At 45.2% G+C, this 57,671-nt stretch carries 55 protein-coding genes (2 of these 55 running past the window's edge); 13 read left to right on the top strand and 42 right to left on the bottom strand.

Annotation, left to right across the window (positions count from 1 at the left end; all coding sequences use genetic code 11):
• Positions 1 to 118: the start of an asparagine synthase (glutamine-hydrolyzing) gene (asnB, locus tag QNH36_RS06965; RefSeq protein ID WP_251544159.1), read on the bottom strand. The gene continues 1,730 nt to the left of window position 1, outside the view; only the first 118 of its 1,848 coding nucleotides appear in the window; the start codon lies at positions 116 to 118; its stop codon lies beyond the left edge, outside the window.
• A 191-nt stretch (positions 119 to 309) separates the two neighbouring features.
• Between asnB and QNH36_RS06960 the strand changes: the two genes are divergently transcribed.
• Complete coding sequence (locus QNH36_RS06960) at positions 310 to 870, top strand: DUF2777 domain-containing protein (RefSeq protein ID WP_144474501.1); 561 nt, start codon at positions 310 to 312, stop codon at positions 868 to 870.
• Between the two features lie 109 nt (positions 871 to 979).
• On the opposite strand, the gene QNH36_RS06955 is transcribed toward QNH36_RS06960, so the two are convergent.
• The 7 genes from QNH36_RS06955 to QNH36_RS06925 all read right to left on the bottom strand — a co-directional run bounded on the left by QNH36_RS06955 (position 980) and on the right by QNH36_RS06925 (position 10,829).
• Positions 980 to 3,013 carry a putative bifunctional diguanylate cyclase/phosphodiesterase gene (locus QNH36_RS06955; protein WP_251544161.1) on the bottom strand — a complete coding sequence of 678 codons (2,034 nt, stop codon included), beginning with the start codon at positions 3,011 to 3,013 and terminating at the stop codon, positions 980 to 982.
• Between the two features lie 129 nt (positions 3,014 to 3,142).
• Positions 3,143 to 3,496 (bottom strand): YisL family protein, encoded by a 354-nt coding sequence (locus QNH36_RS06950; protein WP_144474499.1) that lies wholly within the window; start codon positions 3,494 to 3,496, stop codon positions 3,143 to 3,145.
• Between the two features lie 122 nt (positions 3,497 to 3,618).
• Complete coding sequence (locus QNH36_RS06945) at positions 3,619 to 6,240, bottom strand: YhgE/Pip domain-containing protein (RefSeq protein ID WP_283904983.1); 2,622 nt, start codon at positions 6,238 to 6,240, stop codon at positions 3,619 to 3,621.
• 196 nt (positions 6,241 to 6,436) lie between these two features.
• Entirely contained in the window at positions 6,437 to 7,345 is a 909-nt protein-coding gene (locus QNH36_RS06940) for a fumarylacetoacetate hydrolase family protein (protein ID WP_283904982.1), read from the bottom strand.
• Between the two features lie 14 nt (positions 7,346 to 7,359).
• Positions 7,360 to 7,872 carry a DNA topology modulation protein gene (locus tag QNH36_RS06935; protein WP_283904981.1) on the bottom strand — a complete coding sequence of 171 codons (513 nt, stop codon included), beginning with the start codon at positions 7,870 to 7,872 and terminating at the stop codon, positions 7,360 to 7,362.
• The gene (locus tag QNH36_RS06930; protein ID WP_283904980.1) at positions 7,872 to 9,053 is read right to left on the bottom strand and encodes a DUF418 domain-containing protein; all 1,182 of its coding nucleotides are present in this window, start codon (positions 9,051 to 9,053) and stop codon (positions 7,872 to 7,874) included. The genes QNH36_RS06935 and QNH36_RS06930 overlap by 1 nt, the downstream gene beginning before the upstream one ends.
• A 183-nt stretch (positions 9,054 to 9,236) precedes the next feature.
• The gene (locus tag QNH36_RS06925; protein WP_283904979.1) at positions 9,237 to 10,829 is read right to left on the bottom strand and encodes a long-chain-fatty-acid--CoA ligase; all 1,593 of its coding nucleotides are present in this window, start codon (positions 10,827 to 10,829) and stop codon (positions 9,237 to 9,239) included.
• Positions 10,830 to 11,072: 243 nt separating this feature from the next.
• Here QNH36_RS06925 and QNH36_RS06920 point away from each other — a divergent pair, with 243 nt between their 5' ends.
• From QNH36_RS06920 to QNH36_RS06895, 6 genes are all read left to right on the top strand, one after another.
• Entirely contained in the window at positions 11,073 to 11,294 is a 222-nt protein-coding gene (locus QNH36_RS06920; RefSeq protein ID WP_144474493.1) for a spore germination protein, read from the top strand.
• Positions 11,295 to 11,308: 14 nt separating this feature from the next.
• Positions 11,309 to 11,560 (top strand): spore germination protein GerPB, encoded by a 252-nt coding sequence (locus tag QNH36_RS06915; protein WP_144474492.1) that lies wholly within the window; start codon positions 11,309 to 11,311, stop codon positions 11,558 to 11,560.
• A 34-nt stretch (positions 11,561 to 11,594) separates the two neighbouring features.
• Positions 11,595 to 12,212 carry a spore germination protein GerPC gene (gerPC, locus tag QNH36_RS06910; protein WP_260983498.1) on the top strand — a complete coding sequence of 206 codons (618 nt, stop codon included), beginning with the start codon at positions 11,595 to 11,597 and terminating at the stop codon, positions 12,210 to 12,212.
• Positions 12,209 to 12,394: a spore gernimation protein GerPD gene (locus tag QNH36_RS06905; protein WP_144474491.1), complete on the top strand. Its 186-nt coding sequence runs from the start codon at positions 12,209 to 12,211 to the stop codon at positions 12,392 to 12,394. The genes gerPC and QNH36_RS06905 overlap by 4 nt, the downstream gene beginning before the upstream one ends.
• Positions 12,391 to 12,777: a spore germination protein GerPE gene (locus QNH36_RS06900; RefSeq protein ID WP_313959694.1), complete on the top strand. Its 387-nt coding sequence runs from the start codon at positions 12,391 to 12,393 to the stop codon at positions 12,775 to 12,777. Before QNH36_RS06905 ends, QNH36_RS06900 begins: the two co-directional genes overlap by 4 nt.
• A gap of 163 nt (positions 12,778 to 12,940) precedes the next feature.
• Positions 12,941 to 13,159, top strand: coding sequence for a spore germination protein (locus QNH36_RS06895; protein ID WP_023615349.1), 219 nt, complete (start codon positions 12,941 to 12,943; stop codon positions 13,157 to 13,159).
• Here the strand turns inward: QNH36_RS06895 and QNH36_RS06890 are convergent.
• From QNH36_RS06890 to addB, 3 genes are all read right to left on the bottom strand, one after another.
• The gene (locus QNH36_RS06890) at positions 13,156 to 13,464 is read right to left on the bottom strand and encodes an HNH nuclease-like protein HlpB (protein ID WP_251544177.1); all 309 of its coding nucleotides are present in this window, start codon (positions 13,462 to 13,464) and stop codon (positions 13,156 to 13,158) included. The two genes, QNH36_RS06895 and QNH36_RS06890, sit on opposite strands and share 4 nt — an antisense overlap.
• Before the next feature lie 136 nt (positions 13,465 to 13,600).
• Positions 13,601 to 17,383 carry a helicase-exonuclease AddAB subunit AddA gene (gene addA, locus QNH36_RS06885; RefSeq protein WP_283905382.1) on the bottom strand — a complete coding sequence of 1,261 codons (3,783 nt, stop codon included), beginning with the start codon at positions 17,381 to 17,383 and terminating at the stop codon, positions 13,601 to 13,603.
• Between the two features lies 1 nt (position 17,384).
• Positions 17,385 to 20,960, bottom strand: coding sequence for a helicase-exonuclease AddAB subunit AddB (gene addB, locus QNH36_RS06880; protein WP_283904978.1), 3,576 nt, complete (start codon positions 20,958 to 20,960; stop codon positions 17,385 to 17,387).
• 370 nt (positions 20,961 to 21,330) lie between these two features.
• Here addB and QNH36_RS06875 point away from each other — a divergent pair, with 370 nt between their 5' ends.
• Entirely contained in the window at positions 21,331 to 22,485 is a 1,155-nt protein-coding gene (locus tag QNH36_RS06875) for an MFS transporter (protein WP_283904977.1), read from the top strand.
• Between the two features lie 91 nt (positions 22,486 to 22,576).
• Here the strand turns inward: QNH36_RS06875 and QNH36_RS06870 are convergent, their stop codons facing one another.
• The 11 genes from QNH36_RS06870 to QNH36_RS06820 all read right to left on the bottom strand — a co-directional run bounded on the left by QNH36_RS06870 (position 22,577) and on the right by QNH36_RS06820 (position 32,465).
• The gene (locus QNH36_RS06870) at positions 22,577 to 24,088 is read right to left on the bottom strand and encodes a class I adenylate-forming enzyme family protein (RefSeq protein ID WP_283904976.1); all 1,512 of its coding nucleotides are present in this window, start codon (positions 24,086 to 24,088) and stop codon (positions 22,577 to 22,579) included.
• Positions 24,089 to 24,204: 116 nt separating this feature from the next.
• On the bottom strand, positions 24,205 to 24,537 hold the full coding sequence (locus QNH36_RS06865; protein WP_251544183.1) for a hydrolase: 333 nt from the start codon (positions 24,535 to 24,537) through the stop codon (positions 24,205 to 24,207).
• Between the two features lie 383 nt (positions 24,538 to 24,920).
• Positions 24,921 to 25,661 (bottom strand): 3-oxoacyl-ACP reductase FabG, encoded by a 741-nt coding sequence (fabG, locus tag QNH36_RS06860; RefSeq protein ID WP_283904975.1) that lies wholly within the window; start codon positions 25,659 to 25,661, stop codon positions 24,921 to 24,923.
• Between the two features lie 12 nt (positions 25,662 to 25,673).
• Positions 25,674 to 26,576 carry an intracellular short-chain-length polyhydroxyalkanoate depolymerase gene (gene phaZ / locus QNH36_RS06855; protein WP_283904974.1) on the bottom strand — a complete coding sequence of 301 codons (903 nt, stop codon included), beginning with the start codon at positions 26,574 to 26,576 and terminating at the stop codon, positions 25,674 to 25,676.
• Entirely contained in the window at positions 26,577 to 27,644 is a 1,068-nt protein-coding gene (locus QNH36_RS06850) for a 3-oxoacyl-ACP synthase (protein WP_283904973.1), read from the bottom strand.
• A complete protein-coding gene (locus QNH36_RS06845; RefSeq protein WP_144474482.1) occupies positions 27,638 to 27,820 on the bottom strand; it encodes a hypothetical protein in 183 nt (60 codons plus the stop codon). Before QNH36_RS06845 ends, QNH36_RS06850 begins: the two co-directional genes overlap by 7 nt.
• Positions 27,817 to 28,818 carry a branched-chain amino acid ABC transporter permease gene (locus tag QNH36_RS06840; protein WP_144474973.1) on the bottom strand — a complete coding sequence of 334 codons (1,002 nt, stop codon included), beginning with the start codon at positions 28,816 to 28,818 and terminating at the stop codon, positions 27,817 to 27,819. Before QNH36_RS06840 ends, QNH36_RS06845 begins: the two co-directional genes overlap by 4 nt.
• A gap of 16 nt (positions 28,819 to 28,834) precedes the next feature.
• Positions 28,835 to 29,695, bottom strand: coding sequence for a branched-chain amino acid ABC transporter permease (locus QNH36_RS06835; RefSeq protein WP_283904972.1), 861 nt, complete (start codon positions 29,693 to 29,695; stop codon positions 28,835 to 28,837).
• A 17-nt stretch (positions 29,696 to 29,712) separates the two neighbouring features.
• Entirely contained in the window at positions 29,713 to 30,420 is a 708-nt protein-coding gene (locus tag QNH36_RS06830) for an ABC transporter ATP-binding protein (protein ID WP_283904971.1), read from the bottom strand.
• Positions 30,398 to 31,171, bottom strand: a complete 774-nt coding sequence (locus tag QNH36_RS06825) for an ABC transporter ATP-binding protein (RefSeq protein ID WP_144474479.1) — start codon at positions 31,169 to 31,171, stop codon at positions 30,398 to 30,400. Before QNH36_RS06825 ends, QNH36_RS06830 begins: the two co-directional genes overlap by 23 nt.
• An 85-nt stretch (positions 31,172 to 31,256) precedes the next feature.
• Entirely contained in the window at positions 31,257 to 32,465 is a 1,209-nt protein-coding gene (locus QNH36_RS06820; RefSeq protein WP_144474972.1) for a substrate-binding domain-containing protein, read from the bottom strand.
• 185 nt (positions 32,466 to 32,650) lie between these two features.
• Here QNH36_RS06820 and QNH36_RS06815 point away from each other — a divergent pair, with 185 nt between their 5' ends.
• Together QNH36_RS06815 and QNH36_RS06810 are read left to right on the top strand one after the other, a co-directional pair.
• Positions 32,651 to 32,908 (top strand): DUF3949 domain-containing protein, encoded by a 258-nt coding sequence (locus tag QNH36_RS06815; protein ID WP_251544192.1) that lies wholly within the window; start codon positions 32,651 to 32,653, stop codon positions 32,906 to 32,908.
• Between the two features lie 80 nt (positions 32,909 to 32,988).
• Positions 32,989 to 33,306 (top strand): hypothetical protein, encoded by a 318-nt coding sequence (locus tag QNH36_RS06810; protein ID WP_144474477.1) that lies wholly within the window; start codon positions 32,989 to 32,991, stop codon positions 33,304 to 33,306.
• A 13-nt stretch (positions 33,307 to 33,319) separates the two neighbouring features.
• Here QNH36_RS06810 and QNH36_RS06805 read toward each other — a convergent pair whose 3' ends face one another.
• From QNH36_RS06805 to QNH36_RS06780, 6 genes are all read right to left on the bottom strand, one after another.
• Positions 33,320 to 33,715 (bottom strand): VOC family protein, encoded by a 396-nt coding sequence (locus QNH36_RS06805; RefSeq protein ID WP_283904970.1) that lies wholly within the window; start codon positions 33,713 to 33,715, stop codon positions 33,320 to 33,322.
• A 21-nt stretch (positions 33,716 to 33,736) separates the two neighbouring features.
• Positions 33,737 to 36,967, bottom strand: coding sequence for an AfsR/SARP family transcriptional regulator (locus QNH36_RS06800; RefSeq protein ID WP_283904969.1), 3,231 nt, complete (start codon positions 36,965 to 36,967; stop codon positions 33,737 to 33,739).
• 100 nt (positions 36,968 to 37,067) lie between these two features.
• Positions 37,068 to 37,622: a signal peptidase I gene (gene lepB, locus QNH36_RS06795; RefSeq protein WP_144474474.1), complete on the bottom strand. Its 555-nt coding sequence runs from the start codon at positions 37,620 to 37,622 to the stop codon at positions 37,068 to 37,070.
• Between the two features lie 36 nt (positions 37,623 to 37,658).
• Positions 37,659 to 38,270, bottom strand: coding sequence for a TVP38/TMEM64 family protein (locus QNH36_RS06790; RefSeq protein ID WP_144474473.1), 612 nt, complete (start codon positions 38,268 to 38,270; stop codon positions 37,659 to 37,661).
• Between the two features lie 107 nt (positions 38,271 to 38,377).
• Positions 38,378 to 39,316 (bottom strand): LCP family protein, encoded by a 939-nt coding sequence (locus QNH36_RS06785; protein WP_283904968.1) that lies wholly within the window; start codon positions 39,314 to 39,316, stop codon positions 38,378 to 38,380.
• A gap of 148 nt (positions 39,317 to 39,464) precedes the next feature.
• Complete coding sequence (locus QNH36_RS06780; RefSeq protein ID WP_283904967.1) at positions 39,465 to 41,447, bottom strand: S9 family peptidase; 1,983 nt, start codon at positions 41,445 to 41,447, stop codon at positions 39,465 to 39,467.
• A 243-nt stretch (positions 41,448 to 41,690) separates the two neighbouring features.
• Here QNH36_RS06780 and QNH36_RS06775 point away from each other — a divergent pair, with 243 nt between their 5' ends.
• Positions 41,691 to 42,083 carry a YhjD family protein gene (locus QNH36_RS06775; RefSeq protein ID WP_144474470.1) on the top strand — a complete coding sequence of 131 codons (393 nt, stop codon included), beginning with the start codon at positions 41,691 to 41,693 and terminating at the stop codon, positions 42,081 to 42,083.
• A 23-nt stretch (positions 42,084 to 42,106) separates the two neighbouring features.
• Here the strand turns inward: QNH36_RS06775 and QNH36_RS06770 are convergent, their stop codons facing one another.
• Positions 42,107 to 42,685 carry a competence protein ComK gene (locus tag QNH36_RS06770; protein WP_144474469.1) on the bottom strand — a complete coding sequence of 193 codons (579 nt, stop codon included), beginning with the start codon at positions 42,683 to 42,685 and terminating at the stop codon, positions 42,107 to 42,109.
• Between the two features lie 191 nt (positions 42,686 to 42,876).
• On the opposite strand from QNH36_RS06770, the gene QNH36_RS06765 reads away from it, so the two are divergent.
• Positions 42,877 to 43,113, top strand: a complete 237-nt coding sequence (locus QNH36_RS06765) for an IDEAL domain-containing protein (protein ID WP_144474468.1) — start codon at positions 42,877 to 42,879, stop codon at positions 43,111 to 43,113.
• A gap of 108 nt (positions 43,114 to 43,221) precedes the next feature.
• Here the strand turns inward: QNH36_RS06765 and QNH36_RS06760 are convergent, their stop codons facing one another.
• From QNH36_RS06760 to QNH36_RS06715, 10 genes are all read right to left on the bottom strand, one after another.
• The gene (locus tag QNH36_RS06760; RefSeq protein ID WP_283904966.1) at positions 43,222 to 44,505 is read right to left on the bottom strand and encodes a M48 family metallopeptidase; all 1,284 of its coding nucleotides are present in this window, start codon (positions 44,503 to 44,505) and stop codon (positions 43,222 to 43,224) included.
• A gap of 760 nt (positions 44,506 to 45,265) precedes the next feature.
• Complete coding sequence (locus QNH36_RS06755) at positions 45,266 to 46,264, bottom strand: aliphatic sulfonate ABC transporter substrate-binding protein (protein WP_251544202.1); 999 nt, start codon at positions 46,262 to 46,264, stop codon at positions 45,266 to 45,268.
• A 17-nt stretch (positions 46,265 to 46,281) separates the two neighbouring features.
• Positions 46,282 to 47,037, bottom strand: coding sequence for an ABC transporter permease (locus QNH36_RS06750; RefSeq protein WP_144474465.1), 756 nt, complete (start codon positions 47,035 to 47,037; stop codon positions 46,282 to 46,284).
• A complete protein-coding gene (locus QNH36_RS06745; RefSeq protein ID WP_144474464.1) occupies positions 47,021 to 47,809 on the bottom strand; it encodes an ABC transporter ATP-binding protein in 789 nt (262 codons plus the stop codon). Before QNH36_RS06745 ends, QNH36_RS06750 begins: the two co-directional genes overlap by 17 nt.
• 242 nt (positions 47,810 to 48,051) lie before the next feature.
• Positions 48,052 to 48,357, bottom strand: a complete 306-nt coding sequence (locus QNH36_RS06740; protein WP_144474463.1) for an AzlD domain-containing protein — start codon at positions 48,355 to 48,357, stop codon at positions 48,052 to 48,054.
• Positions 48,350 to 49,078, bottom strand: coding sequence for an AzlC family ABC transporter permease (locus QNH36_RS06735; protein WP_251544205.1), 729 nt, complete (start codon positions 49,076 to 49,078; stop codon positions 48,350 to 48,352). Before QNH36_RS06735 ends, QNH36_RS06740 begins: the two co-directional genes overlap by 8 nt.
• Before the next feature lie 290 nt (positions 49,079 to 49,368).
• Positions 49,369 to 50,145, bottom strand: coding sequence for an enoyl-CoA hydratase-related protein (locus tag QNH36_RS06730; protein ID WP_144474462.1), 777 nt, complete (start codon positions 50,143 to 50,145; stop codon positions 49,369 to 49,371).
• A gap of 103 nt (positions 50,146 to 50,248) precedes the next feature.
• Positions 50,249 to 51,805, bottom strand: coding sequence for a fatty acid--CoA ligase family protein (locus QNH36_RS06725; RefSeq protein ID WP_144474461.1), 1,557 nt, complete (start codon positions 51,803 to 51,805; stop codon positions 50,249 to 50,251).
• 169 nt (positions 51,806 to 51,974) lie between these two features.
• Positions 51,975 to 52,964, bottom strand: a complete 990-nt coding sequence (gene lplA, locus QNH36_RS06720) for a lipoate--protein ligase (RefSeq protein WP_144474460.1) — start codon at positions 52,962 to 52,964, stop codon at positions 51,975 to 51,977.
• Between the two features lie 14 nt (positions 52,965 to 52,978).
• Positions 52,979 to 53,713, bottom strand: coding sequence for an MBL fold metallo-hydrolase (locus QNH36_RS06715; protein WP_144474459.1), 735 nt, complete (start codon positions 53,711 to 53,713; stop codon positions 52,979 to 52,981).
• A gap of 170 nt (positions 53,714 to 53,883) precedes the next feature.
• Between QNH36_RS06715 and yhfH the strand changes: the two genes are divergently transcribed.
• Complete coding sequence (yhfH, locus tag QNH36_RS06710; RefSeq protein WP_144474458.1) at positions 53,884 to 54,018, top strand: protein YhfH; 135 nt, start codon at positions 53,884 to 53,886, stop codon at positions 54,016 to 54,018.
• A gap of 106 nt (positions 54,019 to 54,124) precedes the next feature.
• Here the strand turns inward: yhfH and QNH36_RS06705 are convergent, their stop codons facing one another.
• The 3 genes from QNH36_RS06705 to hemY all read right to left on the bottom strand — a co-directional run.
• Positions 54,125 to 56,326, bottom strand: a complete 2,202-nt coding sequence (locus tag QNH36_RS06705; RefSeq protein WP_144474457.1) for a YhgE/Pip domain-containing protein — start codon at positions 56,324 to 56,326, stop codon at positions 54,125 to 54,127.
• Between the two features lie 75 nt (positions 56,327 to 56,401).
• Positions 56,402 to 56,974, bottom strand: coding sequence for a TetR/AcrR family transcriptional regulator (locus QNH36_RS06700; protein WP_251544600.1), 573 nt, complete (start codon positions 56,972 to 56,974; stop codon positions 56,402 to 56,404).
• Between the two features lie 119 nt (positions 56,975 to 57,093).
• Positions 57,094 to 57,671: the end of a protoporphyrinogen oxidase gene (gene hemY, locus QNH36_RS06695; protein ID WP_283904965.1), read on the bottom strand. It continues 850 nt past the right edge of the window; only the last 578 of its 1,428 coding nucleotides appear in the window; its start codon lies beyond the right edge, outside the window; it ends in the stop codon at positions 57,094 to 57,096.

The following is a 57,671-nucleotide window of genomic DNA, read 5'->3' as shown; positions in this document are numbered from 1 at the left end:
TCCATACATTGGTATCATCAGGACCTCTTTTACTCAAAGTTTCCGCCATTTTTGCAATCGTCTTGTGCTCATGGTCCAAATTTTTACGATAGTCTACCCAACCGGTTATTCCACACATTTACCATCATCCCTTCTAAGCGGAACTTTTTGCCTGCCAATGATTCGTCCTGAAACGCAGTAATCGCTTAAGCATTACTCATCTTATGCAGCAATATTCAAACTGGTTAATTGCCTAACTTTTAAATCATGTTATAAATTCGCCGAAATCTGTCTACAAAGAAGGTGAGCGACAATAAACGGAGGATCCAAATGAATCGACAACAACGAAGCAATTTGATTGAATTCCAGCCCCGGTCGTTCAATGCCGGGACCGTAGAATATATTAATTCGCAATGGGTTTTCTTTGATGAAGAAACGGACGAAGCCGCACTTGTTGAGGAATTTATCCACCAGGAGGTTGAAGTTCAGCGAAACAGCAAATGGTGCAGGGGGTTTTTGCTGGATAACGGAAGCATCCAGACTGGCAATGAAACCATCTCTCTGATAGACCAGGAAATGATCAGGATCAGGAAGCAGCTGATTTATTCTTTCGAGCGTCTGTTGGATGAATTGAATGATGAGGCATTTGTCCAATTTATCAATACATTGAATTCGTTGAATTTCTCCATCTATGATTGTATCTATTGTTATAACCATCTGACATTCCTCGATCATGAAACAGGGAGATCCGGTGTGAATTTTTTGATTTTCGATAACGAAGAATACATCTGCAGCGTACAGCATCACTTTGATTATTATGAAATACAGAATGACCGGTTTGAACTGACCTTGAACAACGGGAAGCGGACCGTGATCGAACGGATTTCCTAAACTGCAAAGAAGCCTGCATTCGATGTGAATGCAGGCTTTTACGTAATCGTTTTTTCTCAGATGAAATGGACATGCAAGAATCTTCGTAAAAACATAGAAATCGATTTTCTTATTTTACCGTGTAGGCAACGTTTTCTATGGTCCTGAAACCTTTTTCGAAGGCATCCGTTTCGAGCGGCTTCTGGATATAGTAACCTTGTGCATAATGGCAATCAAGGTCTCTCAAGATATTCATTTGTTCATGAGTTTCAACGCCCTCAGCAACAATCTTCACTGCTAAGCCCTGACCCATGGTGATGATTGCTTTGACGATGGCAATATCGGAAGGGTCGTCATGAAGATTATTGATAAAGGACTGGTCGATTTTAAGCGTATCAATTGGCAAATTGCGTAAATAGCTTAATGACGAATAACCTGTCCCGAAATCATCGATTGATACTTTCACCCCGAGCTCCTGTAATGACTTCATAACGGAAATGCTGTAAACAATATCCTTCAGCATCGCGCTTTCTGTCAGTTCCAATGAAAGATATGCCGGGGCAAGCCCGGAAACCTTCAGAGCTTCAATCACCTGGCCGATAAAAGCATGCTGCTGGAATTGATAGGCGGAGACATTAACAGAAATCCCGAGATTCGGGAAACCATTTTCCTGCCAGTACTTTGTCTGGAAACATGCTGTTGTCAGAACCCAGGCGCCAATCTCCTCAATCAATCCTGTTTCTTCGGCGAGCGGGATGAACTGCGCCGGTGACACAAGCCCAAGATGCGGGTGCTGCCAGCGAATAAGGGCTTCTGTACAGGTGATTTCTCCTGATTTCAAATCCATCAGCGGCTGATAGCAGAGACGGAACTCATTTTTCTGCAATGCTTTCCTTAAGTAGCTTTCCAGCTCCAGTCGCACCATTGCCTGGTCATTCATCCCGGTTGAAAAATAAGTGATTTTATTCCCGCCCTGGTTTTTTGAACGGTTCATCGCTATATCTGCATTTTTCAGCAGGGTATGCTCATCAAGGCCATCCCCCGGAAATGAGCTGATCCCAATGCTGGCTGTGACAATAAACTCCTGATTCTGGTGATATAGAGGCTTTGATATAAGCCTTTGCAATTCTCTTGCCATCCTGGTCGTCTGATCGATCTCGACGTCCTCTGTCAAAAGCATCGTAAATTTATCGCCGCTGAATCTCCCAAAATAGGCCCCTTTTGGCATCTGATTCTGGATTCTGTCAGCCAGCTGCTTCAATACAATGTCTCCGGCATAATGCCCAAGACTGTCATTGATGATCTTGAAGCGGTCAATGTCAATAACAAGGACTGCCAGCAGTTCTTTCTTATGCTTAGCTCGGTGAATCATTTCCTCCAGCTGTTCCGTAAATCTCATCCTGTTGGGCAAACCTGTGTCCTGGTCATAATAGGCAAGCTGAATGATTCTTTCCTCTGTCTTTTTTTGGCGGGTGATATTCCTGCCGATTCCATACGTTCCCACACAGGATCCATTGACCGTGATGGGGATGTTTTTTATCTGGAAAATCTGGGACTCGCCGCTCTTAATCTGAATTTCGATGGTATAGGTCTGATCTTTTCCCTTCAGCGCTTGAATAAAATGCAATTTTGCACGATGAACGTCTTCAGGATTAATAAAATTCAGCGCAGACCTGCCAATAAGTTCACTTTCACCATAGCCGAAGGTTCTCATGAACGCCTGGTTAACGCTTGTGAAGTTCCCATTCAGATCTGTCGAATAGACAAAGTCCCCATTATTGTCAAACAAGGACCGATAATATTGTTCAGAAACCTCAAGGCTCTCATTAAGATGAAGGATGTCTTGTTGTGTAGTGGCCAGCAAATGTGTCAATGTGTTGATGGTGTGCTGGTCATGGCGGCTTGCATTGAGCTCTTGTTTGTTGAAAGCAGTAAAAGAGAGGATGTAAGGATGCTCTTCATAAAAATTCCCTTTGGCTTCACAGCTCAGCACGGCAGACACAGGAAGCTGTTTCTTAAGTAATTGCTGAAGGCGCTTAAGCTTCCCTGTTTCTGTATAAAAAATTTGCACCAATAGATTGGCATGCTCTTTGAATGAATTGCTCTCTATAAAGCTATTAAGTTGTTTGTCACTTTCGTAAACGCAGCTTTTTGTCGTAGCCATTGCATTCTCCATTTTCTATATTTCTCCAATATCCCTTAACTCTTAAATTACCATAATTGACCGGGTGAAGATATGACAAAAAGAGAAAAGCTGCCCATTTCTGGACAGCTTTTTTTCGACAAATCCTATTTAGAACAAGTCTGTTCCGAGCGGAAGTGAGAAACCTAAATATAGTACAAGCAAGATTGCGACGATGAATTGCACCCACAAAATAGATGCCTTTTCGTTCTTTCTTGTACGGATCAAGATCATTTCAAGCATAGAGATGACCCACAGGCCAACCGCTGCTTTCAGCACATACATAATGTTGATATTGATGCTGAAAAGAAGCCAGAAGCCAGTCAATAGGATCAGCACGTAAAATAATCTAAGGACCATCTGGACAATTTTAGCGCCCTTTTCCTTACCGCTTTTATGTAGTCCTAGTGCAACGAAGAATAAAACAAGAGCCAAAAACCAGGCTGTCATATGGGCATGTACCATGTACCGTCCTCCTAATAGTAAAGTCTAAAATATCATAACATATTCAATAGGAATTTCATAAGTATAAGGTAATCTGCCAGACATGAAAAAAGAGACACCCTTTTCAGGATGTCCCCCAGCCATTACATGGCCAAATCGGTATGTTGAGGTTGTTCTTTTGTCTTAAATAAATAGACTGTTACAGTCATCAAAGCAAACAGGATCAGAAAACCAAGAAGAACACCCAGATTCCTCAACGCCATTGAAAAATCATTTAGTGAAATCAGAGCTTTAAATCCTGCAATTGAATAAGTAAATGGCAAGTAGGCACTTAAACTTCGCAGGTTCTCTGGCAGCATATCAATTGGAAGGTTTGATCCAGTTGTCGAAAGCTGCATGACAACTAATGCAAAAAGAATAAACCGGCCGATATTCCCAAACGAAGCAAAGAACATAACTATTGCCGCAAATACAATACTAACCAGTATAGCAAACATTATGAATCCAACTGGGTTTGTAACCTGCAATCCCAGGAATGCGAGGACCACGATGGATAGAAGGATTGCCTGAACAACGGCCAGGGAAGCAAGATTCAAAAATTTCACGGCAAACCAGCCCACCTTGGATACATTTAGTTCCTGAGGCTTGTTGAAATTGATGAACATTGACATGATTAATATCCCCACGAATAATGCAAGCGTCATTACATATGGCGCAGAAGAATCTCTGTAAAGTGAATAGCCATTGACTTTGTTACTAATTAGTTCCACCGGTGAGGCGAACATGCCGATATTTTTTTCATTAGCTTTAATTTTACCAGTTTCCTCGGCTCCATCCTTTAATCCGGCAGCCAATTCACCGCTTCCATCATAAAGTTTCCCGGCTCCATCATTCAATTTTGTTACTCCATCTGTCAGATCTCCCCAACCTTTTTCGACACTTACATTTCCGTCGCTAACCTGGACAACTCCAGAATGAATCTTGGAAGCACCAGCTGTCAGCTCACGCCATCCATTATCTACGGCAGCATTTCCATCGCTGACCTGAGCTGCACCTGAATGGATTTTTGTCGCACCAGCAGCGAGCTCCTTCCAGCCTTTATCTACCGTTTGATTCCCGGCAGAGATTAGCGCTGCTCCCCCATCAAGCTCCTTAACTCCTGCTGTGATGGTTCCCCACCCTGCATTGACCGATTTATTTCCTGCAGCTATTTGAGATGTTCCATCATGAAGCAAACCGACCTTAGTGATCATTTCATCCCAGCCTGCCGCTACACTTGCTGTTCCGGCAGAAAGGGCTGGGGCTTTTGCTGCTAAATCAGCTACTCCATTGTTTATTAATTTCTGCCCTTCTGCCAGTTGAGTAATTCCTGATGCCAGTGATCCTTGTTCTGCAGGAATTTTTTCATTGAACGCTGCAGCAATCTGATCCGCTCCATCTTTCAGTTCTTGTAGTTTGGTTGCATTTTCTGGTTTTGTGGCAGCATCCCTGATTCCTCGGCTCGTCCCTAAAATAGTTAAAAATTCTTTATCTGTGGCTAAACTTGGGTTCTTAGCAAGATATGATTCTATCAGTACAGTCAGGTTTTGCAGATTGCTTCCTAGATTTTGAGAATTTGTAATTACTTCGCCAATCCCGTCCGCCACTTCTTTAGTTCCAGGTCCAATTACCTTTACAGCCTGTTGTGCAGCTTGTAAACCAGCCAAGACTTCGGAAGTAGCAGCCTTAAGCTCTGGCATTTTTTCTTCTAACTGCTTACCACCCGCAGCCAACTGAGTAATGCCCGGCTGCCCGTCTTTAAGCTTTTGCAGAAGCAATCCAGTCCCTGCATTTACATCAGCTGATCCGTCCGCAAGTTTTGTAATGTCCGCTGACTTTTCATTAAGAGAGCTTAATAGCAGGCCAGTACCGTTTTTCAGGTCTTTAGAGCCGTTTGCAAGTTTTGTAATATCGCTTTGTTTAGATTTCAAGCTTCCTGCCAATTGAGCCGTACCGGCTGCGAGCTCCTTTGAACCATTAGCCAATTCGGAAATACTTCCTTGTTTTTCTGCTAATGTGCCGGCCAATTGACCAGTACCGCTTTTTAGTTCCAGAGTTCCAGCCGCAAGCTTGGAAATATCCGCTGACTTCTCATTTAGAGAAGTCAATAGAAGCCCGGTTCCATCCTGGAGTGCAGCTGTTCCATCATGCAGTTGCGCAGAACCATCAGCTGCTGTCTTAAATCCATCTGATACTTCACCAAGACTCGCGAAGATATTATTCGCATACTTTTCCGTTATCTTGTTTGCCAGCTTCTCCCTTAACTTTTCAGTTGCACTTTTAGTGACCTGTGCGGCCATAAAATTAAGGCCCTCATTCTGGATATAATTGAGTTCCAACCTTTTCGGGTCTGGTTCAAGAACTGTCGTCACTCTCTCAGAGAAGTCTTGCGGAATTTCAATGACCATGTAATATTTAAAGCTTCTCAATCCTTCTTCTGCTTCCTCTGAATCTACAAACTTCCAGCCTAAGTCATTGCTTTTCTTCAAGTCTGCCACAAGATCTTCGCCGACATTAAGGGGCTCGTCCCCGGAAATGGCACCTCTGTCATTATTGACAATCGCAACTGGCAGATTGGAGAGATTATCGTACGGTCCCCAATCTGGAGACAGCAGGATTCCGCCATAGACGATTGGCACTAACAAGGCTGCTATTACAGAATAGAGTACCCCTTTACTCGATGCCAGCTGGGACATTTGAGCCAAAAACAAACTAAACCAATTCATTCATACTCCCCCATGAGAATTATATATATATGTCAAAGCGACTGAATGAGTATTCAATCACTGCCACAAATATATTCTCATGTATGGGTAAAAACTCCTGCAAAAATTACAGAAAATATGAAATATTTCTAAAATTATAATAATATAATAAAAATTCTCCCTATAATTTATAAGGAGAATCAGGAGATTATATCTATTAATTTGTCACTGTATTCCTTAACGTCCCAATGCCTTCAACCGATATTTCAATGGTATCCCCGGCTTTCAAGAACCTTGGCGGCTTAAAGCCTTTCCCTACTCCTGCCGGTGTTCCGGTCGCAATGATATCACCCGGCTCCAGCGTCATCCCTTGTGAAAGCACGGAAATAACCTCTTCAACCGGAAAAATGAAGTTTTCTGTATTGGAGTCCTGCCTTACTTCACCATTAACAGTTGTCTTTATATCCAGTTGATTCGGATTGGCGATTGTTGATTTATGTACAATCCATGGTCCCATCGGGCATGTCGTATCAAGGCTTTTGCCAATGAAAAACTGTTTATGCCTTGCCTGGAGGTCGCGGGCCGTAACATCGTTTATAATTGTGTAGCCAAAAACGTAATCCAGTGCTTCTTCCCTTTTAATTCCTTTCCCTTTCTTGCCGATGACAACTGCCAGTTCACCTTCATAGTCCAATTGCTCTGTCAATTCACTATGGGTTAAAATTTCTTGTTCATGGGCGGTGACAGTCGTAGGTGCTTTGGTAAATACCATGACATGCTCGGGAATATCTTCCTTGCTCCCCATTTCGATCGCATGCTCAGCGTAATTTTTCCCGACACAGAAAATATTCTTGCCCGGACGGGGAATTGGCGCCAGCAATTCAACGGATGATAGCGGAAGGTAATGTTCACTTTCCAGCTTGTTATCCCTTACCCATTGAACTGTCTTTTCAGCTTCCTGAAGAAATTTGTCGCCTAGCGATATGGCTTCAATCATGTCAGATGAAAAAAAATTTTCGCCACCCATTTTTTCATGAATTTCTTGCAGTGGCAAAACATGACTTCCTTCTTCATTTACGATTCCGATCCATTTGCCTTTTTCATTTTTTACTGTTGCGAATTTCATTTGAATTGCCCCCTTTATTCATTGTTTCGTGTAATGAAATGCTCGGTATCCCGAGGTTTTGTGAAATGATGAATTTCTTTACCAGATGTTTTCATCTCATCCAGGAATGCAAGGATTCCTGGTGTTTTTTTACGCTTATATCCTGCCACCCACTTTATGAATGTCCAATCAAGCTTTTCCTCACAGCCTTCATTCATATCAGGCCGCGATTTCTTATGATACATGACACGCCTTTTGAAAATACCATAGAGGCATCTTGAAGTAGAGTAATCGAGGAAGATGATTGTATCCGCTGCCCGCTCTCTCATCTCGATTGTGCTGCCATAGTTTCCATCCATGATCCATGAATCTTTTGCCATGATTTCTGTTAAAATAGCCTTCCACTCATCACTTGCAGTCGTTTCCCATCCAGGTTTCCAAAACAAGGCATCAAGATGGTATACCTCTTTGGCAAGAACCACTCCCAGCTTTCTGGCAAGTGTTGATTTCCCCGCACCCCCGTTGCCAATGATCATGATTTTTTCCATCAGGCTGCACCCTTTTTAAAACGCTGTTTCTTTAAATAAGTACCGCTTCGCCACAGCCATTCGACCGGTCCATAATAAAACCTTTTGACCCACCAGCTGCTGACAGCTAATTGACTTGCATAGATGGCAAGAGCCAGCATTGTTCCAGCAAATATGGACACATCGCCATAGTAACCGAGTCCGTAACTGTAAAAAATCATCGTTGAGAAGATAGACTGGAATAAGTAGTTGCTGATTGACAGCCTCCCGGCAGCTTCGAGCGGGTAAAGGACCCTGTCCATTTTCCTGTGCTCGGATAGAAGGGCAATGATCAGCGCATAAGCCATCGCCAGCATTGCACCTCCAAAAATATCCTGGGCATAATCAGTCATCAATGTTCTTCCATAAAGGTACGGAATTGACTTGATCAACAGACCGAGAATAGAAAGTGCGGCTGCGTATGTCCTGATCTTTTTCTTATTCCTGTGTACTTTTTCGAACAGCCTCATTTTGGCCGCACCTGCTCCAAACATGAACAAAGGCAGAATTGTGATTAAATAAAAAAACAAACCCATGAGATTATTATTTTTATACCACTCTGTCATTCTTTGCTCTGTCACTTCGGCAAAGCTCCCAGTTCGATAGACATTTATTGCCTGTTCTGCAGCCTGTCCATCATACATTGAAAATTCTGCCCCTCCATCCACCGCCGAGGCTGCTCCAAGCATCAGCACGAGAAGGAGATTTGGGACAATATAGATGGCCAAACCTGCAATCATCAACCTTTTTGCGCTCCATCCCAGGAATAAAAGAAAGGCAAAACCGCAGACTGCATAGGTTATGAGGATATCCCCTTCCCATATAAAGAAAGCATGGATACAGCCAATCAGCAGCAGCAGCGAAAGCCTTCTTACGGCAAGCGGGGTGAACTTCAGACCTTTATCGAGGATACGCTCCCTTAAGATCACCAGCCCATATCCAAACAACATCGCAAACAACGGATAAAAACTTGCCTGGATCAACACATCAATGAATCTGTATGTAAATAAATTTATATTTCCCTCCCACCATGTTTCAGGATCAATATAAAAATACGGTGAGTGGAATGAAATCATGTTGACAAGAAAAATCCCTAACAATGAAAAACCCCGCATCCGGTCGATCGAAACAATCCTTCCCGATGCCCTTCCGTTACTATCCATTTTCCCCCTCATTCCATCCAATGTTTAACATATAATCTATGTATATCACACTATCAGCGAACCTGGCAAAAGGAAAGGAGGATCCAGCATAGAAACCACTAGCCAAGCTTATATATGGATTGGATAACATGCATATAATCTTATAGAAAGGAGACACCACGTAACGGCATCCCCCGCAATCTATTAATTCACAAATCTTCCGGCCTTGCCCTTCGTTTCCCAATACTCATTCCTCAAATGGACTTTTTGAATTTTCCCAGAAGCAGTCTTTGGCAGTTCTTTTACAAAGGTTACCCCAGTAATCGCTTTGAAATGGGCCAGTTTCTCCCTGGAAAATGCAATAAGGTCCTTTTCCGTGATTTGTTCATTTTCACGTAACACGACATATGCGTGCGGGGTCTCCCCCCATTTTTCATGCGGGACGGCGATGACTGCAGCTTCAAGGACAGCCGGATGGTCATACAAAGCCCCCTCGACCTCAATGGACGATATATTCTCCCCGCCACTGATGATGACATCTTTTTTACGATCGACAATGTCGATATTCCCGTATTCGTCTACGGTCGCCATATCACCTGTATGGAGCCACCCATTGCGGATCGTTTCCATGGTTGCCTCTTCATTTTTCCAGTAGCCTTTCATGACTCCATTGCTTCTCGTGATCACTTCGCCGATTTCCTTGCCATCATGTGCAACCTCTTCACCATAGTCATTGACAACCTTGACCTCGCAGCCAATCATCGAGATACCTGCCTTCGCTTTCATCCGATACTGTTCATTCAATGGGAGTTCCTTCAAGTGCGATCTGACTGTAGAAATCGTACTTAAAGGGGAAGATTCCGTCATTCCGTACACCTGGATGAACTCCCAGCCAAGTTCTTTTTCGACACGGGTAACGAATGCTGGCGGCGGTGCAGACCCAGCGATGACTACACGCACCTGCTGCTCAATGTTCGGGACATTTTTTTCATAATACTGGAGCAGGGCGTTCAAAACTGTCGGTGCCATATGCATCACGCTGACTTTATGCTTTTCCAATGCGCTGAAAATCGCCTCGGGGGTCGTTTTGCGAAAGCAGACCTGAGAAGCGCCGTTTGCCGTGTAATAAAATGGAGACCCCCAACCATTTACATGGAACATCGGCAGGACATGCAGCAGGACATCTTCATCGCTTACCCGCAAATGATGCATCGTGCTTAGTGCGTGCAGATAATTGTTCCTGTGGGTAAGCATGACCCCTTTGGGATTCCCAGTCGTTCCACTTGTGTAGAGGAGGCTGCAGACATCATTTTCATCTAATTCTTCGCGTTTGAACGGTTCGGGAGAATGCTGTATAAGCCACGCATCGTATCCGATTTCCTCGAGGCTGTCTTCCTTATAATGGACAATGATTTCCTTCACGGTTTCCAGTTGGTTTTTGATTGGCTCGACGAGATGGTATAAATCCTGATCGACAAATAACACTTTGGATTCACTGTGGTTAAGGATGAATAGATAATCCTCCGGTTTAAGGCGAATGTTCAAAGGCACCATCACACCTCCGACCTGGAAGACACCATAAAAACCTTCAAGCATTTCAATTGAATTTGGCGCAAGGTAGGCAATCCGGTCACCTTTGCCGGCTCCAAGCTTCCTCAAACCATCCGAAAGCTGGTTTACCCTTTCGTTCAACTCAGAATATGTAAGCGCCCTGTCCTCGGAAAAAATAGCCTTTTTGTCTCCATAAAGCGATACCGCACGGTCTAGAAACTGGTTCAACAGCAATGGAACGTTCATTATTTGCCTCCTGTAATAATAAATTTAAAATTCTTAATATATAAATATATTAACATATCTCCATCTCTGTTATACAAAAATTCAACTGTTATATAACATGATTTTTCATAGCTGATTTTACAGGAAATTTTCATAGGAACTTTGTTTAGTGTAGTTCCTTATTTGAAACAAATAGGCATTTTAATCACATTCTTTATTTGGGCACATAGGATAATAAAGAAATCAAAATAAAGGGTGTTGCTCATGCCAGCAATAGTTGGGGTCATACAGGTCATTTCAATTAGCAGCAGTGCGGTCTTCCACATTGGCGATGTCTACAGAATAACTCCCCGTTCCAGCGCTAAAACCTTCTCCGGTGCGGGCTCATTCAATACCGGAGACGGATTGACCATACACAATAATCTTAGCTCGACAAATACCTATGACCAAGATGCAATTGATCAAGGAAATTATTTGAATGTATAGTGCGGGTGATTAGGTTGAATTTTTATATACAACAATCGATCAATATCAATTTTTTAAAGGTTGAGGGAATATCGAACTCTTCTGTCCTGCAAATTGGCAGTGCTGGTTTGATCAAGCCAGTTTCTAACCTATATAACACGGGCGGCTTTATAGCACCAGCTCCAGAGGCGCTGCATCCCTCCCAAATAACAACAGGTACATCATATACACCAGAAATACTTGAGACACCTGCGGTTCCTTTACAGGCTCCGGTTACACGAAGCTAACATTTAAAAACTGGTTCGAGGCGAGGTGATTCGTTTGAATGCTGAATTTTATGAATATGTTAAAAAGCTGCATTTATATGTACAGCACCAAAGCAAAAAGATATCCAAATTGGAAAAAATGGCCATGGATTTGCAGCAAGAAGTTGCAGCATTGAAGGATCGGCCTCCAGTCCAAATTGGAAATATCGAGTACAAATTCGACCAGTTGAAGGTAGAAACTCTTGAAGGGACTTTGAATATTGGCTTGAACCCGAGTGAACTGGATGGAATTGATGATTTTTCGGTAGATCAAAAAGCGGTTAATGTACCTACTCCTGGAAAACAGCTGTTTAAGAGGACAATCGAAATTGAAACAGCACTGTACAAATACCTTGAAACGGATTTAGAGGGTATCTATCGCGATGCTCAAGCGAAGCTGGGGATCAATGTAGATGATTCTTATTTCACTTTTATAAAAGAAGATATCAGAAAACAGTTGTCTGGCAGAGTGGCGGCACATTTAAAGGAAAGGTCCTCCGGTGAGAATGGGACGGTAATAAGCCCGGAGATGAATAATCAAGTGATTGACCTGCTAAAGCAGGAGATTCAGAATGGTGTATTCCTCTTCCTCAAAAACCTGCCAGATAATGTAAAGGAAGGTCGTTCAGAATGAATTTTCAAGTCTATAACCGGGATATTTGCGTTGGCGACATCAGAATCCTTGGCGTTTCAAGTTCCTCGCTGCTAATGGTCGGGGATGCAGATACCATCAATTTGGCATCCACATTCGATACTCCTGCAGAGTCACTGATAATCGGGCCGTTCGTCCCTCTTTCGCCGGAAGCTGGACGATGATGCTTCAAAGAATCGCTAGTGTTGATAGAATAAAAATAGATTCAGTAATATTTTCTTCAGTGTTCCAAATAGGTGATTCCCAGCAGATCCAGGCATTTTCCAGAGCTCTGGCAGTCCAAAGAGAGCGTGAAGTATTTTATGAGAATGAAGGCGCATTTAGTGCCTACCCCATTTTTTCTGAGCCCATTACATTTCAACCGGATGTTGAAACCATAAATAGTTCTACTCATAATGTTAATCCTGTCTTAAAGGTGCGGAGTATCAATATACTGGGTGTATCGTCTTCTTCAGTGGTGCATCTTGGGAATACCTGCAATGTTTCTATGGAGGCAAGGGTCAAGCACATCCGGCATCTCCTGCCGCGCCCCGAACAAAATCGTTGATGCATGCATATTGTTTTATCAAGGCTGATGTACTCTTAGGCCATTCTACCGTTCGTATATTGACTTTTGGGCAGCGCATTTTTTTAATGACTCTGAATTTGGCTAACTAGCCGCAACTTTTTATGTATATCGCCCAATAGAATAGCAGAAAAGGATGTTTTCAATGCCAGCAATCATAGGTCCAGTCCAAATCTTGAATGTAGGCGGCGGGACGGTGCAGTTTGGCGACACACTGTTCATCTCGCCAAAAAGTAATTCAAAAACAGTCGCTGGGCAGGGTGGTTTCAATACTGGTGGTTTCATTGTTACGAATAACGGACTTAGCGCCAGTAATGTCCTTGATGCCAACCTGATCGACCAGCCGACAGTAGGAAATAACTAGCGCTTTTTACGTTTTCGAGCATTTGATTTTGAAATTCTCGGCAGCCTTGTAGAGGGCTGCTTTTTTATCCATTTCAGGAATTTTTGCAGTTCAGGATGTAAGCGGAGCAATTCAATACTATTCAATCCCGTAGCCAGCTCCTCATTTGTGAATAAAGCATGTATCTGTTTGTGGCAAGGAATGCAAAGGCTGGCAGTTGGCATGAAGGCTCCGCCCCTTTCCCTTGGTGTCAGATGATGGACCGTGACCTCGACCTCATTCCTGCCGCATAGTTCACAAGTGTTGATATGGCTTTTCTTTGCCATTTACAATCCCTCCTTCAACAAGCCCTGTTGGTAATTTCCCCTTCATGGATTTTCTTAATCAGTTGTGCACCTGTCCCATACGCTACAAAAAAGGAATCGGCAAGGATTGTGTGAACAATCAACCGATTCCTTTAATTTAGAACTGATCCATTTCCAGAAGATGTCCGCCATCAAAGAAATATAAATATTTCTCTTCAACTGGCTTTTTCCATACTTGTTGAATCGCCTTTGCATACAGGCTGATCTGGATTCGATAACGCTCTTCCAAAATCGGTTTTGCCTGTTCGAACCCGCCTTTATAGCGGTCATGGATGCCATCTGTCTTGAAGTCAAGCAGGACTGTCCCTGTCTCATCCTCGAAAATACAGTCGATGACCCCCTGGATAAAAATCGGCTCATTTTCTCCCTGCCAATCAGGGTAAACCTCTTTTGCCGGTAATGAGAGATAAAATGGAACCTCGCGGCTGACCTTGTTTGCTCCAAGGAGTCGCTGGCCGATCTCAGTATCAAAAAAGGCAAGAATCCATTTTTGATCGACTGCCTCCTTCTGTTCCGGGAACAGCAGCTCATTCTCGACCATTTGCTCCAGCTGTGATTCAAGGCTTAACTCTGTAATCGGCCTGGAAAGATCGATATGCTGCATGACCATATGCATCGCGGTTCCCCGTTCTGCAGGGGTGAGTTTTTTTTCCTGCATGAACCTTGGCCTGTTAAGGATTGGCTTCGTAAACCGGCGGACGATCTGTGTCCCGCTCTCCTCATCCCTTGTTTCGTGGTTTCTCTTCAGCTCGGTTACAGACTGTTTCGAACGGTGATTGGCCGCTTCCTTAAAGTGATATTTCCATGAAAGCTGTTCATTGACCTTATCAGCCAGTTCCGAAACCTGGTTTACAGCCTGGCCAGCTGCGACAAGATCCATCAGGCTCTCGCGCTCTTCGTCTTTCTCATCGGCATATGAAATGATTTCCTCTGCGTTAATCGTTGCGATTTTCCAGCGGGATGGATGACAGTTAATCTCTTCGTCGAGTGCAGGATGCAGGATTGCCTGGCTTCCCCTGATCGACTCACAATCCTTATGACGGATAACAGCTGGCCCTATCCAGTCAATATAGCCTGATGCCGATGCCCTTAAATATTCATCAAGGAGCCATTCCGGATGGCTTGCTTCGTCCTGCCACTTGCTGATCGTTTTATCTGCATCCTTCACAGAACCGATCAGGTAGAGCTTTTCTTTTGCCCGTGTCAAGGCAACATAGAGGACACGCATCTCTTCAGAAAGCATTTCCATCTTATGCTTGCGTTTGAACGCCAATTGCGGCAAAGATGGAAACGAAATTCGCTTCTCAGGGTTGATGTACTTAGCAGCAAAGCCAAATTCTTTATCAAGCATATAGAATTTTTTCAAGTCCATCGTATTGAAATTCCGGGCAAGTCCCGCTACGAAAACTACTGGGAATTCCAGCCCTTTGCTGCTGTGGATCGTCATGATCCTGACGACATCTTCCTGTTCTCCCAGCGCCCTTGCCGCGCCAAGATCATCGCCACGCTCCCTCATCCGTTCAATGAAGCGCAAAAAGCGGAACAAGCCGCGGAAGCTCGTCGCTTCATATTGTCTTGCGCGATCATAAAGCGCTCTGAGATTAGCCTGGCGTTGTTTTCCGCCTGGCATCCCGCCTGCAAAATCGAAGAACCTCGTCTCCCTGTATAATTGCCAGATTAAATCAGAAACAGATCCTTGTCTTGCAGCCGTTCTCCATTTTTTCAAGCCTTCAAAGAAACGACTCGTCTTTTCATGAAGAGCTTCATTTTCTATTGTCGGCTTGTGGAGACAGAATTCCGTCAACGCCTCATAGAACGAACCTCTTTTCTGGCTGATCCTGATGATGGCTAGTTCTTCTTCGTCCAGGCCGACGATCGGTGACCTCAATACAGCGGCAAGCGGGATATCCTGATAAGGGTTGTCGATTACTTTCAGCAAAGAAAGCATGACCGCGACCTCTGTCGCCTGGAAATAGCCAGTCGACAAATTCGCGTAAATCGGGATTCCCTGCTGCTTGAATTCCTCCATGATTTGAGGAGCCCAAGTCATTGAGCGAAGAAGGATGACGATATCGCGATAATTGACGGGTTTGGATGTTTTTGTTTTGGGATTATACACACCCCGGCGCTCTTCAACCATATCCTTGATATGCTTGGCCATCAGCCTTGCTTCGAGCTGGGACTGTTCAAGGTCTTCAGCATCGAATTCAGTATCAGCTGACTCATTCACTTCTGGGGAATCATAGTCTGTTGAAGCACCTTCTCCCTTATCAATCAACAGGAGCTCGACTGGGAAGGAATCATCCTCAGGATAGGGAGCCCCTTTTTTCAATTCAGCATTATCATCGTAATGGATTTCACCGACTTTTACGCCCATGATTTGTTTGAATAAATAATTGGTGCCGTCCAGTACTTCGCTTCGGCTCCTGAAATTCTTCGCAAGATCAATTTTCAGGCCAGTTCCTTCACCCTCAGCCGTGAACCTGTTGTACTTTCCGAGGAAAAGGTTTGGTTCAGCAAGACGGAATTTGTAGATCGATTGTTTTACGTCCCCAACCATGAACAGATTCCCGGCTGCCTCTCCTTCTGCCGTTAACAGCTGGAGGATGGCTTCCTGGACCATATTCGTGTCCTGGTATTCATCAACCAGCACTTCCTTGAATTTATTGCGGTAGGCCAGTGCAGCTTCGGAAGGCGATACAGGAGATACATTTCCATCATCAGTCTTTGCAGTCAATATCTCAAGTGTGTAATGCTCAAGGTCTGAAAAATCCACGAGACCACGTTCCTGCTTCACTTCTCCAAACCTGTGCGAAAATTCTTTCACGAGGTCAATCAGCACGGCGATCAACGGTTTCATTTCCTGCATATCCTTCAGGAAGCTTTCTGGTTTTCTGGAAAATAGTTCACTTCTTAAATCCTGGACAATTTTCTTTGCACGGTCCCTGAGCTTGGCGGCTTTATCGACTAGATCCTTATTGTAATCATCGCCGCGACATGTCTTTGCCCTCCCAAAATCAGCAAGCTGTATCGCTTCATGCAAATCTCCCCAGGTTTGTTCACTGGCAGCCAGCAATGTGTCGATCACATGAAGATCTTCTGTAAAATTGACAGCCCGTGGTGCCGGTCCGCCCGGCATCCTGGAAATGTCCAGCGCTTTTTCGAGAAGCTGTTTTGCCCCCTGAAGCTGCAGCTCGATATCTGAGATAAGTACTTTCATAAACGGCAAGTGCTCGATCGCAATGCTGCCTGCTGCTTCGTACATGGATACGATGGAATCAAGATACGCATCAGGGGAAGGATTGGATCTGGCAAAATCAAACAGGTCAGTGATGATGTCCTTCAACCCTTCATCGCTGCGGTCATTCGTGAACGCATCCACCAGATTGAAAAAAGGCTGATTATCTGCTTTGCCGTATTCTTCTTCAAAAAGATCTTCAATCACTTCGTCCCGCAAAAGCTGTCCCTCGGTTTCATCCGCGATTCTGAAGCCAGGGTCAACATCAATCAGATAATAATATTTCCTGATGACTTCAAGGCAAAAGGAATGGAGCGTTGAAATGGACGCTCGATTCAACAGGCTCAGCTGCTTTTTCAGATGTGTTGAATCAGGGTGGCTGTTGATGGCTTTTTCAAGCGCTTCACCAATCCTGTGACGCATTTCAGCCGCAGAAGCATTTGTGAACGTTACGACGAGCAGCTCATCGACGTCAATAGGATAGTTCTCCGAAGTGATTTTCCTGATGATCCTCTCGACAAGAACAGCCGTTTTACCTGATCCGGCCGCCGCTGCGACAAGTATATCCTGCCCCGAGGCCATAATTGCCTTCCACTGATCTTCCGTCCATGTCGCGCCTTCCGGTACTGGCGGTATATTCATTCTAGCCAAGGTCCTCTTCCTCCTCTCCTATTGCTGACAGTAGGCCGAACTTCTTGATTTCTTCAAGTCTTGCAGAATCGACTGCCAGCCCATCATCGGCCTTCAAGTTTTCGTCTTGTCTCAGCGACTGCAGCAGGTCTTCCTTTTTAATGACAGGAAGCTTCCTGAAGTCATTCGATTCAACCGCCTGGTCAAACTGGCATACCGGCTTGAACGAGCAGAATGTACATGGTGCCCGGTCCTTGAGTTTGTATGGAGCAACATCAACAATTCCGCTGACAATCCTGTTGCCGGTCTCCACATACTTATGGCGCACAAATTGCCGTAAATGGTCAAAATCCTCACGGCTGGCAACCTTCGAGCTCTTCAGCAGGCTTCCATCTTTTTTAAAACCCGCGGAGATGATCTGTGAACTGCCTGTATCGAGCCCCTTGTCCATCATCCGGATGACATTCTCATCGCTTAGCAGCAATCCGTTCATTTTAAAACGTTTAAGGATTTCCTCTTCAATTTCATCAAGCGTCAGCATTTTTGAAGCATTGACAATCGGGTTGTGCACATGGAAATAGAGTACACCTGCAGGGTCAGCCTGCTTCCCGACAAGAAGCGGTGAATGGGTGATAATGATATCCAGGTAGGTGAGCATCTGAAGTGCTACACCGTAATACACCTCTGTCAGATTGACATCCTTCACGCTTGATTTGTAATCAATCACTCTCAGGTATACACCATGGTCATCCTCGGCTTTATCAACACGGTCAATCCTGCCCATCAGCTCCATCTTTGTGCCATTTTTCAGCGAAAAGCCCAGCGGAGGCAGTTTACCCTGCCGGCCGAAGCCGAGTTCCAGGCCGACTGGGGAGAACCCGCTGACTTTTGCATGCTCACTCAACACGAGAGATGCGCGGCTGATGATGTTCTGAAGTTTTTGCCTGATATAATGATGCCTGTTCGAGCTAAGCAGGATTTCATTCTGCAGTTTTGGAGCAAGCTTTTGCACAGCATCCCTTGCCAATTCTTCAGCCTGTGCCCTTGTAAGCTGGGCCCAGCTAAGGTTTTGCTCCATCACCGTTTCAGCGATTTCCTTCAATGCCGCGTGGAAAAGATCGCCGATATCCGGAGCCTCGAGCCGGAATATCTGCCGGTCTCGCAGCTTCAAGCCATGCTGGACATAATGCGAGAATGGACAGCTGTTGAATAGTTCCATCCTGGAGACACTTGCCTGGATTTCCTCGCCATACAATTCCTTCGTGACAGATTCAGACAGCTGTTTCGTCCTGTTTTCATAAAACAGGCTGGAAAGAACTTTCCGGGCTGTATCTGCCCAGCGGTGATTCTTCATATAATAATCGTACACATCCCACCAAAAATCATAGACAGGATAATTCCGCTTCTTCAGCTGAAGCTGGGATGTCAGATAGGATAAGGCAATATTTTCACCGGCAGCATATTCAAGCTGCTCTGCTTCCGGCAATTCCGAAGGATCTGGCAGGAAGAAATGCGTCTGATGTCCTGGAAACAAGTCCGAAATCCTTTTGATGAAGGAAGAAGGCATCAGGGCTTTCCCCTCTTCATTGGCAATCGGATAACTGATATAAAGCTGCTCCGAAGGCGTCACAAAAGCCTTATAAGCCGTAAAAATCTCATCCAGCAGCTTAGTTCGGCTGCCCGGGGCAAGCTTCAAGCCTTTTGATTGCAAAAGCTCGCGGTCGTCATCCGCAAAAATTCCTTCCTCGGTCATCTTGGCAGGAAGAATGCCTTCGTTCACGCCAATCACAAAAGCCACCTTTACATCGGCAAGCCTTGTTTTTTCTATGTCGGCAACCAGTACCTGGTCAATTGCCGGAGGAATCAGCGAAAACCTCAGTGACTCAAAACCAGCATCAAGGATGGAAACGAATTGCTTCGGTGCCACCTTGCTGTCACCCAGCATTTCGACGAACTGGTCAAGGAGATTGATCACGGCATTCCAGGCCTGCTCGTGCTCCCTTGCGTCAATCAGCCTTCCTTCCTGCTCCGCATATATTCTCCATGCTTCGAGCTTGGCGGGAATATCGAGCTCCTCCAGGAAGAGATAAACCGCTTCAGAAAGCTTTCTGCCTGTGTCAGCACGTTTCAGGCGCCGGGCCATTCGCAGAAGCGGTGAAGTAATTAACTGCTTCAAGTCATTCAGTTCCTGTTCAATCTTCTTCTCAGCATCCGTCTGGGCCACACTGTCATACTCGAGCCCCCGAATTCTCCGATATTTCCAGCGGTCTTTTCTCGTCCATTTATCTCCCTGGATCCCATATGCAAGCACATAGTTCTCCAGGATATCCATCTGTTCACGCACCCTGTTCAGGTCAGCACCCTCAGGGAACAGCAGGTCTGTCTTTACAGCCCGGAAAATCGGCTCATACCGCCAGTTCCCCAGGACCGTCTCCAGGCTTGAACGGACAAGCTCGATCAATGGATGGTGGAGCATATTCCGTTTCTGGTCGATAAAGAATGGAAGTCCGTAGTCTTCAAAAATGGTTTCCAGTACTTCACGGTATTCGCTTCCCCTCATCAAGACAGCGATATCGCGATAGCGGTATCCATCATCCCGTGCCAGGCCAATGATTTTTCTGGCAACTCCTTCAAGCTCGGAACGTCTGTTGGCTGCCTGTGCGATATGGATTGACGCCTCGCCTGAATACGGTACAGCCGGCCTTGAATCGAATTCCCTTTCAAGATGCTTCAGGGATTCATCCTGCCAGCGCCGCTGTTCAGACAGCACGACATTATCTTCTAGCTCATAGCCTTTTGTCCTTATCATGTCATAGAGTGTTTGGCAGGTCTCTCCTGTCAGCCTGAATAAATGAAGTTCATCAGGCTGTTCATGCTTGAAATCCCTGTCAACCGGGAGTGCGATTGTCACTCTTTTGGAGGAGGCAATCAGCTGATCAATGATCATGAGTTCAAGCGGCGTGAAACTATAAAAACCATCAATGTATACTTCCGCATTTTTCAGATAGTCAGAAGCCGGGATCTTTTCGGCGAGCAGCTTGAAATAATCCTCGGAATCTATATATTTACCAAACATTTCATCTTCGAACTGGCGATAAACCAGCTCCAGGTCGTGGATCTTATCATGTAATGCCTTGTTTCCTCCGGAGCCTTCAGCCATTTTTCCGGCAAGTTCTTCCGGATTGATGGCATAGCGTTTGAACTCGATCAGCATTTGCTCCATCTGCTGGATAAAACCATTTTTATCCGCAGCTTTCTGGAAGATTTTCAGGTCCTCTTTTTTGTCTTCAATGATTTTGCGGATCATCATACTGATCCCGACGCTGTCCAAATGCTGGCGTATGTATCCTCCCGTTTCCTGAAGCACTCTCCACGCCAGGCGCGGGAAGCTGTATACCTGTGCCCTGATCATTCCACCAAGGTCAGGATCTGTGGATAATCTGTATTCTGACAGGAAAGACATTTGTTCCGGCACAAGATAGACAATCGGATCTCCTTGAGGATCCGAAACAAGCCTGTCCTTCATTTCCTTCATGATCAGCTCGGTTTTCCCGCTGCCCGAGCGCCCCAGTACTAAACGTACAGACATCTGACTTCCCCTTTCTTCTAGTAAAATAACAATCTTCCAAGCCTAACTTTTTTCCTTTCACGACGTGCACTGTGCCTGTTTTTTATTTGTAAGGACATTGGAGCCATCGTTGATCCAAGTGCTATGTTCAAAAAAGCAATAATCTATGAAATCAGCCACCTGCTAAAGTCGAAAAAGGCGCTTCTCTCACCTGCGCCTTTTGTCTGCCAAACAATTGTTCTGTATGTATCCTATTATACCTTTTTCACAGGCCGATTTGGAAGCAAAGAGCCCGTTAATTTTTCCCATAGTGCATGACCTTCTTGAGTGCAAATGAACAACCATCATCGGACGGGGAATCTGCATATATTGTATGTGGCAGGTGATGAAAATGAAATCGATAAGCTTTTTTCAAAAAGCTTCCATCCTACTGACGCTGTGCGCCATTATGGTCGCCAGCAATATCTATACATTGATTCCCGTTTATTCGGTGGTATCGGATAGCCTTAGGATACCAGAATCTCATGTTGTTCTTGCAGGCGGGCTATTCACTTTTCTTTATGCCTGCGGTCTCCTCTCGTTCGGGCCAGCCTCGGATTATACAGGCCGGAGGAAGATTCTCGTGTTCGGTTTGCTGGCCTCCGCTATTGCCACCTGTGCTGTCGGTTTTTCTGTCGGGTCGCTCAGCCTGTGGATCACTCGTTCTGTTCAGGGTTTAACTCTGGCTACTTTTGCTTCGGTTGCCTTTGCCTATTCATATGATCTTTTCACTGCCCGGCAGAGAACCATCCTTGTGGTCCTGATCAACACCGGCTTTTTGATTGCCGGCATCTTCGGCCAGGTCGCCAGTGCCTTCCTGGCTGAAAGTTTTTCCTGGAATGCCGTCTTCTATTTCTTTGCTGCCGTTTATTTAATTCTTTTTTCTTTTGCCTTTTTCCTGCTGAAAGAATCGCCGGTACAGCCTGTGGAACAAAAACCGCTGGGGATGATATTTTTTCAATTAATAAAAGAGCCGCGGTTGATGAAGTGCTATGTCATCACCTTTTCGCTCCTGTTTGCAATCATCGCTTTCTACGATGCGATTGGCCGTTTCTTTGCCGGACCTGCATCTGACCTTTTGCTGATCCGCCTGGTCGGATTGATTGGTGCCATCCTATCACTATTCACCGGGACAATGATGGATAGATGGGGCACACTGAGGACGCTGATGTTCGGGCTGGCAATCGGCTCCACGAGTGCGTTCACCCTGCTGTTCCTGCACACAGCCAGCGCCCTGATCATTCTCTCCATCTTCTTTGTTTCATCCATCTCACTAGTCATCCCCACCGTCATTACACTAATTGGGTCCTTCGGCAGCAGTCAGCGGGCGAAGGCACTTTCACTTTATTCATTCATCCTGCTGACCGGTGCAAGCCTGGCTCCCCCAGTCGCCGCTGTATTACCGTTTCACGGAGTCATGCTGTTATTGGCACTTCTGTTCCTTTTTAATATCATTTTATGTATTTTTGTAAATGAAAAAGCATTCCAGTCAGCTAATGCTGGCTGAAATGCTTTTGATTGGTGATGTGATGGCAGGAAGTTTAGTTGATTCTGTTGCATAACTCAAAAAGTTTTTCATATAAAATTAAATTCTTTTTTCAGCTGACTGGCTTCTGATTTTTACTGGCTATTTCCTTTAACTGCTTTTTGTCAATTTTCCCGACATGCGTTTTTGGCATGTGGGTGATAAAGTGGATCTGTTTCGGCACTTTATAGCCAGCCAGCTTTTTTCTGCAATATTCCTTTACCCCATCTCCGCTTAACGCTGCTTCTCTTTCAAGGACGATGAATGCCGTCACGGCTTCACCCCATTTTTCATCTTGGACACCGATTACCGCGGCTTCCAGGATGGAAGGATGTGAGCTTAGCCAGTGCTCGATTTCCAGGGGATAAACATTCTCTCCGCCTGTGATGATCATCTCCTTTTTCCTGCCGACGATATAGAAAAAGCCTTCTTCATCCTGTCTGGCAAGGTCGCCGGTGTGGAGCCATCCATCTTTCCAGGCATTTTCGGTCGCGATGTCATTTTTCCAATAATACGAGAAGGCATGCTTGCCCCTGATCGCTAACTCGCCGATTTCACCGGCTGGCGCTTCACTTCCGTCGTCTCTGATGACCTTGATGGAGGTGAATAACATCGGTTTGCCGACCGAACCTCTTTTGACATCCGCATCTGAAGGATCGATGAAAAAATTATTCGGGCCAGCCTCCGTCAGGCCGTATCCCTCTTTGAAGGCCAGGCCTTTCTTTTTATAAGCTTCATAGATATCCAGCGGGCATGGAGCCCCGCCAGATAAAAACAATTTCATATCCCTGAATTCCGCTTGCTGGAACTCTTTTGATTTTACTAGCATGTGGTGCATCGTCGGCACAAACAATACGATCGTACATTTATGCCTGATCAAATATTCAATCGCTTTTTCAGGAGTAAATTCATCCCCCAGCACGACCGTCCCACCTGCCATCAGGATGGGGATTGACAGAGCATTCAGCCCGCCTGTGTGAAATAAAGGCAAATAGGTGATTGTCTTGTCTTCATCTGTCAGGTTCCAGCTCGCAATGGTCGAAATGCTGTTCCAGATGATCGCTCGATGTGACAGAACGGCACCTTTTGGCTTTCCGGTCGTCCCTCCTGTATAAATCATCGCCAGCGGGTCTTCTTCATCCAGATCGACAGGCTGGATTTGCTTCGGACTAGTAATCAAATCCTGATAGTGTGAACCATTGATTTGGATGCACTGGCCTGCTTGATCCCAGACCATCGTCACTTCTTTTGTGAATTTCGAATGGAACGCCAGCAGCGCCGGCTCACTGTCTTGTATGATAAAGGCTAATTCATCCACCGATAGCCTCCAGTTCAACGGCACAAAAATAGCACCAATTTTCCCACAGGCGAATACTAAATCGAAGTAACTGACCCCGTTCGGCGCAAGCAATGCAATCCTGTCGCCTTTTTTGACACCAATTCCCTGCATCCATGCCGCGATCGCCTTGGCTCGTTCATTGACTTCCCTGAACGACCATTCCTGATCTGTACCGGCATCAGCAATCGCAGCAGCGTCCGGTGTCAATCTCGCTCTTGATTCAAGCCAATCGAGCTCCCACCTCACCGCAATCTCTCCCTCTCTCGACGTGATGGGTTTTATTTTAAAGATTGGGAGTTACAGGATAGTTACATCGAATGCAAAAAACACCACAGCCTGGATGGCCATGGTGTTCGGGTCGCTTATTTAATTAACTCTTCTTCTGATAAGATGCCCATATTCCTCACATGATTCTTTGCCTCGGCATCGCCAAGTCTGTAAACCATTGCGTAAATCTCCTTCAAGGCCATGTCATATTCTGCATGCTCGCGATCCGGGTCCTTGAAAGGGTGCAGATGGGAATTCCCGTAAGTCGCCCAGTCTGCTTTATAGTTCACTTCCAGGTACTCGCGCAGATCCTTGATTTCCTCTCCTGTCGCGATCAACGTGAAGAAATGGCCCTCCTGATCTGCTGGCGTATCCAGCACCTCGCCGCTTTCTATATTGAAGTAATACCTCTGTTTTTGCTCTTCCATGTACAGCACCTCAATCTTTTTTATACCATTTACCACTTTTGGAGGGAAGTTAACCCCCAAAAACTGATTATCGGCAGACTGAAAAGGTTGGAAGTGCAATGCATTTTTGGTATTTTAGGGAGCTTTTTGGCCATTTGGTGTGGGAATAGTTAGTTTTAATACCGGTGGAATCGAATTTTTTTACCAGTTGGAAGGTTTTTTCACGGCTCGAGGATTTATTTAACGGTTGGCTCGATTTATTTAACGGTTGAGACAATTTATTATACGGTTGGGATGATTTATTTAACGGTTGCAGCAAATATATTCCCGGTTGGAATATTTACTCTCCAATTTCGACGTCTTCTCAAAATAAAAAAAAGCGCAGCAAGTGCGCTTTTTCAACATTACATCATGATTCCGCCGTCCACATGGAGGGTGGTGCCATTCACATATTTTGATTCATCTGAGGCCAGGAAGAGGTAGGCATTCGCGATATCCTCGGGCAAGCCCAGTCTGCCGAGCGGGACGAGCATTTTCATGTGCTCAATCACCTTTTCCGGTACTTTAGCTGTCATGCCGGTCTCAATGAATCCTGGGGCGACGGCATTGACGTTGATTCCTTTGCGGCCGAGCTCTTTTGCCCAGGTTTTCGTCATCCCGACAACCCCCGCCTTTGTTGCTGCGTAGTTGGTCTGGCCGACATTGCCGTAAATGCCGGAGACGGAAGAGGTATTGATGATTCTTCCAGATCCCTGCTGGACCATTGCCGGGACAACGGCCTGGGCGCAATGGAAGACGCCTGTCAGGTTGACATCAACAACTTTCTGAAAATCCTCCACAGCGAGTTTGTGCAGCATCCCGTCCCTTGTGATGCCTGCATTATTTACAAGAATATCAATCTTGCCAAAATGGGACAGAACATCCTTTACCATCGAATCCACGCTATCCTTATCAGCGACGTTCACCTGGAAAAAGGCTGCTTCATAGCCTTCTGCTTTGAGCTCGGCTGCGCGCTGTGATCCTGTTTCCTCATCAAAATCCGCCATTGCCACCCGTGCGCCTTCACGCACAAAGGTTTTCGCTGCGGCAAGGCCAATCCCATTTGCCCCTCCGGTAATGATCGCTACTTTATCTTGCAGTCTCATAAAAACACCTTCCTATTCTGCTAAAAATCCATCGATATGCCTTAGCAGCTGATCCAAATCATCCACTAGTGGCGAATGGCCGCAATTCTTCAACTCTGCAAATCTTGCACGACCTGCAAAATCCTCGACAATTTCGTCGGCCATCTTGCTTGTGACAACAAGATCGCGGTCACCTCGGAGGACTAGGACAGGAATCTGGATATCCTTTACCTGATCTGTCCCCATCCCCAAACCGTTATCAACACCACTGATATTAAAACTATTGAGAGAATGATAGACCTCTGCCAGATTTCGCTGTGTCAGCATATCATCGACATACTCTTCATAATGTGCTGCTTCCGGCTGACGCTCGGTATAGATCAACATATTCCACATCGCCTTTAAAAATCCTCTATTCTGCCCGTCGTATGCAGTCTGGACAGCAATCGTTTTTCCGGTATCCGCCTTAACATCATCATACGTCTTAAGTCGATTGTCCAGATCAGGCAAGCCTTCCGGACTCGTTCCGAAGAACGGGTAACCCCTTGTTGACGCAGAGGCGAGCAGCACCAGTTTTTCGCAATAGCCAGGATAATCAGCAGCAAACTGCATTCCTACCGCACCACCTGTCGACCAGCCAACAAGTGAAAAATTATTTAACCCGATTTCGTCGACAAACAGCTTTACATCATCGGAAAAATCCTTGATTGACATGATGGGCTTGCGGTAACTCGAGCCGCCGAATCCCCTCATGTCCATCGCATACACTTTATACTCCGGATCCATCTGATCAATCAGCACATCCCAATGCTTTGATGATGTCATGTTTCCATGGATCAGCAGCACGTTTTTCACGCCGCCGTCCCGTTCCCGATAAGCAATGCTTTCACCATTAGGCAAATCAACTTTTTTCAATTCGAAAGCCGTTTTCTCCATTCAAGCTTCACCCTTCCCCCAGCGTATAGTTGTTGCTCCCCAGGCATAGCCGATCCCGGCACTGACAAGGACTACAATATCCCCGTCCTTCAGCTTTCCTGCCTTTTCAGCCAGTTCCAGCGACAGGATCTGGTCAATCTGGCCGATATGTCCATAGTCTTCGAGATAAATAGAATTGGATTCACCTAGTCCTAATTCCTGTAAAACAAACTGGTGCGCGGAACGCTTCATATGCAGCATCCCAATGTATGAAATATCTTTTTCTGAAAAACCGCTTTTTTCCACGGACCGACGGATGACCTTCAGGAAGTTGGCCATCGACTTTTGCTCCAGCCTTTCTTTCATTCCCTGTGGATCGAGGACATCAAGCTGATAAAGACCCCGCTTCAGACTTTCTGCCGAAAGCGGATTTTTCGTTCCCCCTGCAACCACGACGACATCCTCGGAAAAAGACCCGTCAGTAATCATTTCTGTTTCGAGCAGCAGATTTTCCTGATGGCCCTTTTTCAGTAAAATCGCCCCGCCGCCTGCTCCGAGATTGTACATGAAGCGGGTCCGCGGATTCTGGTAGTCGATGAAATCCCCGTTCCGATAGCCGCCAGCCAGCAGCACCGTTTTGATTTCAGGGTCGGACAGCATCATGCCCCTGGCAAGTTTCAATGCCATGACTGTCGTCCCGCAACGCAATGCTGTATCAAATGCCCAGGCATTATAAGCGCCGATTTCTTCCTGAAGCTTGATTCCGGCAGTCCATAATGGATACTCCTTGTATTCCTCACCGATATAGATCACCAGATCAATCTCCATCGGATCGATACCCGCTTTTTCGATTGCCGTCTTTGCAGCCCTGATTCCCATCTCACATGTATGGTCTTCCTGACCAGGAACAGGCTTTTTCTTGATTCCCATTTTTTCTTCCACAACCATTTCCGGAATTCCTGCTGCCCGAGCAATTTCCCTTCCTGTTATATATGTTTCCGGAAGATAGATTCCTGTGCTGACAATCCCGATCTGCACGTATTCAGCCCTCCTTGCAAATGGCTCATTCTCTGCCTGTAAAACTAGCATTCTCCTACAATTCCCTTGATATAAGCCATCGCCTCATCGATTGATTGAAACAAGGCTTCCTTTTCATCCTGAACATGGGTAACTTTGACACGCCAATATTTTTTGCCGCTTCCGGCTTCAATGTCTGTAAGCTGGAAGCGGAGCACGAATGAGGTGACTTGCTGCATCTCCATCATGACTCGCCCTGACTGACGGCATCCGAATTTAAGGAAGCAGGTGCTTTCTTTTTCCTGCTGAATTTCAACTTCTTTAAGGAACCGACAATCCCCATCGGGAAGAACATGACAGCGAGTATATAAATGATTCCAAAAAAGATGATCCATCTTTCAAAGATCCAGTGGACCTTTGCCAGTTCTGTCAGCCAGTGGTGGGAGAATTCGATGATCCCGGCGCCAATGATGGCACCTACTAGCGTTCCGACTCCGCCGATGATCGTCATCAGCAAGGCGTCGAGAGTGATATCCATCGTGAATACACTCGTGTTGACAAACCTGAGGGAGACGGCATACAAAATTCCTGCGATCCCGGCAATCACTCCGGACACCACACTTGCAATGACCTTATACTGCAGGACGCTGTATCCCAGTGACTCCGTCCTTTGCTCATTTTCCCGGATGGCCTGAAGCACCTTTCCGAGCGGCGAGTTCGTGAACCTTTTCAATAAGATGAACACAATCACCATGGAGCCAAGGCAAATCAGGTAAAAATCCGTCCGGTCCTTTAAAAAGTCCGGGACTCTGAATGTGAATCCATCATTTCCATATGTGACTGTCCGCCATTTTTCAGCAAGCACGAGGAACAACCCGGCAAAGGCCAGCGTCAGCATCGCGTAAAAATGGCTTTTCAGCCTTAGCGTGAGCAGGCCGACAAAATAACTGACAAGTGCTGTAAGTAAAATCGTGACCAATACGGCCAGCAAAAAATAGCTCGTTTCCGGTTCGAATCTTTTCATGAAGACACCAACCGTGTAAGCACCGATCCCGAAAAACATCGCATGTCCGAAGGAGACAATGCCCGTGTATCCGAGCAGGATGTCATAGCTCATCGCAAGCACGGCAAAAATGAAAACCTGCGAGAGCAGGATGAGCATGCTCCTTGAGTCATAGACAAAAGGGAGAACAGCCAAAAACACGGCAGCAAGTAAATACAATATATTCATGCGATTTGAAAACATCTTTATCACTTCCGCTTCACCCCTTTGCCCCGAACAAGCCCTGAGGCCTGAAAATAAGCACGACTGCCATCAGCAGCATGTTCGCAGCCAGTGCCAGGTCCGGTACATAATAGGCCATGAAAGAACCTGACAGACCGACTAAAATTGCCGCCATCACCGAGCCTGTGAAGCTGCCCATGCCGCCGATGACGACAACGATGAACGCCAGGATGGCGAACTCCATGCCCATATCGGCATAAATCACTCCGGAATAAGGTCCTAACAGCATGCCTCCAAGTGCCGCCATGCCTGCTCCGATCATGAATACAAACATAAAGACCTTCTGAATATTGATTCCCAGCGACTGGACCATTTCTTTGTTCATGACACCCGCACGAACAACGAGACCGATCTTTGTTTTCTTCAGCAAATATTGGACGGCGAGAAACACCGCGAATCCGACGGCAATGATGAAGACACGGTATTTGATGATGATGATTCCGCCGAATTCCCAGCTGCCAGACAGATAATCAGGCGTGGCTGCTGAAATCTGGTTCGGTCCCCAGACGACTTTTAACATTTCGGATAAAACAAGCATCAAACCGAGCGTGATCAAAATTTGCTGTACGTGGTTGCCGTATACCGGCTTGATGATCCACCGTTCCGTCACGATTCCAAGAATCATCCCCGTAAGGATGGCACCAATGATTCCGGTAAGAAAGCTGCCTGTCGATGTATAAATCCAAATCCCGCTGTAGGCTCCCCAGGCAAACAAGCCGCCATGGGCAAAATTAAGCACATCCATCAGGCCAAAAATCAAAGTGAGACCGGCTGCCAGAAGAAAGACCAGCATTCCTGTGGCAAGGCCGTTAAGGCTCAGGTTTATCAAAACATCCACACTTGCTTCCCCCTTTCTCAGGCAATCCCGAGATATTTCCTTCTCATTTCTTCATCATTCCGCAGAATATTCATTGAACCGTTCGAAACCGTCCTGCCATCATCAATAATGTAGAAGCTGTCTCCAATCGTGCTGGCCATCATGAAATTCTGCTCCACGAGGATGATGGTCGTTTTTTCTTTCATTTGCTGGATCGATTCCATGACCTTCTCGACGACAATCGGGGCAAGGCCCTTGCTTGGCTCGTCAATCAGCAGCAATTCATTGTCATTTACATAGGCCCTGGCGATCGAGAGCATTTGTTTTTGCCCTCCGCTAAGTAGTCCGCCTGGCTTGTTCCAAAACTTTTTCAAGTCAGGGAACAGATCCAGTATCCAGTCAAGCCGCTGACTGGTTTCATCATTTTCTTTCTTGACTGCCACCTTGATGTTCTCTTCGACGGTCAGGTCAGCGAAAATCCCCTGATCTTCGGGCACATAACCGATTCCTTTATTGGCGATTGTGTAGGTTGGCAGGCTCTTGATTTCCTCACCTTTATATAAAACAGATCCCTTGGCAGCCGGATTCAATCCCATGATGGTCCTGAGGGTCGTTGTCTTCCCGGCGCCATTACGGCCAAGAAGTACCGTCACTTCGCCTTTCGGCACCTCAAAAGATACTCCTTGAAGGATATGGTACTGGCCGATGAATGTTTCTATTTGATCAAGCTTTAGCAGCGTGCTCACTATGCAACCCTCCCAAATATGCAGACTGGACTGTCTCATTTTTCATGATTTCTTCAGGAGTTCCGTCAGCAAGCAACGCGCCGTTGAACAAAACCATGATCGTATCAGAGAGATCCATGATCATATCCATTTTGTGCTCGATCAATACAATCGTCCTGTCGCCCCGTTGTTTGATTTTACGGATGACGTCAAGTATGGCCGGAACCTCTTCCAGTGACATTCCCGCTGTCGGTTCATCAAGTAAGAGCACTTCTGTGTTCAAGGCAAGCAGCATTGCGATTTCTAGCTTTCTTTTTTCTCCATGGGCCAGATTCCTCGCAAGTGCATCCTTCCTGTCATCCAGCAGCACAAGCTTCAGCCACTCCTCTGCCTGCTCCTCGAATTTATTGTAGGATTGGAAGTGTTTAAGCATTTGATAGCGGATTCCCTCATGCGACTGGACCGCAAGACGGACATTTTCCATCACTGTCAGGTTTGGAAAGACATTGGTGATTTGAAAGGAGCGGCCGATTCCGGCCCTCGTCCTTTTTGTCGGTGACAGCCTGGTAATCTCATTGCCTTTAAAGAAGACCTGTCCTTCGGTCGGAGTAAGCTGACCGCTTAACAAATTGAAGAATGTCGTCTTGCCAGCACCGTTTGGCCCGATGATCGATTTGAAATGGTTAGGGGGTACCGAGATGCTGACAGAGTCCACCGCGGTATGGCCGCCAAATGTTATGCTAAGATTTTTTGTTTCGAGAATTGCCGTCATGCTTTGGTTCACCACCTTTAGAATATTGGAGTAAAAGTATAATGAACTCCGGCTGATTTACCGAAGTTCATTATGGACATTTAAGTTAATTGCGTACCGGAGGAGCCGTTTCTTCCGGTGACAGTTCACGGATCAGGACTGGGACTGGATAGTTGACTCCATCCTTTTTCTCCAGCTTGATGGCGTATAATGCCTGGAGTGCCTGATGGTCCTCTTCCCGGAAGGTCATCTTGCCTTTCGGAGTGTCAAAACTCATGCCTTCCATTGTTTTGATCAGTTTCTTGGAGTCCGCGTTTCCTTCGGTTTTCTTCAAGGCTTCTACGATTGCCATCGCAGCTGTCATGCCTCCTGGAGTGAACAGGTCGGGCAGTTCGCCATTAAAGCGTTTTTTATGTTCGTCCACGAGCCATTTATTAATGTCATTTTGCGGAAGATCATGATAATAAACAGTAAAGCCTTCCATGCCAATCAGCGGCTCCATTGTCGAAAGTGCAGCGATATCAGGAGCACCGGTAGAAATTTTAATGCCTTTTTCCTGGACCTTCATGTCAGCAATCTGGTTCCATGGTGAGTTGGCGCCAGCCCAGACAACGAATAAGTAATCCGGCTTCTGGTCGATGATTTTCTGGATGTTCGAAGTGAAGTCCGTTGCAGCAGGATCTGCGTATTCTTCATGGATGATTTCTGCGCCGAGTTTTTCTGCTGCTTCCTTGAAAGCCGAGACGCCATCACGGCCAAACGAATAATCCGGTGCAAGAGTAGCGATTTTCACGCCTTTCTTGGCAATTGCAGCAGCACCTGCTACAGCATCCTGTGAAGAATTCCGCGCTGTGCGGAAAATATATTCATTGAATTCGGATCCGGTAATGCTGTCTGCAACAGCAGGTTCTACAATCATGATCTTTTCATATTCCTCAGCCAATGGCAGGACTGCCAGGGTGTCACCAGAGCTTGATGAACCCACAAGGAAATCAACTTCATCTTCCTCAAGAAGCTTTGTTGCTTTCTGGACAGCTACCTCTGGTTTTGTTTCCGTATCTTCGACAATGAATTCGATTTTACGGCCGGCTACTTCATTGGTTCCATCAGTAGCATATTCCAGACCCAGCTCGAACCCTCGAAGTGTCTGCTTCCCATAAGCCTCAAGCCCGCCTGTTTGTGAAGCCAGGACGCCGATCTTGATCGGTTCCGTGTTTTTCGGTTCATCCTTCCCTTCTTTTCCTTCTGTTCCACCTGACTTCTCTGTTCCCGATCCGCCACAGGCACTCGTGAACAACAGGACTAAAATAAGCATAAAAGATAAAGCAAAATTCCGTTTACCCGCTTTCATTTTCTCTCCCCCTTTAAAATGTTGCATCAAAGCCACAAGCTTTGACATCATCTTAAAAAAATGCAGTTACAAATGAGTTACAGCGAATTTGAAAAATATGAAACTATCTGGGGATTTTACCTTATAAGAAATTAAGGGGGGCAACTTCAATGGATTCTATATTCTGGTTTCTTATCATCCTTTTCAGTTTGCCATTGCTGATTACAACTGCGATCATGACACCGATTCAATACAAGTACATAAAAACCATGGAAGATTCACAGAAAAGGCGAAAGCAAATACTGAGTGAAATGTATGAGGAAATGCCTGTCCAGGAAGAAGTCCTGCACATGAACCTGCAGTCGAATCCATTGTTCCTGCCGGCGAATATCCTCGCGGGAATCATCTATAAACTCAGACACAGATAAAAGGTCAAATAAAAAAGTATCCCCTCCTATTTTTATGGCGATAATTGGACTAATGCCTAAAAATACGGAGGGGATTTTTTATGCAAGCTATCTATTTAATTAATGAACAGATTCATATAAATGGGTGTACCCGGGATGACAGCTTTGAAATCCAGCAAAATGCCCTGGCTGATTTTATTCAAACAAAAAGAGTAGTGCCGGTAAAGCTGAATCCATATCAGCTGAATGAACATTATACAATCCCGCATGCCCTGCTCTATGACTTGCAGTTCCACAAAAGACAAATCGATTGCCTGCTCATGTATTCAGATCAGTCAATCACTGACTTTGCCATGACTTATCCTGCCAGATGGCTGATGCTGAAAAGTTATTTTGACAGGGTCGTTACAGTTGTATAATCTGAACCAATGCTTATGAGCCATCTGTCCCGCCAAAGGCGATACAGTAGTCATCAAGGTCCTTAATGGCAAATTCCTTCCAGGGTCCATTATTTTCATCCACCCACGGTTCGATCACTATAGGAGCACCTTTTGATTTAAATTCGTGATAAAGTTCATCCAGTGCCTTCCAATCCTCGACATAACAATATAAGTCAATACCAATGTCTGACCCTTTCGGCGGAGGATTTGGCCTGACGTCTTTTGGATCACTTGCTTCCAGCAGTTTGATTCCAAGCCCTGTAAAGCCATCCCGGATTACCCACCAGTCCGTTACTTCGCAGCCTAATACTTCCGAATAAAATTTCTTTGCACGATCAAGATCTGAAACTAGCAATACCTTTAGCGAACTATGAATCTGCCTTTCCATTCCCTTCTCCTCCTTTTGAGCTCACGCATTCGTTCCTTCGATGATCATGTCATACATATGCCTGGTCGGTTCAAGCGGAGTTACACCTAGCTCTTCCTCCAGTACGTCACAACACTTCCGATACCACCGGATTGCCTGTGGACGATTGTTTTTTCGATAATAGCAAAACATCAATAGTCTATACGCTTCCTCCCATGTTCGATCCTTGTGGAGGATTTTTTGGCACCAGTGGATGGCAGAGTCATAGTTTTCACGCCTAACATTCAGCTGTGCCAGTTTCTCGGCACTGCGCAAAAAATAGACCAGCAGCCTTTCCCGCTCATTGATGCACCAGTCTTCATATCTCCGTTCCGGGAGATAATCCCCATTATATAAATGCAATGCGCGCTCTAGTTCCTCTATTGATTTTTCGGTGTTCTTCTCTTCCAGACCGGTTTCTGCCCATTCTTCGAAAAGGCGTGAATCCAGCTCTATCGCTGCGTGAGGATTTATTCCATAACCAGTCCCATCCCTGATGACGAAAAACGGGGCTGCCCTTGCCTTACGTGCAGGTTCAAGGACATTGTTCAAAGCATTCAGCGCGACTTTGAAATCTCTGTCTGCATTTTTATCCTCATATGCTGGCCACAGAATCTGAAAGATATCTTCTTTCATCAAGAACTGATTCCTTTTTGTCAGGAAAAGCTGGAAAAGCTCTTTCGCCTTCCCTCTTTGCCAGCTTCTGTCCTCCACTTCCCTATCCCCAAGCCAAAGACGGAATTGTCCCAGAGTCTGAACCCTTAACGTATAGCCAGGATGGGCATTAAGGCGTGGAATTTTTAAATCCTCCATCAGCTTCTCCGTATATGCCGGAACAATTGAAAGCTTCATTGCCTGAATCAGCATCGGGGAGAGGATCTGCAAGTCCCGGGGGCCAAATGTCGTCTTCTTTTTCAGGAAAAATTCATATCCACCAGTTTTCATTCTTTTTAAAAAGCTGGCGAATGCCGTTTTGAAACCTTCTTCATCGCCTAATGTAAAATATTGAACTGAATCCCAGAATGACAGCAGCATTTTGCCATACTCATCACCGCACTGATAGAACAATTCCTCTGCTTTTCTCAGGAATTCGGCTGCTTCCTTGAACCTGTCATTGTAAATGGCCGAGATTGACATGCAAAGCGTGATCAAGGCAGAAAGCCAAACATCCTTCACCTGTTCCGTTTCAAGCAGCGCCTTTCTTCCAGCCTCGGCAGAACGCTCATATTCCCTTCTTGACCCATAGAGTATGCAAAGGCCCATCAGCGGTTCAGCCTTCCCTCTTTCGATGCTCAGCCGGCCCATAATATCGAGTGCAGTTTCATAGCATTTTTCTGCCATCTCCAGATCGTATTGATCAATCAGCTGAACAGCATGCCCCATTCTGATCCAGCCGCACGCCTCCACGAATGGTGCCTTGCTGTTGATCCCATGTTCAATGCCTGACTGGGACAGGATCTTCGCTTGCATTCCATTGCCTGTAAAAGCTTCAATCAATGCCAACAACAAGTCTGTTTCCCGATGGGATAGGGGCAGGTGGAGCTTATCCACTCCCTTTATATCCGTTAAAATCCTCCTGGTCTCAGCGAATCGGCCGGTCCTAAGGTAGAGACGAGCCTCAAGGTTCCCGTCTTCAATCTGCACCCCCATCGCCCTCGCCCGTTCAATCCATTTTTCAGCTTTCACTGCCTGTCCGGAATTGATCAGGTTTTCGGCAAGCAGCCTGTACAGTCTCCCTGTTTCCTTGGCTGTGCCCTCGAGCTTTGCTGTTTCCCTGAGTTCGATTGCCCTGGCCAAAATACGTTCCGCTTTCAGAGGCTGAATTGTATCAAGATATATTTTTGCTTTTCCTTCAAGCGCTCTGCTTTCCCACTCCACATTGCCGGTACTCTCAGCTGTCTGGATCGCTTTTTCATAACATCTTTCCGCCTGCTGGTACATGGACCGGTAGCGATAAACCTCACCTTCCAGGAATAATAGGGAACAATAGCGCTCTTTATTTTCCTGTGGGATTTTTACCAGCCGCTCCTGCAGATTCTCGAGTTTGCCCCTCTCAAGGAGTTCCAATCCCTGTTCATCCATAATCGCTGCTGCTGCATTATATTGGCCGGCCTTTTCATAGCAGTATAAAGCTTCTTCCCACTGTCCGTTCTTTTCAAAATAACGTCCACTGTTCAAAATCAAATAATGGTAATGCTCTGGCCGGTTTGTGAGCAGCCGATTCTCGAGGAACTCACGGAAAAGAGCATGATAGCGGAATTGGTTCTCGCCAACTTGATGAATGAACAGGTTTTTCGCTGCCAGCTGCTGCAGCATCTGGACTGAACCGTTCATGCCAAGTATGTGATCACATACTTCAGAGCTGATTTCTTCGAAAATGCAGGTCTGCTCGAGGAACTGCTGAATCATCGGAGGCTGTTTTGAGAATACTTCATGAACCAGGTATTGAAACAAATCCTCCAGCGACTTTGCAGGCTCCGTTAAAAGGTCATCAAGACTCTGAAGATGAGGCAGCTGCTGAGCAATCATTCCGACCGCGATGACCCAGCCTTCAGTAATGTTGTACAATTGGTCGATTTGTTCGTCACTGATTGTCATTTGATAATAGTCAGAGAGCAGTAATTCGATTTCTTCCTTGCCAAAAATCAAATCGCTTTTCGAAATCTCATTCAACTCATTCCTTGCCTTCATTTTGGCAAGAACCTTCCAACCCGGCTTCGTCCTGGTCGAAATGACGAGATGAAGATGGTCTGGCATATGCTCAAGCAGCTTTTCCATCCAGACATTGATATGGTAGGAATGTTCTATTGCGTGGAAATCATCCAGGATGACGATAATTGGCGCAGGTATTTGCAAGGTTTCGTTGATGAAAAGCGAAGAGAGCATGCTTAATTCCTCTTCTCTTATATAGCGATCCATCTTTTTCATATAGGCTGTTAATTCAAAGCCAAAGTCCGGGAACAAGGTTTGGATCGAAGCTGTCAAATAGGATAAAAACGGGAGAATATCGTCATCGGAAGAAGTGATGGTATACCAGCAGCATTGCTCGTTCTGGTCCCTGACATACATCGCGAGAGCGGTACTCTTCCCATAACCTGCCCCTGCCTGGATAACGGTCAGCCGTTTTTCGGTAATCGCTTTCATTTTCTTCGAAAAATCCGCACGCCTTATCCATTGTTCCTGCAAACTGGGGACAATCAGCTTTGTTTTGATCAATGGCAATGTTCCCTGCATATAATCTCCGCCCTGTTTATATTATAATGATGCTAGTCTAGCATACAAAATATAAAAAAAGACTCGAAATTTGACGAGTCTTTTCACATAGAAGCATATCTCAAAACTTTATATCCATTTCTTCAAGCGGCCAGTAGCGCAGATTGACCTTGCCAACCACCTGCTTTTCCGAAATGAAACCAAACTGTCTGCTGTCCCAGCTGCCGAGGCGATTATCACCAAGAACAAATAATTTTCCATCTGGCACTGTTTCAACTCCGGTCAAATCCTCGAGGGTAAAATCACCGGTCAAATAACCTTCTGGCGATTGGTCACGATACTGCTTCAGAAATGGTTCGGCCACTTTCTTTCCATTGATGAATAACCGGTCCTTTCGATATTCGATCCGGTCTCCCGGCAGCCCGATCACCCGCTTCACATAGTCTTCCTCTTCATTCGCATGGAAGACAATCACATCAAACCGCTCAAGATCATCCGTCTCATACCCCAACTTGTTGACGACGACTTTATTCCCGTCCTCCAATGTCGGAAGCATCGACTCCCCTTCAACGACGTAATTGGAAAAGAAGAAGATTCTTATGAAGACAAATAAGATAATGCCAAGCGAAAAAGCCTTGATCCACTCTGCACCTTCTCTTTTCATTGCTTCTCTCATCCTCTGCATCCACCACCTGTCAACCTGATCCTGTTTTCAGTCATCGTTTTTTTGAACACTCATATTCATTTTTACTTCAATTCTTTTGCCGATATACCACAGGATGGCAATTACCACCAGAACAAGGGCAGTCCGTGCCGGATTGGTAATTAAGGCGCGAATATCATAGCCAACGAAGCTGATGGTAAAAATCATCACCATTTTGCCCGCTATGACAGCAAGCATATACTGGGCCATGCTGATTTTTGAAAGCCCGGCGACTATATTGACGAGGGCAGAAGGAGTAAAAGGAAAGCACAGCATCAGGAAAATCGGCCCGAAACCATGGCGTTCAATCCAATCCATCCCTTTCTGGACTTTTGGGTGCCTCTGTAAAAACCGGAGAAGTCGTCCCTGGCCATATCGGCGGAAAATCCAAAATACGAGCAACGCTCCGAGTACCGCACCAGTCCAGGAAAAAAGAAACCCAAGCCATAGCCCAAATGCATTCGCATTCGCCATGACAAATAAAAACAACGGCAGGAATGGCAGAAATGCTTCGAGCATCGGCAGCAAAATCCCCGGAATCGGCCCAAAGGAACGGTACTGGCTGAGCAGCTCCATAATATTTTCAATTGTAAACCATTCTTTCATCCATTCAACATCCATTGAAATCTCCTTGTCCAAACAACCTTCTGGGTCGGCAGGCATCTAAAATCTTATTTTCTAATTACCTCATAGAGTCGATTGTACACCTCTAATCAGCAGCCCGCAGTCTATTTAGCTAAAAATTCCTCCAGGGCCTGTCTGTTTGCTTCTAAATCAATCGCCAGCACTGCACCGGCACCGCTCACCCTCTGATCCTCGTATGACCCTTCAACCGGAATTCTCATTGTTTCAATATCCCGATAATCCTTTGAAATCAGGCCTTTACCCATCGACAAAATATCACCAGTATCCATATTGGTATTGATGAAAGGAGTAACTACTCCTACCAGTTTAGGAAGCTTCGGGAGCGTCTGGATGCTGGCAAACTCCTTGCCGACCTCTTTTATGACACTTTGCTGACGTTCGACTCGGCCAAAGTCTCCGACTGCATCCTGCCGGAAGCGGACATATCCAAGCAAATGTTTTCCATCCAGCCTTTGCACACCAGGTTCCAATGTGACACCAATTCCTTTTGACATTTGCTTTTCAACATTGACCTCTACACCTTCGGGAAATGCCTCATCAATCAGGCGCACAAATCCTTCGAAATCAACGATCGAATAATATTGGAGGCTGACATCAAAATTGTCCTTGATTGTCTGTCTCAATAATTCCGGTCCGCCAAGCGCAAAGGCTGCATTGATTTTATTCATCCCATGTCCTGGAATTTCCACATATGTGTCCCTCATAATCGAGGTCAATTTATAAGATTCTGTATCCGGATTATAGCTCGCAATCATGATTGTATCCGAACGGGAAGCTTCTTTCCCTCTGGCATCGCTGCCAATCAACAGAATATTTGTTAGTCCGTTACGGTCACGCTCGCCGTTAAAATGGTATTCCTGCTTATTTTGATTCGCAGCCTCTTCCGAATCATTCACTCCAGAGCGATACTGCATATAGGAGTAGAGCAGCACGGCCCCTGCCAGGAGGAACAGCAGCAAAAAAATGCTGGACCATCTGATTCTTTTTCTTTTTTTCTTATGCTGGTGCCTATCAGATCTCATATGAAAGTTCCTTCCGAGTATAGTTATTGAAAAACATCATCTATAGTATTTTCCTTCTTTCACTATAACCTTAAACTTTTCTGGTGAAATTTTCAAAAAAAAATCCGCGGCATTGGGATTCGCCGCGGGTTAGAAAGTAATCGTATTTTTACAGATGGCTATTAAACCAATCAACAATAGCTGCCAGTCTGCTCAAGCGCAAATTCGGCTTTCCGCTTCTTGATAGCTCATGGTTTGATTCAGGGAATCGGATGAATCTTGTTTCTTTCCCCTGTCTCTTTAAAGCGATGAAAAGCTGCTCAGCTTGTTCAATCGGACAGCGGTAATCCTTTTCACTGTGAAGAATCAGTAGTGGTGTATTGATTTTATCCACATAAGCCAATGGTGAGTGCTTCCATAATGTTTCCAGATTGCTTAGGTCTGCCCTGATTTGCCACTCGGTAAAATAGTAGCCGATATCACTGACACCATAGAAGCTGATCCAGTTTGAAATCGAGCGCTGGGTTACCGCTGCCTTGAATCTGTCTGTATGGCCGACGATCCAGTTTGTCATGAATCCGCCATAGCTGCCGCCGGTCACTCCCAAACGGTCCTTGTCAATGAAATCGTAGTTTTTCAGCGCATAATCGACGGCATCCATGACATCCTGGTAGTCTCCGCCGCCATAATCACCGCGCACGGCATTGACAAATTGCTGCCCATAGCCGTGGCTGCCGCGCGGATTGATATAAAGAACTCCATAGCCTTCTGCCGCGAGGACCTGGAACTCGTTGAAATAAGAGTTTGCATACATTGCGTGCGGGCCGCCGTGAACTTCAAGAATCAGCGGATACTTTTTGCCCTCTTCATAGCCAGCTGGCTTCATGATCCATCCATGGAGGGGCGTGCCGTCACCAGCCTGGAATGAAATCTGTTCTGGCTGAGATAAAGTAATGGAATCCAGGAACTTTTCGTTCACTGAGGTCAACTGCTTCATTTCACCAGTGGTTACTTCCAGTTGGAACAGTTCCCCAGGAAGCACCGGGTTGCTGATCGCGGCAACAATCCTCTGATTTTTCCTGTCCAGTGTATAACCATATACATGCTGCTGATCGAGTAGCGCTGGGTACACTTCTCCATTTAAGTTAGCGAAATATAAAACAGTGTTTCCCTGGTCGGTCGCCAGGAAATATAGGCTTTCACTGTCATCACCCCAAATCAACCCCGGACTGTGGGCTCCCTGTTGGAAATCCGCCGCAACAGCGTCACCGACAAGGATATCCATGTTTTCCGTAATGCATTGCACATTCCCAGTCTCCATGTCCCGAATATATAACTGGCTTAAAGTGGCATTCTCAAATTCCCTTTCATGCCCTATATAGCCAATGTATTTTCCATCTGGAGAAAAAACTGCATTGCCAAAGTACCCTTTGCCATTTGTAATCTTTGTTTTGTCTCCTGACTTGATGTCCATCAGCAATAGGTCGCTCTTAAATGAAAAATCCCGTTCCGGCGACTCATCCGCCGACAATACAAGACTCTTGCCATCAGGAGACCAGCACTGCAAATGGTAGTCTGCTTCTCCTTTTGCAACCACCTCCGCCTCTCCATCTACAACATTCACAATGACAGTCTGCCTGTACTTCCCATCCCAGAAGCCAGCAGAGTCTGATTTATATTTCATTTCCTCAGCAACGAACGGTTCTTGTTTCTTGTCATCCTTTTTTTCGTCTGCTTTCTCAAACAAATCCTCATCCGGTTTTAATGAGACGGAACAAGCAATTTTTTTACCGTCCGGAGACCACACTGGGCCACTGGCACCATTCTCGAAATCAGTCACCTGCATTGCCTCACCGCCAGCTGCATCCAGGACAAAAATTTGATTCTTCCCGCTGCGGTTCGAAACGAATGTGAGCTTCGTGCCGTCCGGTGACCATCGTGGTGTTTGACTGCGGTTTTCCCCATAGGTCCATTGTTTCGGCTCCCCGCCTTTGTCTATATCAATTATGTATAGATTGGAGGCATAATCATTCTTCTTCTCCAACATCTCAGTCTGCACAAACACACACTTTTTACCATCAGGCGAAAACTGGGGATCTGTGACGGATTTCAATTCAAATAAATCTTCTGCCTTGATCAATCTTTTTTCCATCCTGCTAGCCATCCTTCCAATGTAAAATTGATGCTGCTACATTATTATTTCGTTAACAGAAATATATTTCCTGCTCTAGAAAGAAACTTTTTAGGTGCTTATTCAGCAACGCTGTAAGTTTACTGTCATTTTGGAAAAGATGTTAATACAAGAAAATTTTTTATCCTCTTGAAATCCTGTTCAAAATCCATTACGATAATTACGAACAGATGTTCTTATTTTATATTGAAGGGGCAGAGCAAAATGACAAGGATTCCTGAAAAAGACCGCGATATGATGGAACAGGCCATCTATTTGCCGATGGTGCTGGTCGTGCTCAATCGGGATCTTTCTGTCGTTGAAAATAGTCCATTTAAATTAAAAAAGCCTTATTTGGAGCTAATCGAAGAAACAATGAAAGCCGTACAGAAAGAGCTCGCACAAGTGAAAACCTACCTTAAAAAGAATCAGCTGAAGGTTGAGGAAGTAAAACGGGATGATGCCTTCACCATGTTTCTCTTCATTTACAAAGGATACGAAGAACACCATAATTATTTCAATCCCCGCATCCGCAACAAAGTCCAGGAATTGATGGTACACTACCTTTTCAAACGATTTAAGCCTGCTTTGGGAACAATTGAAAAAGAATCCGGCTGACCAGCCGGATTCCCCTTAGCTTTTTAGTCTTTATATACCTCACTGACCAGATTGACATGAGGATAGCCTTGCGAGTCATTGAATTTAGGACCGTGCAGAAGGTACAGTGCTTTCCGTTCAGTTTCTTTCATCCGCTGCATGAATTTTGTGCGCAGCATGGATGTCCGAAGCAGCTGATTTTCGAATGAATGATGGGATACCGGCAGAATCCTGGTCTTCTTGTTCCTGAAGGTAACTTGTGTACTTTGGGCATCCACTTTCTTATGGAACAACACATGCTCATGTGATACCCAAATGCAGTCCGGCTTTGTGGGTGAGCTTGTCGGCATGAAATAGATGGAGCTTATAGGGTCGATAATGATCGGGGTTTTATGGGTGATCCCGGTAAGCTGTTTCGTTCCTTCTTTCCTGCCTTCATAACTGCTTCCAAAATATCTGCAGCTTTTTTTGATAATATCTATCGGCCTGAAAGGGGATACATACTCCTCCTCCAGTTCAATGACCCTCGAGTAAATCCTGCTGCCGTATTCTTCAGGTAGAATAATCATCGTAAAAGGGTTTATTTCATATTCTTCTACTAAATTCCTTGAGTTCCCTGTCATTCCTTCACCTCCTAAAAATACCTTACACCCTATTTTAACATAATTGCTAAAATTTTCTTTAAAAACAGATAAAGTTCCGTTTTTAGCCACAATTAATATTCTGATAAAAATTTTCTAAAAATTATAAAAATTTAGTTGATTATCTTTTCAATCCTCCATATAATATAAAAAAGGTCTAAGAGGTGAGGTCAATGAAAGAGAAATCGTATTCTGATACCATGAAGGCCAGTGTGATGAAACGCATAAAAGCCAAGGAATCATTTGTTCTGGACCTGTATGTTGACATGTTAATCTCAGAAATTCAACTGAATACCAAAAGAGAAAAATTGATGACCAGAATCGACAAAGCGATAGATGACCGTGACAAAATCCTGTTTTTGAATTTGACGGAAGAGTTGAAAGATCTCAACAAACAATTTGGAACTTAAATGAGTGAAATCCCCTATATCGGGGGTTTTTTATTATCTTGAAATAAAAATGCGTTTAATCCTTTTAAATGAAAAAAGAAACCCTCGGCTTGAGGGTTCCCACGGTAGCTATTCATCTTCCATTTCATTTCTCTTCTGAATTTCATACTCCTCAAGTCTCGAAATTCTCTCCAGCATGGTTGGATGGCCGTAGCGGAAGATTTTCACCAGCCAAGGCGGATCAACCTGACTGAGTCCCGCCTTCGTCAGTTCCTGGAAAGCAGAAATCGCCGCACCGGTGTTATCCGTCATTTCGATTGCGTACCGGTCTGCACGAGTTTCCTGGTAGCGTGACACAAGGTTAGAGACAGGACTTGCGGCAAACATGATCATCGATAGGAACATCAGGAACAACGGCAGCGACCTCAAGTCACCAGGATGCTCCAGTTTGAATTCCTTGCCCCATCGTTCGACTGCCCAATTCATCAATTTCGAGACAAAGTAGAGACCGAACAGGGACAGCAATAGGTATCCGCCAATCCCGATATATATATGTTTCTCCACGTAATGGGCCATTTCATGGGCCATTATGAACAAGATTTGGTCATCATTCAATTTATTCAATGTCGTATCCCAGAGGACGATCCTTGAATTGGATCCGATTCCCGTCACATAGGCATTAAGGGCATTAGTCTTTTCTGCCATATCCACTTCGAATACATGTTCCGCAGGGATTTTTGCCTGACCGGCAAGATCAAGAATCTTTGCCTCCAGCTCTTTATTTTTCAGCGGAGAAAAATCATTGTACAACGGATCGATCACAACAGGTTGCAGGAACATGATAAACAAAGTGAACGGCACGGAAACCAGCCAGGCAACCAGCCACCAAAAGCGCTTGAACTTGTTCATAAGCCAGTACAGGACAATGACAATCACAAACATCATTGCATAATTGACCCAGAAATCGATCAATTCGTCCTTCATCCAGGAAGCAAAGGACTGTGTGGAAATATTATAAGTCCTGGAAAGGGTGTAACTGATGTAACTTAGAGGGAAAGTCGCCAGATAGGCTAAGAATGAAAGCCAGATTAAATAGATCGCAGTCTGGCCAATCTTATTCTTCGACGTCTCTTCTCCCCATTTCTTAAAAGCTTTAGACAGCCCCAGAAGCAGAATCAAAAAGTAAAACAGCCACTCAAAGGGCGTAGACAGGAAGAATAATAAATTCCTGACCTTCGAGTATTCCTCGCTCAGCATAAGTTCTCTCCCGTTCAGGAATGTTGCCGGATCTGCCCTCGAACCCTCAAACTCAAATGGAAGATTACTATCAGCAAAGTAAAATAAATACCAGTACACCGCAAAACCATAGAGCACATAGGCGACCACACCGTAAAAACCCATCTTTCTCGCCATAGCTTCTCCCCCTTTACGTACAACCGTGTCTATAACTATTTTAATCCTTTGTCCCAAAAATAGAACAAGTTATTGATGACCGGTAAAAATGGCAAAAAAGTTCATGTAACCGAACCCTTAGTTAGCTTCTTTCCACTGGAATAATACCCTTATGAAGGTGGAGTGCCATGCATAAGGGTATCTCTCCGCTTGAATGGTACCCTTATAAGGGTAGTTTGTCTTGCATAAGGGTATCTTTCTGCTTGAATGGTGCCCTTATGGAGCTGGATTGGCTTGCATAAGGGTATCTTTCTGCTTGAATGATGCCCTTATGGAGGGGGAATGACTTGCATAAGGGTATCTCTCCACCTGACTGGTGCCCTTATGGAGCTGGAATGTCTTGCATAAGGGTATCTTTCCGCTTGAATGGTGCCCTTATGAGGCGGGATTGACTTGCATAAGGGTATCTTTCCGCTTGAATGGTACCTTTATGGAGCTGGAATGTCTTGCATAAGGGTATCTTTCCGCTTGAATGGTGCCCTTATGGAGCGGGATTGCCATGCATAAGGGTATCTCTCCGCTTGAATGGTACCCTTATGGAGCTGGAATGTCTTGCATAAGGGTATCTCTCCACCTGACTGGTGCCCTTATAAAGAAAAAATACCTTTTATAAGGGCATCTCTCCACCTGACTGGTGCCCTTATAAAAGAAAAACACCTTGCATAAGGGCATCTTTTCAAACAGCAAAAGAGTACCAGGAAAGATCCTGGTACTCTTTGTTTTAATTAAGGAAGCTGCCGTCAATCAACGTTTTGAAGTCTGGTTTGTCTTTAAGGAACTTCAAAGCGTAGGATGAATCCGAGAAGTCCTGGATTGCCTGTGCGTCGACTTCAGTAGTGAAACCAATGCGTTCCCAGGCAAGCTCGACGACATCTTTTTCAAGCTCCTGGCCTGTCGTTTCTTTGATGTCTTTGATCGTGATTTCCTGAGCTTCTGCTGGATTTTCATTGATGAATTTCACAGCTTCTTTATGTGCATCAATAATTTTTTGAACAGTATCTGGTTGTTCTTCGATCATTTTGCCGGAAGTGACCATTACGGATGCAGGGAGTGTTTCTCCGAAGGATACTTCATCCCATCCGATGACGACTTCTGCACCTGTTTCTTTTTCAATCACTGCTGCCCATGGCTCTGGTGCCACTGCAATATCAACTTTTCCCGACTTAAGCATCGCTGCGTACTGTGCCGGCTGGCCGGTAAGATGCTTCATTGTACCGCCGATACGCTGTGAAGTGATGCCTTCTGCTTCAAGATATGTTTCATACTGGACATCATGTGTGCAGCCAACTCCAGGAGTAATGAAGGTCTTACCGGCGAAGTCATCAGCAGAATTAATTTCGACTCCCTTTCTTGCTAAAACGACGGTACCGCCAGTCGATGCTCCAGCGATAATCTTAACATCTGCTCCTGTTGTATAGTTGTTCATCGCCGGTCCTGGTCCTACAAGTCCTGCGTCGATTTCGCCTGTTTTCAGTGCGGTCATGAATGAACCGCCTTCAGCGAAAGTTTTGTACTCTACTGTTGTTCCATCCCCAAGCTGCTGCTCAAAGTAGCCCTTGTCTTTTGCCACCATGGCAGGAACGTGGTTGATGTTAGGAAAATAGCCAATGACGATTTTTTTCTTTTCGCCATTCGATTTGGATGCTCCCCCGGTGCCGCAGCCTGCTAGAAGCACAGCAAACGCCATTAAAAATGCCAAAAATATCGAAGCTTTTTTCATGTGATTCCCTCCTGATTTTATGATTCAAGTCCCCAGCGGTTCAGAACAGATTTTTCGATACGCTGGAAAATAAGCTGGTCTACGATGGTACCGATTACGCCAATGATGATCATAACCCCAATAACAAGAGCCATGTCGCCAAAATCGGATGCATAACGGAGCGTGTATCCAAGGCCCGGTCCGGTGCTCAATAATTCCCCGGCCATCAAGGCTCTCCAGGCGAAGGCCCATGCGAGTCTTGAACCTGTGACAACATAAGGAATCGCTGCTGGGAAAATCACTCTTTTATATAAATCCCAGCCATTGACCCCCATGGTTTTTGCTGCCTTTATAAATAAAGGTGAAACATTTTTTATGCCCACTCTGATATTGAGCGTCATAACGAACGTTCCTCCCAGAACAACGACGAAGATTACTGCCTTCTCGTTCATCCCGAACCACATGATTGCAAGCGGAAGCCATACAATGCTAGGCACACTTTGGAGTGCCAGGACGACTGTACCGAGAGTCTCATCAGCCGTTTTTGATTTGGCTAGCAGGACACCAAGCCCTGTGCCAATCACCAGCGAGAGACCAAGACCGACTGCAAGACGCTTAAAGCTGGCAATCAGGTCATAAATCAGCGTCTTATCCTGGAAGCCTGTTATAAGGGCTTCCAGGACTTTTTCCGGTGCTGGAAGGATGATCGGCAGCCACCATTCAAGCTTGCTCCCTGTGTACCAGAATGCAATGACTGCTGCAAAAAATATGATTCTTTTAATGTTTGGATTCATGTGCAAGCTCCTCCCTGATGACTTTGTCGATCTCCTTCTTCAGGAAGCCCATGATATATTCTTCAAGCTCGACCATTTCTTTTTTATGTTCATGTCGAGGCCTTGGAATTTCCACTTTGATATCCTTCAGGATTACGCCCGGCTTCGTCCCCATAACGATGATTCGATCTGAAAGCTTAATGGATTCAGAGATACTGTGTGTTACGAATAAAATCGTTTTTTGCGTCTCTGACCAGATTGTCTCCAGTTGATCATGAAGACGCGAACGGGTTTGTTCATCCAGTGCTCCAAACGGTTCATCCATCAGGAGGATATCAGGGTTCATCGCAAGCGCCCTGGCAATCGCCACACGCTGCTGCATGCCGCCTGACAGCTCATGGGGGTAATGGGACAGATAATTGCTCAGCTGCACCATCTGCAAGTATTTCTTCGCTTCCTCTTCAGCCTGTTTCTTTGGCATTTCTTTCTTTAATGGAAAGATGACATTTTCAAGCACATTCAGCCATGGAAACAACGCCGCCTGCTGGAACACCATCCCCCTGTCCTTTCCCGGCTTTTCAATTTTCTTGCCTGAAACCACTATTTCTCCACTTGTTGCGGGAGTCAGGCCTGCGACAATTGAAAGAAGCGTAGATTTACCACACCCTGATGGGCCGAGAATGGATACAAACTCACCTTTATTCACTCCTAGATTAATATCTTTTAAAATATCAACCTGGTGATTATTTTTGTCTGCGTACTGTTTGTGGACATTGCTGATTTCTATAAACAATCTAATCACCCTATTCTCATAAAACTAATTAGTTTAGTCGGAATTAATAAAGTTAATTATAATCTATTCAATCATCTTGTCAACATTTCATTATTTTTTCGATTATCCAGCCTGTTTTTATTGGACATTCACTTTTAAAAAGAAGGGTGTTTTAAACTTTTCTGGAGATTTGTCTGCAAGGTGTGACAGCCACAAAGATTACGAAGAACCCTCTAAAAAAAAAGACCTGCACGTATGCAGATCTAGAAAAAATAAGAATATAGAGTCAAAATGGATATTGAACCAATGACAACCACAATGACGTTTGCTCCCAAAAAGGCAACGATGAACGCGGCCGCTGCACCAATCAGGCCGTACCAGATGTCTTCCTGGATGAACAGGATAGCCGGGAAAATCAGCGCTCCCAGTGTGGCATAAGGGACATTCTTCAGGACGCCTTGCAAAAATGGCGGCAGTTCTTTTCCCCGGAACATCACGAACGGAAGCATCCTCGGTATGTAGGTCACGACAGCCATGCCTATGATCATGATGATGATTTCTCTACTCATCTGCTTCTGCCCCCCTGCCTTTCTTGAATGTTTCTACAGCCTCTACAAGGACAGCTGACAATAAAGTAGCAAGGACAATGGCCCATCCCGTTGACATTAGTTCAGCCATCGTGAAAATCGAGTTGAATGCAGCAGCGAGTGCTGCCAGATAAATAACTTTCACATTGGTTTTCATCGATGGAACCAATAAGCCGACAAACATAGCATATAATGCGACTGACATGCTTTCTTGAAGGGTTTGCGGCAATCCGGCCCCGACAAGGTAGCCTAGCCCTGAAAAGATGACCCAGCTTGAGTAGGCAGTGAGATTCAAGCCGAACATATACCCGGCATTGACCGTTCCCTCCCGCGTGGCTGCGACCGAAAACGTCTCATCGGTAATGCCGAAGGAATACCCCATCCTCGCCCCAACCGTATCCTCTTCCGCCTTCTCATTTAAAGACGCAGACATGAGGAAATGGCGGATATTCACGATAAACGTAGTGAGAATAACTTCAAAAATACCGATTCCCTGCGCCAGGAGGCTTAAGGATATGTATTGTGCGGCACCTGCAAATACCAGCATGCTCATCATGACCGTCTCACCGAGAGCAAGTCCCGTTGTCTTGGCGATCAAGCCAAAGGTAAGCGCAACCGGCATATACCCTATCGCAATACTGATCCCTGATTGAATCCCTTTTTTAAAATCTGTTGCCTGCTTTACAGCCAATGTACTTTCCACGACCTTCCCGCCTTTCTATTAATATGTATAAATTACAATCCTTTAATCAATTAAAATATATTATACATATTTCCAGCACCATGGAAAAGTGTTTCTTTAATCGAAATATCTATTTTTGACTGGCAGGCTCTAGTAAAAAGCGAGTAGGTGTTCTCTCTCTCGTCATGTGGTTGATATAATGAAGAATCCGCTGATATATCGTTGGATGTGGTCGATATATTCGGATATCCGCTGATATAATGCAGAACCTAAATGACTTTTCAAAAAAACACGGCCGCGGCCGTGTTCAGTTACCTTCCTTTAAAATCGGGTTTCCGTTTTTCACTGAAAGCTGCCAGTGCTTCGAGTCTGTCTTCTGTCGGGATTGTGACTTCGTAGGCTTTGCGCTCTATTTGCAGGCCTGTCTGCAGGTCTCCGTTCATTCCCTGCTTGACTGCGTACTTTGCCTGCTGCAGTGCCACAGGCCCGTTCGCCAGCATCATTTCGGCAAACTTCATGCATTCTTCAAGCAAGCTTTCTTTTTTGACTACAGCGGTAACGAGGCCATATTCCAGTGCTTCTTCCGCTTTAAGCCTCCTCGCTGTTAAGATCAGCTCGAGTGCTTTTGCCTGACCGATCAGCCTTGGCAGCCGCTGTGTTCCTCCAGCTCCAGGTATGATTGCCAGGCTCGTTTCTGTCAACCCCATTTGCGTCCCGGCAGCAGCAACGCGGAAATCACATGCAAGCGCGAGCTCCATTCCGCCTCCAAAGGCAAATCCATTGATCGCTGCGATTGTTGGCTGCGGAAGCTGGTCTGCCATTGTGAAGACCTCGCCGATTTTATAGATATTGCGTTTCACTTCCTCATCGGACAGTGTGCGGCGTTCCTTCAAATCAGCTCCGACGCTGAATGCTTTCTCACCCGCTCCGGTAAAAATCACTACCCTGGCCTCACGGTTTGTCCTGATTTCTTCAATAACACGCTGTAATTCGTCGAGTGTGTCATAATTAAAAGCATTTAATGCTTCCGGTCGATTCAGCGTCACAATTGCTGTATGTCCTTCCAATTGGAAATCAATATTCCCCATTCTATCAGCTCCTTCTTCATTGACATTCTATCTGAGAAATAAAAATTCCTGCCAAATGCTGAAAAAGAGACAGGCACGGGCGCCTGCCTCTCTTTCTTAAAGATTACTTTCCTTGCAGTACCTGATTTTTCAATGCTCTTCTTAAAATTTTGCCGGTTGTATTTTTCGGCAGCTCTTCAAGGAATTCAATTGCGCTTGGCACCTTGTATTTCGCCAGGTGCTCGCGGCAATATTCGAGCAGCTGCTCATCTGTCAGCTCAGGATTTTTGCTGACAACATAGCATCTTACTGCTTCGCCAAAATTCGGATCTGGTACGCCTAGTACGGCAACCTCTACTATATCCGGATGGTTGTACAATACTTCTTCGACTTCACGGGGATATACATTATAACCGCCGACAAGAATGAGGTCCTTCTTGCGGTCAACAATGTAAAAATAACCTTCTTCGTCCATGCGGGCGAGGTCTCCTGTATACAGCCAGCCATCCCTGATAGTAGCGCCTGTTTCTTCTGGCATCTTATAATAACCTGCCATAACATTCGGGCCGCGGACAATTAATTCGCCAACTTCTCCAGGAGCCACTTCATCTCCCATTTCATTGACGACCTTGTTTTCAACATTCACGATTGAGGTTCCGATTGAACCAGGCTTGCGCGGGCGGTCGAGTGGATTGAAGCATGTAACCGGTGACGCCTCAGACAAACCATAACCTTCTGAAACCATGACATTGAATTTTCGCTCGAAATTCTGAAGCAATGCAACCGGAAGTGAAGCACCTCCTGAAATACACAGTCTTAGTGATTTAAGGTCATCCGGATTTCCTTCTGGATATTGGAAAAGGAAATTGTACATGGTCGGCACGCCTGCAAATACAGAGGCCTCGTACTCCCTGGCAATCCGGAACACTTCTGCCGGGCTGAACCTAGGAACAATCAACAATGTTCCGCCATTCATCAATGGTGCATTAAGGGCAACGGTCAGGCAGAAGACATGGAACATCGGCAGGGCAGTGATCACCCTGTCATCTTCGTTCATCCTCAAGTAATCGCTTACATCCTGGGCGTTGCTGTACAGATTTTTGTGTGTAAGCATTGCACCCTTAGGCTTTCCAGTCGTTCCTGATGTATAAAGAATGATTGCAATATCATCATCACTCAACTCAGGACCTTTGTAGGCAAGGTCACCGGAACCAATAACATGTGTAAACGGTTTCAATTTCGAACCTAATGTGAGCTTGGACATTTCTTCTTCAGACATCTGGCTTTTGCCAGTCTCAGCAATGACAAAGTATTCGACATTTGGCAGGTGCTGATGCATTTTTTCAGCGAGTGGCAGCATCATGTCCAGACCGACGACAACTTTTACATCACCATTGTTCAGGATATAGCCGATTTCATCTGCGGTGTAAATTGGATTGATGGGAATGACTGTTGCACCGAGTCTAAGCGCTCCGTACAAACTGATGACAAAATGTGGAGAGTTTCCTAGCAGCAAGGCAATATGATCGCCCTTTTTTACCCCTAATTTTTCAAGGCCAGATGCAAACTTTGTGACGGACGCATCCAGTTCAGCATAGGTACTTGCTTTATCCATGAAAAAATATGCCGGCTTATTGCCCAGCATTGAGGCAGTGTGATGAAGCTGTGATGAAAGATTCATATAACTCCCTTCCCCCTTTGCGGTGAACTCAATCACCAAACTTAATAAAAAGTTTTCTAAATATATTATATTGAAAGAAAATTATGGATTCAAGGAGAATATGTCAGAATTCTAACATTTTATATTTATAAAACAGAAAACGCGGTGTATCAACACCGCGTTCAAAAATTTAATATATTAAGTTAATAAAGTCTTCTTTAGAAATATTTCCGAAATAATGTTTGATGTCCACATCTTCCATCGCACTGACAATCTGGGATTTCTCGTATTTTATTCCTGTCAGCTTGTCCTCAATCACAGTGACATCGCCTACACCAAAGAAATCTCCATAGATTTTGCACTGATCAATGATTCCCTTGTTGACCTCAAATCGGACATCTATCTGGCCGACCGGGAAGCGATGGGAATGCTGCAGGTTGAATTTTGGCGATTTCCCGTAATTCCAATCCCAATTCTGATATCTTTCTTTTGATAGTTCATGGATATTTTCCCAGTCCTTTTCTGTTAAGACGTACTCAGGAATCTCATCCAGTCCTTCAAAGATATTTTTTAACAGAAGGGAGCGGAATTCCTCAATTGTCACTTTATTTGAAAGGAACTCGGAAATATTTGCGACTCGGCTGCGGATTGATTTGATTCCTTTCGATTCTATTTTGTCCTTTTTTACATTAAGCGCCGAAACGACGCTTTCGATTTCTGAATCAAATAATAAGGTGCCATGGCTGAACATCCGCCCTTTTGTTGAAAATTGCGCGTTTCCGGATATCTTCCTGCCTTCTGCCAACAAGTCATTCCTGCCGCTTAATTCCGCGTTTACTCCCATTTTCCGAAGGGCGTTCACCACTGGCTCAGTAAACTTCCTGAAATTATGGAAGCTGTCTCCGTCATCCTTCGTGATAAAGCTGAAATTCAAATTGCCAAGGTCGTGGTACACGGCACCACCTCCGGATAAACGGCGGACGACATGGATGCCGTTATTTTCGACATATTCGGTATTGATTTCTTCAATTGTGTTCTGGTTCTTGCCAATGATGATGGATGGTTCGTTTATATAGAAAAGCAGGTAGGTTTCATTGATATCAAGATTCTTCAAGGCATATTCTTCGATTGCCAGGTTGATCCTCGGATCTGTGATTCCTTTATTATCAATAAATAACATGGTTGATTCTCCTTTTATAAGGTTATTTCAAGACCTTCCCTGGCCAAAGTTATCGGGCCGGAAAATAGTGATGAAGCTTCGGAAACGAGCTGATCGATTTCACCATAATGTGGCAGGTGAGTCAGTACCAGCTGCTTTACTCCCGCCTGATTAGCGAGTTTTCCATTATCATAGCTGTTCATATGTCCCGCACCCTTGCCGTCCTGGTTACCATAAAAATTGCATTCTGAAAGCAATAAGTCAGCCCCGGATGCAAAAGGAATGAACTCTTCCTTAAAGGAAGTATCCCCTGTATACACCAAGGACTTGCCGCCAGCTTCGATCCGCATTGCATAGCATGGGGCAGGATGGACCGCAGGGATAAAGGATATGGTGAAAGGACCAATTTCAAGCTTTTTTGACGGGTTGTAGGCCACACCCTTTGTGATGTTCTTATATGTAAGTTTTGCGAACTCTTGCTTGTCCTGTGTATGACCGTAAATTGGCAGCTGAGGTGACTTCTTTCCCAAAAAACCCTGGATCAGACGCGCGTGCTGCAGTACACCGATGTCAGCAACGTGATCAGGATGATAATGTGACAGCACCATCGCATCCAGTTCTTCAGGCTGCACAAAATTTTGGAGCTTCGCGAGAACGCCGCTGCCAAAGTCTATCATGAGCTTAAAACCTTCGTGTTCAAGCAAGTATCCGGTACTGGCTTCATTCACTTTAGGATATCCGCCCCAGAATCCTACTATTGTCAGCTTCAATTAATTCCCTCCTATAATCACACTTTTCTTTCACTATACTTCATTTTGCCCATTTTTTCACTTTAGCCGTTTTTTCAGAAAATTATGATTGACGTCATCTGTACTGTTATAATACAATGTAGTAAATAATATCACTGTACCAAAACAACTACTCAAATGGAGGGAACATCATGATTGAAAATGTTGTAGAATTCTTTCGTAATTTGCCAAAGAAGCAATGCATTGAGTGTGGAGAAACAATTGATGAACAGCATGAATGCTACGGAAATAAATGTGACGGATGCATGGACCCAGGAAAGTTTTAACCTTCGTTTTCCTTCCCCGGTTTTCCGGGTGTAATACAATCCCTTTCCCGCAGTGATAAAACTGCAAATGAAAAGCCAGCTCTACATTTAAGAGCTGGCTCCTTTTTTATTCCTCAACTAGCATGGTGAATTTTCTTTTGAACATCCAATGGAAATAGATTGCTGTTCCTGCTGCCAGGAATAAAATAAACCCAGCTAAAATCCCTGCATTTTGCCACATGAAAGTGAAATCCCCGCTTGAGATGACAGCTTTGAAACCTTGGACTGAATAAGTCATTGGCAAATATGCGTTAAACTTCTGAAGGAATCCTGGAATTAATTCCAATGGGAAAGTTCCTGCGCTTGTCGTAAGCTGCAAAATCAGGATGACGATTGCAACAAAACGCCCCGGATCTCCTAATAACGTCACAAGGAACTGGATTAAAGCAATAAAAGTCAGACTTGTGATAATCGAGAACACCACGAATAAAGGAACGCTTTGTACATCAAGACCCAGCCCCATAAGAAGGATTGCATCGGCTGCAAGTGCCTGTAATATGCCGATTCCGGCAAGGATGCTGAATTTGCTGAAGAACCAGCTTGCACCGCTTGAAGGAACTCCGGCTGGTTCCCTTAATGGGAATACGATCGAAAGCAGCAACGCACCGACAAATAAGCCAAGAGATAAGAAATATGGTGCAAATCCTGTTCCGTAGTTCGGAACTGAGCTGAAGCTTTCATTTGCCAGCTTTACTGGCGCAGCAAGCATATTGTAGGTTTCCTGATTTGGATTCACCTTTGCTTCTTCTGCTCCATCCTTCAGCTTTTCAGCAAGCTCGGATGTCCCAGCCGCTACCTTGGAATTGCCTTCAGACAATTCTCCCGCACCAGATGCCAGTTTGTCTGCTCCGTCCGTCATGGCACCCGCCCCCGCTGCCAGCTGGTCCATTCCGCCGACAAGCTTGGAACTTCCATTTGCCAGCTCAACAGAACCAGCTTTCGCCTCACTCAGCTTGTCACCGAACTGCTGCAGACCTGAATGAAATTCTTCCTGGCCTGCCGCCAGTTTCGCAGCCCCACCTTCTACTTGCCCGCTGCCCGCTGCAAGTTTGGAGATTCCCTGCTGGAGCTCACCCTGGCCAGCAATGACTTTATTCAAGCCAGCTGATAATTCCCCAGATCCTGCAGCCAGTTTACCTGCTGAATCTGAAAGTTGCGCTGTCCCATTCTCAAGACCTGCACTTCCAGCTTCGAGTTTAGCAAGCGCTGCGGCAAGCTCTTTTTGTTTATCAGGGTATGCACTCAATAAAGGCGCCATCGCCTCCATTTGTTTTTGCAGTTCTTGAATACCGGCATGAAGTTGTGCCGCTCCGCCAGCTGCATTATCAGCCCCGCTTTTCCAGGCTGTCAGGTTTTGGCCGAGACTCTCAGAACCCTGTTCAATTTGTTTAGTACCTTCAATCAATGCTGGTATCTTGCTGTTTGCCTGCTCTAAACCAGCTTTTACTTCTGAAGCTCCTGCCTGTAAGTCTTTCTGGCCTGTAAGAAGCTGACCTGAAGCATTTTCAAGCTTCGTTTCCCCTTCCTCCAATTGACCAAGTCCCCCGGCTAGCTTTCCTGCTCCATTTGCCAATTCTTTCGCACCAGAATCAGCTGAGTTCATTCCCTGGTTGAACTCAATCGACTTGCTAGCGAGCACAGATAGATTATCATAAAGCTTCTGGCTGCCATCCTTTAGCTTGACCGCACCATCGTTCAAGTCTGCAGCACCGTCACTCGCTTGACCAAGACCATCGGCCAGTTCGCCGATATTGTCAAACATAGTTTCCGCATAGGTTTCAGAAACCTTTTCGGACACAGAAGCCTTGATTTTTTCTGCTGCTGTTCCGCCAATCTGAGCAGATAGGAAGTTGAAGCTTTCATTAGGCATATAAACAAGTTCGAGTTTCTCAGGATGTTCATCCATCAATGTTGTAGCATTTTCAGAGAAATCTTTTGGGATTTTGATAAGCATATAATATTTTTGCTGCTCAAGTCCTTTTTCCCCTTCTTCTTCTGATACAAATTCAAAACCAAAATCCTGGTTTTCTTTCAGCTTATCCACCAGGTCATTGCCGAGTTCAAGCTTCTTTCCATCAATCGTTGACCCAGCATCACTGTTGGCAACTGCTACAGGAAGATCGGAAAGATGTTCATATGGATCCCAGAATGCCCATAAGAACATTCCACTGTACAAAACCGGAATGAACAAGACGGCAATAATCGGGATCAGCAGCTTCTTATTTCGAAAAATAGCAAGCAATTCTTGGGTGAACAGTTTATTTCTCATCTTAATCCTCCTAGATAAAATAAATGACCGTTTTATTCATTTGGTCAATTATGTGCTGAAAATAAGGACTCCCTCCTAATGAGACAATCCTTTGAAAATATAGAACTCAAACAGCTCTGAAATTTGCGCTTTTTCCAGCGGCTTGTTTTTCTTTTCCCAGTCAAAAATCAATGCAATATAAAGCTTCATCATGATGAAAGAAGTGATTTCCGGGTCGCATTCCTTTATTTCGCCCTTTTCGATTGCCTGGATGACTTTATCCTTAATGAAACCCAGGATGGCAGATTCAAGCTTATCCATGACCTCCACAACAGCAGGGGTCCCAATGTCCCGTGCTTCCTGGGAAAGCTTTATCGTCAGCTGATGCTTTTTACGGAACTCCAGCAGCCGATATAAAGCTCTGTGGACATTTTCGTAAAAAGAATCTGCTGGATTCACAGCTTCATTTGCGACCTCTCCCATCTCTTTGATAAGGCCGTTAATAATTTCATCGAAAAGCTCTTCTTTATTTTTGAAGAAAGTATAGATTGTCCCTTTCCCTACATTCGCCAGCTTTGCGACCTGATCAATTGTCGTTGCCTTATAGCCGTAAAGAGAAAAAGAGTTGTTTGCCGCATCAATGATCTGCTGCCTCCGGTCGATTGCCATGATTACACCTCCATAAAATGACTGAATGAGAAAAACGGTCATTTCGTCACAAGTTAATTTATCACATCTTTTTCACTGTGGCAAGTATGTAAAATAAAAAACCCTTAGAAAAGGGTTTTTTATCGGTTAAGCTGCAAATATCCAAGTATTTTTTCGACCGCAGCTTCCCCCTGGTCGATGCAGTCGGGAAGACCGACTCCTTCAAAAGAGCTTCCTCCTACAAAGACGCCAGGAAGTTCCTTTTCAAGGTCAGTCTTCAAATTTGCCACTCTCTGCTTGTGTCCGACCGTATACTGCGGCATTGCTTCCTTCCAGCGGGAAACGACCGCAAAGTCTGGCTGCGCCTGAATATCCATTGTTTTATTCAAATCTTCCAATGCAATTTTTATGATTTCATCATCCGACAGCTCGACAATTGCCTCGTCACCTGGTCTGCCGACATAAAGACGGAGCAGAACTTTTCCCTCTGGTGTCGTATGGGGCCACTTTTTATGTGTCCATGTGCAGGCTGTGATTGTGTAATCACTGTTCCTGGAGACGACGAAACCTGTGCCATCGATATCTTCTTTTATGACACTTTCCGGAAACGCCATCGCCACCGTTGCCACTGATGTTGAAGGCATGTCGCGGAATGGGTCAAAGATGTGTTCATGATCAGCGAACATATGCAGGGCTGCTTCATGCGGTGCAGCTACAA

The sequence above is a fragment of the Mesobacillus sp. AQ2 genome (assembly GCF_030122805.1).
GTDB classification, from domain to species: Bacteria; Bacillota; Bacilli; order Bacillales; family Cytobacillaceae; genus Mesobacillus; species Mesobacillus oceanisediminis_A.
This window is presented reverse-complemented; position numbering and strand designations above follow the sequence as displayed.

Bases quoted from the DNA above. Each gene is read 5' to 3' on its own strand.
- QNH36_RS06920 (WP_144474493.1), top strand. From the start codon at position 11,073: ATGCCAGCAATAGTTGGGGTCATACAGGTCATTTCAATTAGCAGCAGT.
- QNH36_RS06955 (WP_251544161.1), bottom strand. From the start codon at position 3,013: ATGGCTACGACAAAAAGCTGCGTTTACGAAAGTGACAAACAACTTAAT.
- lplA (WP_144474460.1), bottom strand. From the start codon at position 52,964: ATGTTATTTATTGATAATAAAGGAATCACAGATCCGAGGATCAACCTG.
- QNH36_RS06840 (WP_144474973.1), bottom strand. From the start codon at position 28,818: ATGTTTTCAAATCGCATGAATATATTGTATTTACTTGCTGCCGTGTTT.
- QNH36_RS06760 (WP_283904966.1), bottom strand. From the start codon at position 44,505: ATGGCGAGAAAGATGGGTTTTTACGGTGTGGTCGCCTATGTGCTCTAT.
- QNH36_RS06740 (WP_144474463.1), bottom strand. From the start codon at position 48,357: ATGAGTAGAGAAATCATCATCATGATCATAGGCATGGCTGTCGTGACC.
- addB (WP_283904978.1), bottom strand. From the start codon at position 20,960: ATGTCTGTACGTTTAGTACTGGGGCGCTCGGGCAGCGGGAAAACCGAG.
- QNH36_RS06700 (WP_251544600.1), bottom strand. From the start codon at position 56,974: ATGGCAATCGACCGGAGGCAGCAGATCATTGATGCGGCAAACAACTCT.
- QNH36_RS06820 (WP_144474972.1), bottom strand. From the start codon at position 32,465: ATGCTTATTTTAGTCCTGTTGTTCACGAGTGCCTGTGGCGGATCGGGA.
- QNH36_RS06945 (WP_283904983.1), bottom strand. From the start codon at position 6,240: ATGAATTGGTTTAGTTTGTTTTTGGCTCAAATGTCCCAGCTGGCATCG.
- QNH36_RS06865 (WP_251544183.1), bottom strand. From the start codon at position 24,537: ATGGAAGAGCAAAAACAGAGGTATTACTTCAATATAGAAAGCGGCGAG.
- fabG (WP_283904975.1), bottom strand. From the start codon at position 25,661: ATGAGACTGCAAGATAAAGTAGCGATCATTACCGGAGGGGCAAATGGG.
- QNH36_RS06810 (WP_144474477.1), top strand. From the start codon at position 32,989: ATGCAAGCTATCTATTTAATTAATGAACAGATTCATATAAATGGGTGT.
- yhfH (WP_144474458.1), top strand. From the start codon at position 53,884: ATGATTGAAAATGTTGTAGAATTCTTTCGTAATTTGCCAAAGAAGCAA.
- QNH36_RS06775 (WP_144474470.1), top strand. From the start codon at position 41,691: ATGACAAGGATTCCTGAAAAAGACCGCGATATGATGGAACAGGCCATC.
- QNH36_RS06935 (WP_283904981.1), bottom strand. From the start codon at position 7,872: ATGGAAAAAATCATGATCATTGGCAACGGGGGTGCGGGGAAATCAACA.
- QNH36_RS06890 (WP_251544177.1), bottom strand. From the start codon at position 13,464: ATGGCAAAGAAAAGCCATATCAACACTTGTGAACTATGCGGCAGGAAT.
- QNH36_RS06825 (WP_144474479.1), bottom strand. From the start codon at position 31,171: ATGACGGCAATTCTCGAAACAAAAAATCTTAGCATAACATTTGGCGGC.
- QNH36_RS06705 (WP_144474457.1), bottom strand. From the start codon at position 56,326: ATGAGAAATAAACTGTTCACCCAAGAATTGCTTGCTATTTTTCGAAAT.
- QNH36_RS06750 (WP_144474465.1), bottom strand. From the start codon at position 47,037: ATGAATCCAAACATTAAAAGAATCATATTTTTTGCAGCAGTCATTGCA.
- QNH36_RS06845 (WP_144474482.1), bottom strand. From the start codon at position 27,820: ATGATGGAGATGCAGCAAGTCACCTCATTCGTGCTCCGCTTCCAGCTT.
- QNH36_RS06730 (WP_144474462.1), bottom strand. From the start codon at position 50,145: ATGGGGAATATTGATTTCCAATTGGAAGGACATACAGCAATTGTGACG.
- QNH36_RS06725 (WP_144474461.1), bottom strand. From the start codon at position 51,805: ATGAATCTTTCATCACAGCTTCATCACACTGCCTCAATGCTGGGCAAT.
- addA (WP_283905382.1), bottom strand. From the start codon at position 17,383: ATGAATATACCGCCAGTACCGGAAGGCGCGACATGGACGGAAGATCAG.
- QNH36_RS06850 (WP_283904973.1), bottom strand. From the start codon at position 27,644: ATGCTAGTTTTACAGGCAGAGAATGAGCCATTTGCAAGGAGGGCTGAA.
- QNH36_RS06785 (WP_283904968.1), bottom strand. From the start codon at position 39,316: ATGAGATCTGATAGGCACCAGCATAAGAAAAAAAGAAAAAGAATCAGA.
- QNH36_RS06780 (WP_283904967.1), bottom strand. From the start codon at position 41,447: ATGGAAAAAAGATTGATCAAGGCAGAAGATTTATTTGAATTGAAATCC.
- QNH36_RS06815 (WP_251544192.1), top strand. From the start codon at position 32,651: ATGGATTCTATATTCTGGTTTCTTATCATCCTTTTCAGTTTGCCATTG.
- QNH36_RS06800 (WP_283904969.1), bottom strand. From the start codon at position 36,967: ATGCAGGGAACATTGCCATTGATCAAAACAAAGCTGATTGTCCCCAGT.
- QNH36_RS06895 (WP_023615349.1), top strand. From the start codon at position 12,941: ATGCCAGCAATCATAGGTCCAGTCCAAATCTTGAATGTAGGCGGCGGG.
- QNH36_RS06790 (WP_144474473.1), bottom strand. From the start codon at position 38,270: ATGGATGTTGAATGGATGAAAGAATGGTTTACAATTGAAAATATTATG.
- QNH36_RS06950 (WP_144474499.1), bottom strand. From the start codon at position 3,496: ATGGTACATGCCCATATGACAGCCTGGTTTTTGGCTCTTGTTTTATTC.
- QNH36_RS06755 (WP_251544202.1), bottom strand. From the start codon at position 46,264: ATGAAAAAAGCTTCGATATTTTTGGCATTTTTAATGGCGTTTGCTGTG.
- QNH36_RS06960 (WP_144474501.1), top strand. From the start codon at position 310: ATGAATCGACAACAACGAAGCAATTTGATTGAATTCCAGCCCCGGTCG.
- lepB (WP_144474474.1), bottom strand. From the start codon at position 37,622: ATGAGAGAAGCAATGAAAAGAGAAGGTGCAGAGTGGATCAAGGCTTTT.
- QNH36_RS06765 (WP_144474468.1), top strand. From the start codon at position 42,877: ATGAAAGAGAAATCGTATTCTGATACCATGAAGGCCAGTGTGATGAAA.
- QNH36_RS06805 (WP_283904970.1), bottom strand. From the start codon at position 33,715: ATGGAAAGGCAGATTCATAGTTCGCTAAAGGTATTGCTAGTTTCAGAT.
- phaZ (WP_283904974.1), bottom strand. From the start codon at position 26,576: ATGGAGAAAACGGCTTTCGAATTGAAAAAAGTTGATTTGCCTAATGGT.
- QNH36_RS06905 (WP_144474491.1), top strand. From the start codon at position 12,209: ATGAATTTTCAAGTCTATAACCGGGATATTTGCGTTGGCGACATCAGA.
- QNH36_RS06930 (WP_283904980.1), bottom strand. From the start codon at position 9,053: ATGGATAGTAACGGAAGGGCATCGGGAAGGATTGTTTCGATCGACCGG.
- QNH36_RS06925 (WP_283904979.1), bottom strand. From the start codon at position 10,829: ATGAACGTTCCATTGCTGTTGAACCAGTTTCTAGACCGTGCGGTATCG.
- QNH36_RS06900 (WP_313959694.1), top strand. From the start codon at position 12,391: ATGATGCTTCAAAGAATCGCTAGTGTTGATAGAATAAAAATAGATTCA.
- QNH36_RS06770 (WP_144474469.1), bottom strand. From the start codon at position 42,685: ATGACAGGGAACTCAAGGAATTTAGTAGAAGAATATGAAATAAACCCT.
- QNH36_RS06940 (WP_283904982.1), bottom strand. From the start codon at position 7,345: ATGAAATTCGCAACAGTAAAAAATGAAAAAGGCAAATGGATCGGAATC.
- QNH36_RS06875 (WP_283904977.1), top strand. From the start codon at position 21,331: ATGAAATCGATAAGCTTTTTTCAAAAAGCTTCCATCCTACTGACGCTG.